The sequence below is a fragment of the Pantoea sp. sgz302252 genome, from assembly GCF_042610525.1.
In the GTDB taxonomy this organism is placed as follows: domain Bacteria; phylum Pseudomonadota; class Gammaproteobacteria; order Enterobacterales; family Enterobacteriaceae; genus Erwinia.
This window is the reverse complement of the sequence record NZ_JBHDVM010000009.1, coordinates 157,078-213,146: the sequence shown is the minus strand read 5'-3', so window position 1 is coordinate 213,146 and position 56,069 is coordinate 157,078. Positions and strand designations below refer to the sequence as shown.

At 55.6% G+C, this 56,069-nt stretch carries 56 protein-coding genes (1 of these 56 running past the window's edge); 22 read left to right on the top strand and 34 right to left on the bottom strand.

All coding sequences use genetic code 11. From position 1 onward, the window contains the following. The 4 genes from tusC to fkpA form a co-directional block, all read right to left on the bottom strand. Positions 1-161, bottom strand: the 5' portion of a protein-coding gene (gene tusC, locus ACETPC_RS17110) for a sulfurtransferase complex subunit TusC (protein ID WP_380183399.1). It extends 199 nt beyond the left edge of the window; 161 of the gene's 360 nt are visible here — the first part of the coding sequence; it begins with the start codon at positions 159-161; its stop codon lies beyond the left edge, outside the window. After that, entirely contained in the window at positions 161-547 is a 387-nt protein-coding gene (tusD, locus tag ACETPC_RS17105) for a sulfurtransferase complex subunit TusD (RefSeq protein WP_380183397.1), read from the bottom strand. The genes tusC and tusD overlap by 1 nt, the downstream gene beginning before the upstream one ends. Continuing rightward, a complete protein-coding gene (locus ACETPC_RS17100; RefSeq protein ID WP_380183395.1) occupies positions 547-1,269 on the bottom strand; it encodes a transcriptional regulator in 723 nt (240 codons plus the stop codon). Before ACETPC_RS17100 ends, tusD begins: the two co-directional genes overlap by 1 nt. Before the next feature lie 181 nt (positions 1,270-1,450). Continuing rightward, positions 1,451-2,284: an FKBP-type peptidyl-prolyl cis-trans isomerase gene (gene fkpA, locus ACETPC_RS17095; protein ID WP_380183393.1), complete on the bottom strand. Its 834-nt coding sequence runs from the start codon at positions 2,282-2,284 to the stop codon at positions 1,451-1,453. A gap of 293 nt (positions 2,285-2,577) precedes the next feature. Here fkpA and ACETPC_RS17090 point away from each other — a divergent pair, with 293 nt between their 5' ends. Beyond that, positions 2,578-2,796, top strand: a complete 219-nt coding sequence (locus tag ACETPC_RS17090; protein WP_380183391.1) for a protein SlyX — start codon at positions 2,578-2,580, stop codon at positions 2,794-2,796. A 57-nt stretch (positions 2,797-2,853) separates the two neighbouring features. On the opposite strand, the gene slyD is transcribed toward ACETPC_RS17090, so the two are convergent. The 4 genes from slyD to kefG all read right to left on the bottom strand — a co-directional run bounded on the left by slyD (position 2,854) and on the right by kefG (position 6,158). Beyond that, entirely contained in the window at positions 2,854-3,402 is a 549-nt protein-coding gene (slyD, locus tag ACETPC_RS17085) for a peptidylprolyl isomerase (protein WP_380183389.1), read from the bottom strand. A 126-nt stretch (positions 3,403-3,528) separates the two neighbouring features. Beyond that, positions 3,529-3,723, bottom strand: a complete 195-nt coding sequence (locus ACETPC_RS17080) for a YheV family putative zinc ribbon protein (RefSeq protein WP_125289837.1) — start codon at positions 3,721-3,723, stop codon at positions 3,529-3,531. A 77-nt stretch (positions 3,724-3,800) separates the two neighbouring features. After that, complete coding sequence (gene kefB / locus ACETPC_RS17075) at positions 3,801-5,606, bottom strand: glutathione-regulated potassium-efflux system protein KefB (RefSeq protein ID WP_380183386.1); 1,806 nt, start codon at positions 5,604-5,606, stop codon at positions 3,801-3,803. Further along, on the bottom strand, positions 5,607-6,158 hold the full coding sequence (gene kefG, locus ACETPC_RS17070; RefSeq protein WP_380183384.1) for a glutathione-regulated potassium-efflux system ancillary protein KefG: 552 nt from the start codon (positions 6,156-6,158) through the stop codon (positions 5,607-5,609). A gap of 124 nt (positions 6,159-6,282) precedes the next feature. Between kefG and ACETPC_RS17065 the strand changes: the two genes are divergently transcribed. Then, positions 6,283-8,181, top strand: a complete 1,899-nt coding sequence (locus tag ACETPC_RS17065; protein ID WP_380183382.1) for an ABC transporter ATP-binding protein — start codon at positions 6,283-6,285, stop codon at positions 8,179-8,181. An 80-nt stretch (positions 8,182-8,261) separates the two neighbouring features. Here the strand turns inward: ACETPC_RS17065 and ACETPC_RS17060 are convergent, their stop codons facing one another. Together ACETPC_RS17060 and prs are read right to left on the bottom strand one after the other, a co-directional pair. Further along, the gene (locus ACETPC_RS17060) at positions 8,262-9,749 is read right to left on the bottom strand and encodes a nicotinate phosphoribosyltransferase (protein ID WP_380183380.1); all 1,488 of its coding nucleotides are present in this window, start codon (positions 9,747-9,749) and stop codon (positions 8,262-8,264) included. After that, complete coding sequence (gene prs / locus ACETPC_RS17055; RefSeq protein WP_380183378.1) at positions 9,739-10,611, bottom strand: ribose-phosphate diphosphokinase; 873 nt, start codon at positions 10,609-10,611, stop codon at positions 9,739-9,741. Before prs ends, ACETPC_RS17060 begins: the two co-directional genes overlap by 11 nt. 213 nt (positions 10,612-10,824) lie before the next feature. On the opposite strand from prs, the gene ACETPC_RS17050 reads away from it, so the two are divergent. Then, positions 10,825-11,550: an NUDIX domain-containing protein gene (locus ACETPC_RS17050; protein ID WP_380183376.1), complete on the top strand. Its 726-nt coding sequence runs from the start codon at positions 10,825-10,827 to the stop codon at positions 11,548-11,550. On the opposite strand, the gene tauD is transcribed toward ACETPC_RS17050, so the two are convergent. The 5 genes from tauD to ACETPC_RS17025 all read right to left on the bottom strand — a co-directional run bounded on the left by tauD (position 11,547) and on the right by ACETPC_RS17025 (position 15,749). Then, the gene (tauD, locus tag ACETPC_RS17045) at positions 11,547-12,398 is read right to left on the bottom strand and encodes a taurine dioxygenase (RefSeq protein WP_380183374.1); all 852 of its coding nucleotides are present in this window, start codon (positions 12,396-12,398) and stop codon (positions 11,547-11,549) included. The two genes, ACETPC_RS17050 and tauD, sit on opposite strands and share 4 nt — an antisense overlap. After that, on the bottom strand, positions 12,395-13,222 hold the full coding sequence (gene tauC / locus ACETPC_RS17040) for a taurine ABC transporter permease TauC (protein ID WP_380183372.1): 828 nt from the start codon (positions 13,220-13,222) through the stop codon (positions 12,395-12,397). The genes tauD and tauC overlap by 4 nt, the downstream gene beginning before the upstream one ends. Beyond that, the gene (gene tauB / locus ACETPC_RS17035; RefSeq protein ID WP_380183370.1) at positions 13,219-13,986 is read right to left on the bottom strand and encodes a taurine ABC transporter ATP-binding subunit; all 768 of its coding nucleotides are present in this window, start codon (positions 13,984-13,986) and stop codon (positions 13,219-13,221) included. The genes tauC and tauB overlap by 4 nt, the downstream gene beginning before the upstream one ends. A gap of 9 nt (positions 13,987-13,995) precedes the next feature. Further along, positions 13,996-14,973 (bottom strand): taurine ABC transporter substrate-binding protein, encoded by a 978-nt coding sequence (tauA, locus tag ACETPC_RS17030; RefSeq protein WP_380183368.1) that lies wholly within the window; start codon positions 14,971-14,973, stop codon positions 13,996-13,998. A gap of 173 nt (positions 14,974-15,146) precedes the next feature. Next, a complete protein-coding gene (locus tag ACETPC_RS17025) occupies positions 15,147-15,749 on the bottom strand; it encodes a LysE family translocator (RefSeq protein ID WP_380183366.1) in 603 nt (200 codons plus the stop codon). Positions 15,750-15,833: 84 nt separating this feature from the next. Between ACETPC_RS17025 and ACETPC_RS17020 the strand changes: the two genes are divergently transcribed. From ACETPC_RS17020 to ACETPC_RS16980, 9 genes are all read left to right on the top strand, one after another. Next, complete coding sequence (locus tag ACETPC_RS17020; protein ID WP_380183364.1) at positions 15,834-16,856, top strand: hydrolase; 1,023 nt, start codon at positions 15,834-15,836, stop codon at positions 16,854-16,856. After that, complete coding sequence (locus tag ACETPC_RS17015) at positions 16,825-17,040, top strand: YheU family protein (protein WP_336144251.1); 216 nt, start codon at positions 16,825-16,827, stop codon at positions 17,038-17,040. The genes ACETPC_RS17020 and ACETPC_RS17015 overlap by 32 nt, the downstream gene beginning before the upstream one ends. Positions 17,041-17,239: 199 nt before the next feature. Next, the gene (locus ACETPC_RS17010; protein ID WP_380183362.1) at positions 17,240-18,037 is read left to right on the top strand and encodes a DUF1460 domain-containing protein; all 798 of its coding nucleotides are present in this window, start codon (positions 17,240-17,242) and stop codon (positions 18,035-18,037) included. 10 nt (positions 18,038-18,047) lie between these two features. Continuing rightward, complete coding sequence (locus ACETPC_RS17005; RefSeq protein ID WP_380183360.1) at positions 18,048-19,463, top strand: SH3 domain-containing protein; 1,416 nt, start codon at positions 18,048-18,050, stop codon at positions 19,461-19,463. Positions 19,464-19,556: 93 nt separating this feature from the next. Then, positions 19,557-20,426, top strand: coding sequence for a phosphoribulokinase (locus tag ACETPC_RS17000; protein WP_380183358.1), 870 nt, complete (start codon positions 19,557-19,559; stop codon positions 20,424-20,426). A 382-nt stretch (positions 20,427-20,808) separates the two neighbouring features. Then, entirely contained in the window at positions 20,809-21,441 is a 633-nt protein-coding gene (gene crp / locus ACETPC_RS16995) for a cAMP-activated global transcriptional regulator CRP (RefSeq protein WP_017803012.1), read from the top strand. Positions 21,442-21,497: 56 nt separating this feature from the next. After that, the gene (locus ACETPC_RS16990; protein WP_380183355.1) at positions 21,498-23,576 is read left to right on the top strand and encodes a YccS/YhfK family putative transporter; all 2,079 of its coding nucleotides are present in this window, start codon (positions 21,498-21,500) and stop codon (positions 23,574-23,576) included. A 148-nt stretch (positions 23,577-23,724) separates the two neighbouring features. Next, positions 23,725-23,928, top strand: a complete 204-nt coding sequence (locus ACETPC_RS16985; RefSeq protein ID WP_380183353.1) for a hypothetical protein — start codon at positions 23,725-23,727, stop codon at positions 23,926-23,928. Beyond that, a complete protein-coding gene (locus ACETPC_RS16980; protein WP_380183351.1) occupies positions 23,925-24,431 on the top strand; it encodes a type II toxin-antitoxin system YafO family toxin in 507 nt (168 codons plus the stop codon). The genes ACETPC_RS16985 and ACETPC_RS16980 overlap by 4 nt, the downstream gene beginning before the upstream one ends. A gap of 60 nt (positions 24,432-24,491) precedes the next feature. Here ACETPC_RS16980 and ACETPC_RS16975 read toward each other — a convergent pair whose 3' ends face one another. From ACETPC_RS16975 to ppiA, 4 genes are all read right to left on the bottom strand, one after another. After that, complete coding sequence (locus ACETPC_RS16975) at positions 24,492-25,709, bottom strand: aspartate aminotransferase family protein (protein WP_380183349.1); 1,218 nt, start codon at positions 25,707-25,709, stop codon at positions 24,492-24,494. Between the two features lie 86 nt (positions 25,710-25,795). Further along, complete coding sequence (locus ACETPC_RS16970) at positions 25,796-26,371, bottom strand: aminodeoxychorismate synthase component II (RefSeq protein ID WP_380183348.1); 576 nt, start codon at positions 26,369-26,371, stop codon at positions 25,796-25,798. 33 nt (positions 26,372-26,404) lie between these two features. After that, positions 26,405-26,965, bottom strand: coding sequence for a putative adenosine monophosphate-protein transferase Fic (locus tag ACETPC_RS16965; protein WP_380183346.1), 561 nt, complete (start codon positions 26,963-26,965; stop codon positions 26,405-26,407). A 74-nt stretch (positions 26,966-27,039) separates the two neighbouring features. Continuing rightward, a complete protein-coding gene (gene ppiA / locus ACETPC_RS16960) occupies positions 27,040-27,612 on the bottom strand; it encodes a peptidylprolyl isomerase A (protein WP_380183345.1) in 573 nt (190 codons plus the stop codon). Here ppiA and ACETPC_RS16955 point away from each other — a divergent pair. Then, the gene (locus tag ACETPC_RS16955; RefSeq protein ID WP_380183343.1) at positions 27,611-27,838 is read left to right on the top strand and encodes a hypothetical protein; all 228 of its coding nucleotides are present in this window, start codon (positions 27,611-27,613) and stop codon (positions 27,836-27,838) included. The two genes, ppiA and ACETPC_RS16955, sit on opposite strands and share 2 nt — an antisense overlap. A gap of 41 nt (positions 27,839-27,879) precedes the next feature. Then, complete coding sequence (gene tsgA, locus ACETPC_RS16950) at positions 27,880-29,061, top strand: MFS transporter TsgA (protein WP_380183341.1); 1,182 nt, start codon at positions 27,880-27,882, stop codon at positions 29,059-29,061. A gap of 273 nt (positions 29,062-29,334) precedes the next feature. Here tsgA and ACETPC_RS16945 read toward each other — a convergent pair whose 3' ends face one another. Then, positions 29,335-30,615, bottom strand: coding sequence for a cytosine deaminase (locus ACETPC_RS16945; RefSeq protein ID WP_380183339.1), 1,281 nt, complete (start codon positions 30,613-30,615; stop codon positions 29,335-29,337). A 217-nt stretch (positions 30,616-30,832) separates the two neighbouring features. Between ACETPC_RS16945 and nirB the strand changes: the two genes are divergently transcribed. From nirB to cysG, 3 genes are read left to right on the top strand one after another with little or no spacing between them, the layout of a single operon-like run. Further along, positions 30,833-33,364, top strand: coding sequence for a nitrite reductase large subunit NirB (gene nirB / locus ACETPC_RS16940; RefSeq protein ID WP_380183337.1), 2,532 nt, complete (start codon positions 30,833-30,835; stop codon positions 33,362-33,364). Further along, on the top strand, positions 33,364-33,687 hold the full coding sequence (nirD, locus tag ACETPC_RS16935; RefSeq protein ID WP_380183335.1) for a nitrite reductase small subunit NirD: 324 nt from the start codon (positions 33,364-33,366) through the stop codon (positions 33,685-33,687). The genes nirB and nirD overlap by 1 nt, the downstream gene beginning before the upstream one ends. 55 nt (positions 33,688-33,742) lie before the next feature. After that, positions 33,743-35,107 (top strand): siroheme synthase CysG, encoded by a 1,365-nt coding sequence (gene cysG / locus ACETPC_RS16930; protein WP_380183333.1) that lies wholly within the window; start codon positions 33,743-33,745, stop codon positions 35,105-35,107. Positions 35,108-35,158: 51 nt separating this feature from the next. On the opposite strand, the gene trpS is transcribed toward cysG, so the two are convergent. The 11 genes from trpS to pilM all read right to left on the bottom strand — a co-directional run bounded on the left by trpS (position 35,159) and on the right by pilM (position 45,059). After that, the gene (gene trpS / locus ACETPC_RS16925) at positions 35,159-36,160 is read right to left on the bottom strand and encodes a tryptophan--tRNA ligase (protein WP_380183331.1); all 1,002 of its coding nucleotides are present in this window, start codon (positions 36,158-36,160) and stop codon (positions 35,159-35,161) included. Positions 36,161-36,177: 17 nt separating this feature from the next. Continuing rightward, the gene (locus tag ACETPC_RS16920) at positions 36,178-36,855 is read right to left on the bottom strand and encodes a phosphoglycolate phosphatase (protein ID WP_380183329.1); all 678 of its coding nucleotides are present in this window, start codon (positions 36,853-36,855) and stop codon (positions 36,178-36,180) included. Beyond that, a complete protein-coding gene (rpe, locus tag ACETPC_RS16915; RefSeq protein WP_380183327.1) occupies positions 36,839-37,525 on the bottom strand; it encodes a ribulose-phosphate 3-epimerase in 687 nt (228 codons plus the stop codon). Before rpe ends, ACETPC_RS16920 begins: the two co-directional genes overlap by 17 nt. A 42-nt stretch (positions 37,526-37,567) precedes the next feature. Further along, entirely contained in the window at positions 37,568-38,395 is an 828-nt protein-coding gene (dam, locus tag ACETPC_RS16910) for an adenine-specific DNA-methyltransferase (RefSeq protein WP_380183325.1), read from the bottom strand. A gap of 111 nt (positions 38,396-38,506) precedes the next feature. Next, the gene (locus ACETPC_RS16905; RefSeq protein WP_380183323.1) at positions 38,507-39,466 is read right to left on the bottom strand and encodes an SPOR domain-containing protein; all 960 of its coding nucleotides are present in this window, start codon (positions 39,464-39,466) and stop codon (positions 38,507-38,509) included. A gap of 27 nt (positions 39,467-39,493) precedes the next feature. Beyond that, the gene (aroB, locus tag ACETPC_RS16900; RefSeq protein WP_380183321.1) at positions 39,494-40,591 is read right to left on the bottom strand and encodes a 3-dehydroquinate synthase; all 1,098 of its coding nucleotides are present in this window, start codon (positions 40,589-40,591) and stop codon (positions 39,494-39,496) included. Between the two features lie 38 nt (positions 40,592-40,629). After that, positions 40,630-41,151 carry a shikimate kinase AroK gene (aroK, locus tag ACETPC_RS16895; protein ID WP_034934892.1) on the bottom strand — a complete coding sequence of 174 codons (522 nt, stop codon included), beginning with the start codon at positions 41,149-41,151 and terminating at the stop codon, positions 40,630-40,632. Between the two features lie 390 nt (positions 41,152-41,541). Then, a complete protein-coding gene (hofQ, locus tag ACETPC_RS16890) occupies positions 41,542-42,801 on the bottom strand; it encodes a DNA uptake porin HofQ (protein WP_380183319.1) in 1,260 nt (419 codons plus the stop codon). A gap of 398 nt (positions 42,802-43,199) precedes the next feature. After that, positions 43,200-43,697, bottom strand: coding sequence for a hypothetical protein (locus tag ACETPC_RS16885; RefSeq protein ID WP_380183318.1), 498 nt, complete (start codon positions 43,695-43,697; stop codon positions 43,200-43,202). Beyond that, a complete protein-coding gene (locus ACETPC_RS16880; protein ID WP_380183316.1) occupies positions 43,690-44,235 on the bottom strand; it encodes a PilN domain-containing protein in 546 nt (181 codons plus the stop codon). The genes ACETPC_RS16885 and ACETPC_RS16880 overlap by 8 nt, the downstream gene beginning before the upstream one ends. Further along, positions 44,235-45,059, bottom strand: coding sequence for a type IV pilus biogenesis protein PilM (gene pilM / locus ACETPC_RS16875; protein ID WP_380183315.1), 825 nt, complete (start codon positions 45,057-45,059; stop codon positions 44,235-44,237). The genes ACETPC_RS16880 and pilM overlap by 1 nt, the downstream gene beginning before the upstream one ends. Positions 45,060-45,175: 116 nt before the next feature. Here pilM and mrcA point away from each other — a divergent pair, with 116 nt between their 5' ends. Further along, positions 45,176-47,722, top strand: coding sequence for a peptidoglycan glycosyltransferase/peptidoglycan DD-transpeptidase MrcA (gene mrcA / locus ACETPC_RS16870; RefSeq protein ID WP_380183313.1), 2,547 nt, complete (start codon positions 45,176-45,178; stop codon positions 47,720-47,722). Between the two features lie 358 nt (positions 47,723-48,080). Here mrcA and nudE read toward each other — a convergent pair whose 3' ends face one another. Then, positions 48,081-48,647, bottom strand: a complete 567-nt coding sequence (gene nudE / locus ACETPC_RS16865) for an ADP compounds hydrolase NudE (RefSeq protein WP_380183311.1) — start codon at positions 48,645-48,647, stop codon at positions 48,081-48,083. 405 nt (positions 48,648-49,052) lie between these two features. Here nudE and ACETPC_RS16860 point away from each other — a divergent pair, with 405 nt between their 5' ends. The 4 genes from ACETPC_RS16860 (at position 49,053) to pckA (ending at position 54,538) form a co-directional block, all read left to right on the top strand. Continuing rightward, entirely contained in the window at positions 49,053-51,191 is a 2,139-nt protein-coding gene (locus tag ACETPC_RS16860) for an intracellular growth attenuator family protein (RefSeq protein WP_380183309.1), read from the top strand. Positions 51,192-51,331: 140 nt separating this feature from the next. Then, positions 51,332-51,733 carry a ribosome-associated heat shock protein Hsp15 gene (hslR, locus tag ACETPC_RS16855; protein ID WP_380183307.1) on the top strand — a complete coding sequence of 134 codons (402 nt, stop codon included), beginning with the start codon at positions 51,332-51,334 and terminating at the stop codon, positions 51,731-51,733. A 22-nt stretch (positions 51,734-51,755) separates the two neighbouring features. After that, positions 51,756-52,634, top strand: coding sequence for an Hsp33 family molecular chaperone HslO (gene hslO / locus ACETPC_RS16850; protein WP_380183305.1), 879 nt, complete (start codon positions 51,756-51,758; stop codon positions 52,632-52,634). Positions 52,635-52,924: 290 nt separating this feature from the next. Continuing rightward, on the top strand, positions 52,925-54,538 hold the full coding sequence (gene pckA, locus ACETPC_RS16845) for a phosphoenolpyruvate carboxykinase (ATP) (protein ID WP_380183303.1): 1,614 nt from the start codon (positions 52,925-52,927) through the stop codon (positions 54,536-54,538). A 361-nt stretch (positions 54,539-54,899) separates the two neighbouring features. Here the strand turns inward: pckA and ACETPC_RS16840 are convergent, their stop codons facing one another. Further along, positions 54,900-55,190 carry a colicin V family bacteriocin gene (locus ACETPC_RS16840; RefSeq protein ID WP_380183301.1) on the bottom strand — a complete coding sequence of 97 codons (291 nt, stop codon included), beginning with the start codon at positions 55,188-55,190 and terminating at the stop codon, positions 54,900-54,902. Positions 55,191-55,605: 415 nt separating this feature from the next. Then, positions 55,606-56,069 (bottom strand): ATP-binding protein (locus ACETPC_RS16835; protein ID WP_380183299.1); only part of this gene is annotated, 464 nt, incomplete at its 5' end.

Here is a 56,069-nt window from a genome sequence, read left to right as displayed (position 1 = left end):
TCGGGCTGCTGATCGCCCAGCAGCTGCAGCACGCCGTCGCTGATAAAAAACAGCGCGATTTCTTCACTTAAGGCAGAGACGGCCATTACCGCGTCCAGCCCTTCCCTGCCCGCGCTGGAGCCATGCGGCGCCTGGCTGAATACAAAAGCGATACGCTTCATTAAAATTGCACCATACGTTCGCTGCTTAACGCCGCTTCCGCCAGCGCGCCCAGCCCGGAAAGCTGAAAACCTTCGGCCAGGTTGGCGGCAGGCAGCCCCTGATTTTTCGCTTCCTGTTCATCTGTAATGCCGCGGCGCAGCGCGGCGGCCACGCAAATATTCAGCGCGACGCCCTGTTCGCGCTGCAGCTGCTGCCAGGCCGCAGTCAAATTAAATTCATCGCTGGCGGGCGAAGTCAGGGCGCTGGCGTTGAGCACGCCTTCACGATAGAAAAAGACGCTCTCCAGCTGATGCCCTGCTGCCAGCAGCGCCTGGGCGAACAGATATGCTGAACTGGCTTGTTGGGTACCGTAAGCAGGGCCGGTCACTAACAGCGTAAAACGCATCAGCGTTCACTGCCCTGTAGGTCGCCGTTTTTGAACTGGCGGATGTAAAGATAGACAGTATGTCTGGAAATATTCAGCCGCTCGGCGACCTGATTGATCGCATCTTTGATATCAAAAATGCCTTTTTCATAGAGATTAAGCACGATCTGCCGGTTCTTGGCGTTGTTGGAAATAGAGCGGTCGTTACTGACTTCTTCGACCGTAAACTCCAGCGTCTGCGTCACCAGATCCTCTACCGACGTGGCGAAGTTAACGGAAGAGTCCATCTCCTGCGTTTCTGGTGGAATGAAGGTTGCCATGATCTGCGAGAAAGGCACATCCAGATTCATATTGATGCAGAGCAGGCCAATCACACGCTGTTTACCGTTGCGAATAGCAATCGTCACCGATTTCATCAGCACGCCGCTTTTGGCGCGGGTAAAATAGGCGCGGGATACGTTGCTCTCTGCATCCGTCATATCATGCAGCATGCGCAGCGCCAGATCGGTAATAGGCGAACCTATTTTGCGTCCGGTATGCTCGCCGTTGGCGATCCTGATGGCGGAACACTTTAAATCTTCCAGCGAGTGCAGCACGATTTCGCAATGCGAGCCGATCAGCATTGCCAGCCCGTCGACGACGGCCTCGTAGGATTTAAGAATATCGAAATCGGTTTGTTCGAAGGGATGCTGCTCCAGTAATTCCAGATCGTTCACATCACCGGTAAAAATTGAACCAGACATTAAGATACCACCCTTAAAAAAGCCCGCTGCACGCGGCCGGCGCAGGTTCGTTTCGAAGAGGCGTCAGTCTAGCAAATATCGGAAACGCCTGTCCTGACCTTTGTCATGAATTTTGTGTGGGCATAGCGCGGCATAAAAAAGCGGGAAAAATAAAGCCGCCACGGGCGTGGCGGCAGAGGCATTATTTGGTCGTGGCAGGCGCTTCGGTAGGTGCTGGCGCGTTAGCGTCGGCTTTAGCGGCTGGTTTGATATCCAGCAGCTCAACATCAAACACCAGCGTGGAGTTGGCCGGGATGCCAGGCACGCCGTTTTTACCGTAGGCAAGCTGCGGTGGAATAACCAGCTTGATCTTGCCGCCTTTCTTCACGTGCTTCAGGCCTTCTGTCCAGCCCGGGATCACACCATCAAGACGGAAAGAGAGCGGCTCGCCGCGCGTGTAGGAGTTATCAAACTCGGAACCGTCGATCAGCGTGCCCTTGTAGTTGACCACAACGGTATCGCTGTCTTTTGGCACGTCGCCGGTGCCTTCTTTCTCTACCTGATAGAGCAGGCCGGATTCGGTTTTCTTCACGCCTTTTTCTTTCGCAAACTTAGCGGCGAAAGCGTTGCCTTTCTCGGTGTTCTCTTTGGCGTCTTTTTCCATCTTCGCCTGCGCGGCGGTTTTCACGCGGCCTTCAAATGCCTGCAGCGTCTGTTCGATTTCCTGATCGGAAAGCTTGCTCTTGCCGGCGAAAGCATCCTGAACGCCGGAAATGAGCTGCTGCTGATCCAGCTTGATGCCCAGCTTCTCCTGTTCTTTCAGCGAGTTTTCCATATAGCGGCCAAGCGATGCGCCCAGCGCATAGGCAGACTGCTGGTCTTCGTTGGTAAAGGCGGCATTCTTCGGTGCCTGCTGCGGCGCCTGAGCGGCTGGAGCTGATGGCGCAGCGGCGGTTTCGGCGGCTGATGCCAGCGGCGCGTTCAGCGCAACGGCCATGGTGGTGGCTAACAGTGTGACTTTAAACAGTGATTTCATCCATTTCTCCAAAACCGAAGCCTCTCACCTCGGAAATCGTTTTTACAGACAGAGCCTGTACTATAACAACCGTGCGCGAGAAAACTGCAATACTCTCGCAATGAAAACTAATTACTTCCGACCTTTTGTCGCTCCGAAAGTTTCACCATGAAGAAGATGCAGCCAGTAAAGGCATTTTTCAACGGGGCGCGTGAAATTAAGCGGGGTACGCCTGTCCTGGCCTGGGTTTTGCCGTTAGAATCGGAACAATCCAGCCCGACAACGTGCCGCAAGCGGCGGCAAAAGGAAGAAATATGCAACAATCTGTGTTTGAGCAGCGTCTGGAGCTGCTGGAGAGCCGCCTGGCCTTTCAGGAGCATACCATCGAGGAGCTAAACCAGACGGTGGTTCACCACGAGCTGGAAATGGCCCGCCTGCGCGAGCAGATGCGCCTGCTAACCGACAAGTTAAAAGCCGCTGCGCCCTCAATGATTGCTTCACAGTCGGAAGAGACGCCGCCGCCGCATTACTGATGATCCAACGCCAACAAAAAGGCCGCCCGAGGGCGGCCTTAACGATCTGTCGACAGCTTAGTGGCTGCAGCCGCAGCCGCCGGTGCCGCAACCGCCTTTACCGTGGTCATGGTCATGATCGTGATCGTGGTGATGATCGTGCTCACCGTGAACGTGGCCGTGCGCCAGTTCTTCTTCCGTAGCTTCACGGATAGCCACGACTTCCACGTTGAAGTTCAGGTTCTGGCCCGCCAGCATATGGTTGCCGTCGACCACTACGTGATCGTCTTCTACCTCGGTGATCTCAACCGGTACCGGGCCCTGGTCGGTTTCCGCCAGGAAACGCATGCCAACCTGTAGCTCGTCCACGCCCATGAAAACGTCTTTCGGCACGCGCTGCACCAGATTGTCGTCGTACTGGCCGTAGGCGTCGTCAGCAGGGATATGGACTTCGAACTTGTCGCCGGCTTCGTGATTTTCCAGCGCCTTTTCCAGACCAGAAATCAGGGAACCATGACCGTGCAGGTAGTCCAACGGCGCGGTCACCGGAGACTCATCAACCAACACACCGTCTTCTGTACGTACCTGATATGCCAGGCTGACTACCAGGTCTTTTGCTACTTTCATGATTACTCCTAACCGTTGAGAGCTTGAAACATCGGCGGATTTGCCGGCAAGCTCTGAGTTTGCGCCGATTTTAATGAATTTCAACGCCGCTGTAAGATACAGCTTAAAAAAAGCTGAGCCATAACGCTACTCAGGATGAAAAATTCCGATCACTTGCTCGTTGGTGCGAACCTCGTCACGAACATGCTTGTCCGCTTCGCGCATCTGGTGTCCGCACTTAACGCACTCAACCACATCGACATTATTCTCAACCCACAGAGCAAGGGTATCTTTTGCCTGGCACTTTGGACAAGTCGCGCCGGCAATAAATCTTTTACGCATAGGTTATCCGGTTAAATAAAAAGCGGCGTATGCCAACGCAAGGCGCCGCGGGTTCAGAAAAAGGCTCTCGCCCCGCTTTATTCAAACTCGTCCCAGCCGTCGAACTGTCGCTTTTCGTGCTGCATTTCGGCCTGAAAAATATCTTCCAGCTCGCGCCTCGCCTCTTTCACGCGGGAGATTTGCTGGCTATCACCATGATTCGGCATCAGCTCGCGCAGCATGCGCATATCCAGACGGCGGAAGTGCTGCTGGGCGCGAAAAGCCTGATGAGGATGCATGCCCAGCGACATCAGCGTTTTACGGCCAAGCTCCAGCGCACTGGAGAAAGTTTCGCGGGAGAACTGAGTAACGCCTGCCTGAAGCAGCTCGTGTGCCTCCACGCGTCCTCTTGCCCGTGCCAGAATCTGCAGATGCGGGAAATGATGCTGGCAAAGCCGCACGATTTCCATGGCGTCTTCCGGGCCGTTACAGGTAATAACTATCGACTGTGCCGTTTCCGCGCCCGCAGCCCGCAGCAGTTCCAGTTCGGTAGCATCTCCATAGTATACTTTGTAACCATAATTGCGCATCAGGCTGACCGCGCTGATATCGCGTTCCAGTACGGTGATGCGTTTTTTATTGGCCATCAGTAAACGCGCCACTACCTGGCCAAAACGGCCAAAGCCCACCACGATCACCTGCGGTTTATCATCTTCGACGAAATGTTTCTCATCGCTTTCGTCGCCGTCGTTAAAGCGCCTTGCCAGGATTTTATCCACGGCCTGCATCAGCAGCGGCGTAGTCATCATTGACAGCGTTACCGTCACCAGCAGCAGCGGCATCTGGTCGCCGCTGAACAGCTTCGCCGAAGACGCCGCGGAAAAGAGCACAAAAGCGAATTCGCCGCCCTGGCTCAATACGGCGGAAAACTGGAGTCTTTCGGAACTACGCAGGCCAAAGATACGTGACAGCAGGTAAAGCACGCCCGCTTTAATCGCCACCAGCACCACGACGCCAATCAGGATTTCCAGAATATGGGTGTAAAGTACGCCCAGATTCAGCGCCATGCCGACGGAAATAAAGAACAGGCCCAGCAACAGCCCCTTAAAGGGATCTATTGCCACCTCCAGCTCGTGGCGATATTCGCTTTCCGCCAGCAGGATACCCGCGATAAAAGTGCCCAACGCCATCGACAGGCCAAGCGCATCCATAAACAGCGCCGATCCTAATACCAGCAGCAACGCGGCAGCGGTAAAGACCTCGCGCACGCCGGAAGCGGCAATAAAGCGGAAAATAGGACGCAGCAGAAAACGCCCGCCGACCAGCATGCCGGCAAAAGCCAGCACCTTCATGCCCACTTTCATCCAGTCGGTATGGCCGCTGTCGCCACCTGCCAGCAGCGGCACCAGCGCCAGCGCCGGGATCACCGCTAAATCCTGGAACAGCAGCACCGAAAAGCCCAGCTGGCCGGATTCGTTGCGCTTCATGCCTTTGTCACTCATCAGCTGCAGCGCCATCGCCGTTGAGGACATCGCCAGGCCCAGGCCGCCGATTGCCGCCGCCTGCCAGGAAAAATCGGTCAGCCAGAGCAGGCCGCCCAGGATCGCCGCGCTGAAAATCACCTGCGCCGCGCCGACGCCGAAAATAGAGCGGCGCAGTTCCCAAAGTTTTGAAGGGTTCAGCTCCAGCCCGATGATAAACATCAGAAACACCACGCCCAGCTCGGAGAAGTGCAGGATTTCCTCTACGTCGCTGATAAAACCCAATCCCCAGGGGCCGATAGCGATGCCGGCCAGCAGGTAGCCCAGCACGGCGCCGATGCCAAGGCGAGCCGCGATTGGGACGGCGATAACCGCCGCAAAAAGATAGACGACGCCAGCCGTGAGCAGGGTTTGTCCTTCCATTCAGGTGCCTCCATAGGGCAAAGGTGACGCCAGCCAGTCGCCGTAGGCTCGGGCATAGTTTTTCATGGTTTCCGGCTTCTGCCGCCGCGCCCAATAGACGATCATCGGCGTCAGCCAGTGCATCCGGCACATCTGCGCGGTCAGCTCAAAGGGCCGCATAATGTCCGACATCGGATAGCGGTTCAGCCCTTCCTGATGGTAGGCCGCTTCCGGTTCGCCCGTAGTGATTACGCTGCGCCAGTATTTCCCTTCCAGCACGTTGCCATCCGGCCCGCTGGCAAAGCCGCGCGACAGCACGCGATCCAGCCACTCTTTCAGCAATGCCGGGCAGCTATAGGTATAAAGCGGATGTTGAAACACGATAATGTCATGCTCGCGCAGCAGCTGCTGTTCGTAATGGATATCGATAAAAAAGTCGGGATAGTGCGCGTACAGGTCGTGGACGGTTACGTTAGACAAAGCTTTCGCCGGCTGTAACAGAACCCGATTGGCAATCGAGTCCTGGGATTCCGGGTGAGCGTAAAGCAGCAAAACTTTGGGCGGCTGCGACATCAATCCCCTCCAAATCGTCGTCACGGCGGGGAAATTCCGCTACCATGCTCGACACCGCGGAATAGTGCATTCCGCAAAGCATTTATGATGGTTTAATTTAACATATTCTGATTATACGGCGCTTATGATTCTCTTCTCATCGTTACAAATACGACGCGGCGTTCGCGTCCTGCTGGATAACGCCAACGCCACCATCAATCCCGGGCAGAAAGTGGGGCTGGTGGGCAAAAACGGCTGCGGAAAATCCACGCTGCTGTCGCTGCTTAAGAACGAGATAAGCGCCGATGCCGGCAGCTTCACTTATCCGGGTAACTGGGCGCTGGCGTGGGTCAATCAGGAGACGCCTGCGCTCAACATGCCCGCTATCGAGTATGTTATCGATGGCGATCGCGAGTATCGCCAGCTACAGGCGGAACTGGCAAAAGCCAACGAAGATAACGACGGCCACGCCATCGCCACGCTGCATGGCAAGCTGGATGCCGTGCAGGCCTGGACAATCCAGTCGCGCGCCGCCAGCCTGCTTAACGGCCTGGGCTTCTCCCAGGAGCAGCTGCAGCGGCCGGTCAGCGATTTCTCTGGCGGCTGGCGCATGCGTCTGAACCTGGCGCAGGCGCTGATTTGCCGCTCCGATCTGCTGCTGCTCGACGAACCTACCAACCACCTCGATCTGGATGCGGTGATCTGGCTGGAGCGCTGGCTGAAAAGCTATCAGGGCACGCTGATCCTGATTTCCCATGACCGCGATTTCCTCGATCCGGTGGTGGATAAGATCCTGCATATCGAGCAGCAGTCAATTTTCGAATATACCGGTAACTACAGCTCGTTCGAGATCCAGCGCGCCACCAAACTGGCGCAGCAGCAGTCGATGTTTGAAAACCAGCAGCAGAAAGTGGCGCATCTGCAAAGCTTTATCGATCGCTTTAAGGCCAAGGCCAGCAAGGCGAAGCAGGCACAGAGCCGCATCAAAATGCTGGAGCGCATGGAGCTGATCGCGCCTGCCCATGTTGATAATCCCTTTACCTTTAGCTTCCGCGCGCCAGAGAGCCTGCCCAATCCGCTGTTGAAGATGGAAAAGGTAAGCGCGGGCTACGGCGAGCGCATTATCCTGGACTCTATCAAGCTAAATCTGGTACCGGGATCGCGCATCGGCCTGCTGGGCCGCAACGGCGCGGGTAAATCGACACTGATTAAGCTGCTGGCGGGCGAGCTGGCGCCGCTGAAAGGCGATATCGGCCTGGCAAAAGGCATTAAGCTCGGCTATTTCGCCCAGCATCAGCTGGAATTCTTACGGGCAGATGAATCGCCGCTGCAGCATCTGGCCCGCCTGGCGCCAAAAGTGCTGGAGCAGCAGCTCCGTGATTACCTTGGCGGCTTCGGTTTTCAGGGCGATAAAGTTACCGAGCAGACCGAACGTTTCTCCGGCGGCGAGAAAGCACGGCTGGTGCTGGCACTGATTGTCTGGCAGCGGCCTAATTTGCTGCTGCTGGATGAACCGACCAACCACCTCGATCTGGATATGCGCCAGGCGCTGACCGAAGCGCTAATCGATTTCGAGGGCGCGCTGGTCGTGGTCTCGCACGACAGGCATTTGCTGCGCTCCACTACGGACGATCTCTATCTGGTGCACGACGGCAAGGTAGAAGCCTTTGACGGCGATCTGGAAGATTATCAGCAGTGGCTGAGCGATCTGCAAAAGCAGACCGCCGCAGCCGAGCCTAAACCAGAGAGCGGCAACAGCGCCCAGGCCAGAAAGGATCAGAAGCGCCGGGAAGCCGAACTGCGCACGCAGACTCAGCCGCTGCGCAAGCAGATTGAAAAGCTGGAAAAGCAGATGGAAAAGCTTAACGGCCAGCTTGCCGAGGCGGAGTCAAAGCTCGCCGATAGCGCTATCTACGATCCGAGCCGTAAAGCCGATCTCACTGCCGCGTTACAGCAGCAGGCAGAAGCGAAGTCGGCACTGGAAGAGTGTGAAATGGCGTGGCTGGATGCGCAGGAGCAGCTAGAGGCGATGCTGGCTTCCTGAAGCACAGCGGGAGAACTCTTGTTCTCCCGAGGTTGATAACAAAGTAGGCTGGTGCAGGCTCAGGAGGGCCTGTGTCAGCTTTACCAGCCCGCCAGCCGTTGGCGCAGCGTGGGCAGATCTTCCATGTTCATCAGCTTGCCGTCTAAAAAACGGGTTTTCAGTTCGCCACCCTGTTCCTGGGCACGGCTTTGCCGATCCAGCAGACGATAGTCACCAGCCGCGTCTCGTTCGACCCGCAACAAACCGTGCGCGGATTTTTTCAGGCCGCTGTCGGTTTTCGGCTGCTTGAAGATTTCGCGCCCGACGCCATTCACTTCGCCCCAGGTCGCCTTCATTGCAAAGCCGAAAGTGTCACGGGTGTTGTACTGGTAAGTGTAAGAACCCACGCCAAATACTACGTTGCTGCTGGCGAAACCTTTGGCTTCCAGCCGGGCCAGGATCTGATTGGCTCGCTCCAGCGTAATAGAATCCCCGTAGATCAACCCGACGTGCCCATCCAGCACCTTATAGCCTTTCTCATTCACGGTACCGCCAAAGATTTCCCACAGCACTTCTACCGAGCCTTTTTGCTGCGGCGTGCGGGCCGGATCGCGATCGGTGTCCAGGCCAGTGCCACAAAGGATTTCGACCGGATCGCCGCTATCCGGACGGAAGACCAACCGCCCTTCCCGCGCCATAATTTCGGCTTTAAGCTCGCGGCTGTATTCCGTCAGCACTTTCCAGTAATCCCAGGTATCGGAAACTACCGATACAAAACCCTGCGGATAAAGTTCGGTAATCAGGCGGCGAAAAGTGGCGATTTCGCCCTGTTCTTCCCCCATACACATAACGCTGTGTTCAGTAGCCGGAATGCTGCCCGCGATAAAATAGTTTTCAGGCGGCGTATAATACTGACGCAGATACAGGATCGAAGGCACGCTGTCGGTGCCGGTAAAACTCAGCAGATGCGCCGCACCCGCCTGAGCGGCATCCTGCAATCCGGACATGCCGCGCAGCGAAAAGTCATGGCACTGGAAATCAAGATGAGCGTCGCTATCGCAGGTCAGCGTTGACCAGCGCTGGCACAGCTGCCGGTAGTGATGGGCAATAGTGGCGTTGGTCGAGGCTTTCCATAATTCCGCCGACATAACGCTTTCCAGATAATTGACCAGCCAGAAAAATTCATCGACGGTATTGGTGATAGTCAGTACCGGCACCTGCATTGGCACTTTGCTGCCTTCATCCAGGCTTTTGATTTCCAGCGGCAGATAGCCCAGACGGTGCAACGCGCGGATATGCTCAGCGTCTATGCAGCCTTTGCCCAGATAGCTATCCATCAGCTGTTGATATTCCGCCACTATTTCAGCTTCGGGCCGGGCAAAAAAGGCTTCGTTAAACAGATCGACCATAAACCAGCGCAAGAAGCCCTGCAGTCCGAAAAAAACCAGCCTGTTGTCCGCCAGCGGAGAAGTAAAAAAGCGGTTGCCGCGCGGCGTAAAATTGGAATAGATGCGGCTGGTGCCCGCCGGGTACTGCTCGCGATGCGAAGTTTTATAGCCGTCGATAGCCAGAATCGGATTAATGCGCATGCTCTGTTCCCTCATTGCCGTAAATAGTATCGATATCGATCAGCTCTACACGATCCTGCGCTATCACCGGATCCGCTACTGAAGTCGTCGTCCAGATATGGTCGATGCCCTGCTGCAACAGCGCTTCGACGCCACGAGTAAACAAGCCGTGGGTAACATATAAACTTACCGAACGGGCGCCCGCCTGGCGCAGTACGGCGGCTGAACCGATAAAGGTGCCCCCTGCGTCACACAGATCGTCGGCAATCAGCAGATCTTTGCCAGCTACCTCGCCCTGTAGCAGCGAAAAACCGCCTAGCGCGCCGCTGCTCAGATCGCGGTGCTTACCGAGGATGCCGTACTCAGTCGCCCCAACCTGCTGAACGACGGCGTGAATTTTTTTCAGCGCGCCCGCATCCGGTGCCACCAGCATCATGCCGTTTTGCAGTTTGTCCATCAGGCTGGCGCTCTGCCGCAGGCAAAAATGCTGCGGAACGGCGATGGCGTTATTGATGACGGCAGTGGCGACATCGCTGTGCGGATCCAGAATCCGCACCCGATCGAAGGCCAGCTGATTAAGGAAACCGGCAAACACTTTTAAAGCGAAGCTGTCGCCCTGCTGCATATTGCGATCCTGGCGGGCATAAGGCAGCCACGGCAGCTCAAGCGTCGTCCAGCGCAAATCATATTCTCTGCGAGCGGCGTCCATGACCTGCGCCAGCAACATCAGGTCGTCCATATTACGCATTGCCGTAGCGCGGATTGTTAGTTTTTCCGCCTGTGTAAGCAGAGGCGGCAGTAGCCGCGCGCGCACAGCGCCATCGGGAAAGCGACCTGTTTCCAGCGCGGTTTGCTGCCCGTCGAGAAAAAGTTCCAGCTTCATCGTTGCTCCTCCAAATCCTTAATAATGTCCTTGTGACATTTATATAATTGTCCTTGTGACATTATTTAGCAAGCGAAAATGACGCCCGGAGAAGAAAAATGAAATAACTTATTGATATTTCTATTTTTATATTTTTAATCCATTGCGGAAGCCTTGCAGGCACGCTAACCGCGCGGTAAGGTGTCCGAGCGACAATTATTTACGGAAAAAGTTATGCCCGCAGAATCAGAGTATCTGGCGAACTACGACGCCTCGCGTTATCCGTCTCCCATAGTTACCGTTGACAGCGTACTGTTCACGCTCAGCCAGCAGCAACTGTGCGTGCTGCTGGTAAAGCGGGCTAATCATCCGCAAAAAGGCTGGTGGGGATTGCCGGGAGGATTTATTGATATGCAGCGCGATGTCTCAACCCGGGCTACCGCAATGAGGAAGCTACAGGAAAAAACTGGCGTAGCGCCGCCATGGCTGGAGCAGCTGGAAACCTTTTCCGGCCCCGATCGCGATCCGCGCGGCTGGAGCCTGACAACGGCATGGTACGCGCTAATCGCACGGGAAATTTGCCAGCCGCAAAGCAGCGATGTTAGCGAAGCCGAATGGCTGCCGGTAGATGTGGCGATGCAGCGCAGCGATATCGCTTTCGATCACCAGGCGATTATCGCCAGCGCCTTACAGCGGCTGCGGCAAAAAACGCTTTATACGCTGCTGCCGGTATTTTGTCTGCCCGAAGCTTTTACGCTGACCCAGCTACAGGAAGCCACCGAAGCCATACTTGACCGTCCGGTGCAGCGCAAAAGCCTGATCCGCCGTTTTGAATCTTCGGAAATGTTTGAGGAAACGGGCGAAAGCATAGCTACCGGCGCGCGCAAGGCGAAGCTGTATCGCCGCAAGCCCGATACCGGCGTGCATAACTTTACCCGTAATCTTATGCCTGCCGATTAGCTCGCCCGGTAAAAAGGCTTATCGCCCAGAATGGTGGCGCGGTGCATAATGCGTCGCGCGGGCAGATAATCCGCATTAGCATAATGCTGGGTTACACGATTGTCCCAGATAGCCAGGTCATCCTGCTGCCAGCGCCAGCGCACCTGAAACTCCGGTTTAGTGATGTGCGCGAACAGGAAGTTGAGCAGCGCGTCGCCTTCTTTTTCGCTTAGTCCGACAATACGCGTGGTAAAACCTTCATTGACGAACAGCGCCTGCTTGCCACTGACTGGATGCGTGCGCACTACCGGATGCAGCAGCGGCGGATTTTTCGCCACGGCTTGCTTCCAGCGCTGGTGCTCTTCCTCACTGCTGCGATATTTAAACTCCTGAAAAGATTTGGTGAAGTCATGCTCCGCCTGTAACCCATTCAGCAGCGTTTTAAAAGGCTCTGAGAGCGCATTATACGCAGCGATGCCGCTGGCCCACAGCGTGTCGCCGCCCGTTTCCGGCAGTTGCTTAGCCGCCAGGATTGCGCCCGCAGGCGGCGTCTCGATAAAGGTGACGTCGGTGTGCCAGTTATCGTTATCCGGTGGATTGTTGTCATGCGTATCCAGCACGATAATTTCTTCCACATCCGGCGCGTGTGGATAAACAGGATGAATATGCAGATCGCCAAAGCGAGACGCCAGCGCCCGCTGCTGCGCAGGCGTAACGGGCTGGTTACGGAAAAACAGCACCTGATGACGAATCAGCGCGTGGTAAAGCTGTTCGAACTGCGCGTCGCTCAGTGGACGGCTGAGATCCACATTGGCAACCTGAGCGCCGATATAAGGGCCAAGCGCAGTAATAGTCAGACGTTCATTCATGATGTTGCTCCATGCCAGGGGGTCAGGCGGCGCTGTAAGGCTCGCAGCCCCAGCTCCAGAGAAAAGGCGATCAGGGCGATAACGGCGATGCCCGCCAGCACTACGTCGGTCGCTAAAAATTCGCCAGCGGACTGCACCATAAAGCCCAGACCGCGTGTGGCGGCGATCAGCTCGGCAGCAACCAGCGTTGACCAGCCAACGCCAAGGCCAATGCGCAGACCGGTAAGGATCTCAGGCAGCGCGCCAGGTAAAATCACGAACCACAGCGTCTGCCAACGGTTGGCGCCCAGCGACTGCGCTGCCCTAAGTCTCACCTGCTGAACGCTTTTCACGCCTGCCAGCGTCGACATCACTACAGGCGCGAATATCGCCAGGTAGATCAGCAAAATTTTGGAGGTTTCGCCAATGCCGAACCAAATCACCATCAGCGGCAGATAAGCCAGCGGCGGCACCGGACGATAAAGCTCAATCAGCGGATCGAGGATCCCGCGAGCGGTTTCGCTCAGCCCCATCAGGATGCCGACCGGTACGCCAATCAGCGTGGCCGCCAGCAGCGCAATCACAATTCGTGTCAGGCTGGCCGCCAGATGCTGCCAGAGCGTGGCATCCATAAAGCCCTGCGGGCTGGCTACTACCAGCAGCTGATGAAAAACCTGCTGCGGCGCGGGCAGAAACAGCGGCGCAATCAGGCCGAAAGCCGTCACCGCCCACCAAACAGCCAGCAGCACCAGCACGGTGGACAGGCTTAGCGTAATGGAACGATTTAGCGGCCAGCGCCAGCCAGTGCGGCGCTCTATTGTTTTTTCCGTGGTCAGCAGGCTCATGCAAATACCTCTCGCTGTTGAAATACCCGGCTCAGCACGTATTCGCGCTTTGCGATAAATTCAGGATCGGATTTGATAGCCCGGCACGCTTCGCCCTCGGCGTAGCGGCGACCAAACGGCAGCGGCAGCCGTTCGAGGATTTTTCCCGGCCCGGGCGAAAGCAGGATCAGTTCGCTGGCGAGAAATACCGCCTCTTCGATATCGTGGGTAATCAGCAGCACCTGCTTACCGCTGTCGCGCCACAGCTTCAGCAGCAATTCCTGCATCTGCTCGCGGGTAAAAGCATCCAGCGCGCCGAAAGGCTCGTCCAGCAGCAGCAGTTGAGGATCGGCGGCCAGCGCTCTCGCTATCCCTACGCGCTGGCGCATGCCGCCGGAAAGCTGCCAGATAAATTTCTTTTCCGCGCCCTGTAGCCCCACTTTTTTTAACATCTGACGGGCAGTTTCACGGCGCGTCGTTTTATCCACGCCAGCCAGCTGTAGCCCAAAAGCGACATTATCCAGTACGTTGCGCCAGGGCAGCAGGCCTTCATGCTGGAACACCACGCCGCGTTCGGCGCCCGGCCCGATAATCCGCTGGCCATCCAGCGTAATACTCCCCGCTTCCGGCGTAAGAAAGCCTGCTATCAGATTCAGCAACGTGGTTTTGCCGCAGCCGGACGGGCCAAGCACTACCACCAGTTCTTCCCCGGCGATCGTCAGGTTAATATCTTCCAGCGCGAGGTGGCCATCGTAGCGGGCCGTCAGATGCGAGACAGATAGCATGGCGATTCCTTATTGCGTGAGGTTTTTGACGAAGCGGTCGGTAACAAAGCCGCTGTAGTCGCTGGCGACCTGCGGCACTTTGCCCTGCTCTTTCAGAAACTGCGCGGTGTCGCCGATGGCTTTATCTACCGGCTGGCCCAGCTGTTCGATCTGCTGCTGTGCGGTCAGGTAAGTGTTGCCTTTCACCAGACCGGGAACCTGCTGCTCCGGCACGCCGCTCAGACGCGAAAGTTTGCTGAGGTTGTCGCCATCTTTCAGCCACTGTTCTGGGTTGTCGAGATAGGCTTTTTGCGCATTCAGGGCGCTGCGGGCGAAAGCGGTGACCACATCCGGATGCTGCTGAGCGAAGTCTTTGCGCACCACCCAGACATCCAGCGTTGGCGAACCCCATTTGCCGACCTGCGCGGAATCCGTCAGCACTTTACCCTCTTTCTCCAGCTCGTTGACGGCAGGCGCCCAAACGTAGGCACCGTCAATATCCCCGCGCTGCCAGGCAGCGATAATTGCCGGCGGCTGAAGGTTAACAATCTGCACCTGACCGGGCTTAATGCCCCAATGCTTCAGTGCGGCCAACAGGCTGTAGTGCGTGGTGGAGATAAAAGGAACGGCGATACGTTTGCCGATTAAATCTTTTGGATCTTTGATGCTCTTTTTAACGACCAGCGCCTCGGAGTCGCCAAGCTGCGAGGCGAGCAGAAACACCTCAATGGGCACCTGCTGACTGGCGGCTACGGCCAGCGGGCTGGAGCCGATATTGCCGATTTGCACATCGCCGGAAGCCAATGCCCTGACCACACTGGCACCGCTGTCGAACTTACGCCAGTCGACCTTAGCGCCGCTGGTTTTAGCGAAGGTATCTTCGGCCTGGGCAACCTTGGCCGGTTCCGCTGAAGTCTGGTAGGCCACGGTAACGTCGACAGCCTGCGCGCTCAGCACAGAGAGGGAAAGGGTTGCGGCCAGCAGTGAAAGAGTGAGTTTACGCGCCATGCTTTGCTCCGGTCATTATTGTTATAAAGGTGAATAACGCCTTTGTAACCGAGAGCCGTAAGCGCGATAAAGTAATTAAAAATTATCGGATATAACGATAAATCCTTAGAAGAAAAACGGCAGTTTATTGCCGGAAAATGGCAAAAAGCCAGCGTTAGTACGCTGGCTTCCGATCAGCGCCAGATTAACAGGACGCAGGCCGCGGTAAGAACGCCCATCGAAACGTTAAAGATCGTCCAGGCACGGCGACTGCGCAGGATGCGGCCAATCAGCGAGCCGAACCCCAGCCAGATCAGCCCGGAAACCAGGTTCACCAGCGCCATGGCGAAACTAATAGCCAATACGGAGCCGCGATAAGCTTCGCCAGGCAGGCTAAAACTGGCCACCGCGCCCAGCGCCATCAGCCAGGCTTTGGGGTTAATCAGCTGCAGCAAGCCGCCCTGCCAGAACGGCATCGGCGCGGGCGGCGCTTCGCCGGTTTCCAGCCGTTCATATTTTGCCGTGGCGATCTTCCATGCCAGCCAGAGCAGATAAATACTGCCCGCTACCTTGAGGAAAAGATGAAGAGAGGGATAAAGCAGGATCAGGCCGCCGATGCCGAAAGCCACCAGCAGCAGCATTACCTGCATGCCGATCATAATGCCGATCAGCAGCCACAGCGAACGCAGAAAACCAAAGTTGGCGCCCGAGGCGGTGAGTAACATATTATTAGGGCCTGGCGTAATAGCGGCGACCCACAGAAAACCCAGCATAGAGAGAAACAGACTTAGTTCCATATGAAACGGGTGCTCCTTATTCCCGATCGGAAACGAACCTCCTGAAGCTAACAGTATGAAAAGGATCCTGGAAGCCTTTTAACGATGAACTTTGATGCCACCACGGAAAACATTTTTCGCCCGATAAAGGGCATGAGCAATCCCCATCTACAAACGGTTCTTCCACGCCTGGTTCGCCGCCGCATAACGCTGCGCCCGCACTGGCAGCGCCTGACCTTGCCGGACAGTGATTTCGTCGATCTGGCCTGGAGCGAGGATCCGGCGCGCGCCGCGCACAAGCCGCGCGTGGTACTGTTTCATGGTCTGGAAGGCAGCTTTCAAAGCCCTTACGCCCACGGACTGTTACAGGCTTTCCAGCAGCGTGGCTGGCTGGGCGTAGTGATGCATTTTCGCGGCTGCAGCGGCGAGCCGAATCGGCTGGGGCGCATCTATCATTCCGGCGAAACCGAAGATGCCAGCTATTTTCTGCGCTGGCTGCGTGAAACCTGGGGCCATGCGCCTACCGCCGCCGTCGGCGTTTCGCTTGGTGGCAATATGCTGGGCTGTTTAATGGGCAAGCAGGGTGAAGCCTGCCTGCTGGATGCGGGCGTTATTGTCTCCGCGCCGCTGATGCTGGAACCCTGCAGCCAGCGGCTTGAGCAGGGCTTTTCACGTTTCTACCAGCGCTACCTGCTAAACTTGCTGAAGCAGAACGCGACCCGCAAGCTTAACGCCTGGCCCGGCACGCTGCCTGTGGATTTAGCGCAGCTTAAGGCGCTAAAGAAACTCCGGGCTTTTGACGATGCCATTACCGCCAGAGCGCACGGCTTTCTGGACGCGACAGATTACTATCGCCGCTGTAGCGCCCTGCCGCTGCTGCCCGGCGTGCGTAAGCCTCTGTTAATTATTCATGCTAAAGACGATCCCTTTATGACTGACGAAGTGATCCCCGCTATCCATAAGCTGCCTGCCAGCGTGGAGTATCAGCTTACACAGCACGGCGGGCATGTGGGATTCGTAGGAGGAACGCTACGCAGGCCGCAAATGTGGCTGGAGCAGCGTATTCCGCAATGGCTTTCAACCTGGCTGGACAACAATGATTATTCCCTGGAAAGAACTGGATCCTGAAACACTCGCCAACCTGATCGAAGCTTTTGTGCTGCGGGAAGGCACCGACTATGGCGAGCAGGAGCGCTCGCTGGAGCAGAAAGTTAACGATGTTAAGCGTCAGCTAACGAATGGTGAAGCCGTGCTGGTCTGGTCGGAGCTGCACGAAACCGTCAATATTATGCCCAAAGGGCAGATTCGTTAAGGATTTGCTGTCGGCTACGGCCGACAGAATAACAACATAAAATTGAACATAAATTTTACCCCCCCTATTAAAGCTAAAAACATAATTAAAATACACTCACATTAATTTTACTGGTTAAGTTTTTTCTCTGAAAATTAGTTGCTATTCCCGTGCTTGATAAATAAAAATTCGCCAACGAAAAAAAATAAAGAGCACCCTTATGAAAAAACATTTTCTGTCCGTTACCCTTTTCCTTTTTTTAGCCAGCTGTACCGGGAAACCTCAGGATATTAATGTTAAAATAGATTCTGCTTCGCAACAAAAATTAGCATCTATTTTAAAAAATCAGGTTATTCCCTCTGCTGGCGAACCTGACGGCGAGCGAATCAATAGAATTTCCGCCGCTTTTATTAACACTCCCTATATTGCGAATACGCTTATCGGCTCACAAGATAAGCCTGAGAAGCTGGTGGTTAATTTAACCGGTGTCGATTGCTTTACTTTTATTGACTACGTTAATGCCTTGCGTCATGCCACCGATAAAAACACATTTTACAGTAATCTGATTAACACTCGTTATAAAGAGGGCAAAGTCGATTTCTTTAACAGAAGGCACTTTTTTACCGACTGGGCAGAGCAAGCACCGCAGAATGCAAGGGATGTCACCGCTCAAATCAGCCCAAGCTATAAGGTAAAGGTGAAGTTCCTCAATAAAAAAGCGGATGGCAGCGAGTATTTACCAGGCCTGGGCGTGCAGCAAAGAGAAATCACCTACATTCCTGGAAAAAGTGTTGATCAGCAGGTTATTGATAATCTCAAAACAGGGGATTTTATCGGCATCTATACCGATCTGCCCGGCCTGGATGTCACCCATGTCGGTTTATTTATTGCCGGTGACAGCGGGCCGCTGCTTCGCAATGCTTCATCGCTGAAAGCGAACATGAAAGTAGTGGATTCACCCTTTGTTGACTATGTAAAAAACAAGCCGGGTATCATTGTGTTGCGGCCGGTACAATGAAAGGTAAAAAATGAAATTTAAAACGGTTTCTCTGTTACTTACTTTGCTGCTGGCGGGTTGCCATACTTCTTCAGGCCGTCTTAACAACAACCCGATACAGCCTCCGTCCGCCGGTAAGGAAAACACCCTTTTTCCTTTGGACAATTATTCACAGGATATTAATAAATGGATCCCCTTTTTCTCACCGGAAAGCGAAGTCCCGGTACTGGATGCAGCCACGCAGGCCCGCCACTTCTCCCGGCTTAAGGCTCACTATTTTGGCACCGGCCTCAATGACAAATCGCCCTGGAACGCGATCTGGATTGATAAACTAATCAGCAGCGACAGAGCGGCTGAACTGAAAGATCGTCAGATCGATAAATATCTCTCTGGTGCAGAGCAATATTACGCTTTCAACTTTCGGGAGCTTTCTGCAGAGTGGAAAGACGCCGTTAAAGATTTGGCAGCGGTCGCGCTTCCCGATGCTTCAGCGGGAAAAGCTATCGTGGTCAGGGAAACCCTTGCCAGGTCGTTGCCGACGCTCGATCCCATCTTTGACGACCCGCAAAAACCGGGACAAGGCTTTCCTTTCGATCTTCTCCAGGTCTCGTCAGTGCGGCCCGGCACACCGGCCTACGTGCTGGCCACCAGCCGCGATAAAGCCTGGAAGTATATCGTCACGCCGACCATTCAGGCTTGGGTAAAAAGTGACGATGTAGCCAGCGTGGATGAAGATTTTGTCGCCCGCTGGCGGGATCTGGCGGAGCGACAGTCCGGCGCCTTTATCAAAGAACCGGTTGCCGTTAACGACGGTACGCACTTCTATTTTACCGCCAGGCCCGGCACGATTTTACCTCTCCGCCAGCAGCAAACGGGCTTCTCCATCGCTATCCCGGTTAAACAAACAGACGGCAGCGCACGGATCAAATGGCTTAGCGCCAGCCCGGACGAAGTAGCCGCCATGCCGCTTAAGATGACGCCAAAAAATATCGCTTATCTGATTAAGTCTATGCGGGGCAAACCCTACGGCTGGGGCAATTACAACTTTTATAACGATTGCTCAGCCGAACTACGCAGCCTGCTGATGCCTTTCGGCATCTTTCTGCCGAGAAATTCCGATGCACAGGCGGCCAGCGGCAGAGTGGTTGATCTAAGTAAGGAAGATGTAGCGACGCGGCTCAACTACCTGCAGCAGCACGGTAAACCCTTTACCACGCTAATCCATATTGACGGCCATATTATGCTTTATATTGGCAACGCCACGCTGGATGGCAAAGTGGTGCCGATGACTTACCAAAACCTGTGGGGTCTGCACACGCAGCCACGGCCGGGCAGAAGCATTATCGGCGGTTCCGTGTTTTTCCCGCTGCTGGCCAGCTATCCGGAAGATACCAGCCTGCAATCGCTTGCCGATAAACCGTTATTCACCCTGACTTTTATAGAGTAACAGCCTGGCGCGGTGCCGACGGCCGGGCAGAAGATGACAGGCTGCGGCAAAACGTGCTAACAATGGCGGCATAATGTCCAAAGGAATCCGCTTATGTCCGCCAAACATCCAGTGATTGCCGTAACCGGCTCAAGCGGCGCAGGCACCACCACCACCAGCCTGGCCTTTCGCAAAATTTTTCAGCAGCTGAATCTGCATGCGGCGGAAGTGGAAGGCGACAGTTTCCATCGCTATACCCGCCCTGAAATGGATATGGCTATCCGTAAAGCGCGCGATATGGGCCGCCATATCAGTTATTTTGGCCCGGAAGCCAATGACTTCGCGCTATTGGAGCAAACCTTCGCGGAATATGGCCGCAGCGGCAGCGGCCAGTCCAGAAAATATCTGCATACCTATGACGAAGCCGTGCCCTGGAATCAGGTGCCCGGCACTTTTACCCCGTGGCAGCCGTTGCCGGAACCTACCGACGTGCTGTTTTATGAAGGTTTGCATGGCGGTGTTGTCACGCCGCAGCACAACGTTTCACAGCATGTCGATCTGCTGGTAGGCGTGGTGCCGATTGTCAACCTTGAGTGGATCCAGAAGCTGGTGCGCGATACCAGCGAACGCGGCCACTCGCGTGAAGCGGTAATGGATTCGGTGGTGCGCTCAATGGAGGATTACATCAACTTCATCACGCCGCAGTTTTCCCGTACCCATATTAATTTCCAGCGCGTGCCGACCGTAGATACCTCTAACCCTTTCGCCGCGCGGGGCATTCCTTCGCTCGACGAAAGCCTGGTGGTGATCCATTTTCAGGCACTGGAAAACATCGACTTTCCCTACCTACTGGCGATGCTGCAAGGCTCTTTTATTTCACATATCAATACGCTGGTGGTGCCGGGCGGCAAAATGGGGCTGGCGATGGAGCTGATTGTCGGCCCGCTGGTTAAGCGGTTGATAGAAGGCAAAGAGATCCATTAAGGCAGCGTCCTGTTCGCCTCCTTGAGGTTTCTCTCAAAAACAGGGCTTGCGCGCTTTGTGCTATCCGGGTTCATGTAACAACTTCACCTAATTCATTCAGTTAAGCCGCGTCCGGTTGCAGAGAACGAAAAAGGCGCGGCGGCAGATTTCCCGCTATGCTGAAGCGAGACAACACAAGACACCCATGCAAAGCTGTGCTACAAACAAGGCTGTATTTCGTCAGTACTCTACAAGACCAGACGAAACGGGACGACATAATGAGCCCGGCCCTCAACAGAGAGCCGAATAACTTTCCTGCATGGGAAGCGCTTGACTATTTCAACGCCTGTCAGGGAACTCTGCCCCTGTATTTAGGCACGATAACAACAGAGGATAACAGCGAATGGTTCTCGGCAAACCGCAAACAGACCCGACACTTGAATGGTTCCTGTCACATTGCCATATTCATAAGTATCCATCCAAAAGCACGCTGATCCACCAGGGTGAGAAAGCAGAAACCCTCTACTACATCGTCAAGGGCGCGGTAGCGGTGCTGATCAAGGATGAAGAAGGCAAAGAGATGATCCTTTCCTATCTTAATCAGGGCGACTTTATTGGCGAACTGGGCCTGTTCGAAGAGGGTCAGGAGCGCAGCGCATGGGTACGGGCCAAAACGGCCTGCGAAGTGGCAGAGATCTCTTACAAGAAATTTCGCCAGCTGATCCAGGTCAACCCGGATATCCTGATGCGTCTCTCTTCGCAGATGGCGCGCCGCCTTCAGGTCACCTCCGAGAAAGTAGGCAATTTAGCTTTCCTGGATGTAACGGGCCGTATCGCACAGACGCTGCTGAACCTGGCGAAACAGCCGGATGCTATGACCCATCCGGATGGGATGCAAATTAAGATTACCCGCCAGGAGATAGGCCAAATCGTCGGTTGCTCCCGCGAAACCGTCGGCCGTATTTTGAAAATGCTGGAAGATCAAAACCTGATCTCGGCGCACGGCAAGACCATCGTCGTTTACGGTACACGCTAAGCCGCTCTGATTGTATGGCGCAATGGCTCTGTTGCGCCTTTTCAGCTGGTTGAATTATGTGGCGCCGCATTATCTATCATCCCGAAGTCAATTACGCCCTGCGCCAGACGCTGGTGTTATGCCTGCCTGTTGCCGTCGGCTGGCTGCTGGGCAATCTGCAAAACGGCCTGCTGTTCTCGCTGGTGCCGGCCTGCTGCAATATCGCCGGGCTGGATACGCCGCATAAACGCTTCTTTAAACGCCTGATTATCGGCGGCGCCCTTTTCGCCTTCAGCAGCTTTCTGGTGCAGTATCTGGGCGATCGCGCCGTGCCCTTGCCCGTTATTCTGTTTGCGATGGCGATGCTGCTGGGCGTAACCGGTGAAATCAGCCCGCTGCACGGCAGGCTGTTGCCCGGCGCGCTGATTGCCGGGATTTTTACTCTGAGCCTGGCTGGCCGCATGCCGATCTGGGAGCCGCCTTCGCTCTATATTCTCGGCACCGTCTGGTACGGCCTTTTTAACTGGTTCTGGTTTTGGCTGTGGAAAGAGCAGCCGATGCGGGAAACGCTTAGCCTTCTCTACCGCGAGCTGGCAGGCTACTGCGAAGCCAAATATAGCCTGCTAACGCAGCTCGCCGATCCGGAAAAAGCGCTGCCGCCGCTGCTGGCCCGCCAGCAAAAAGCGGTCGATCTGATCAACACCTGCTATCAGCAGATGCATATGCTTGCCGCCAGCAATGATAATCACCATAAGCGGCTTACCCGCGCTTTTCAGGTTGCCCTGGATTTGCAGGAGCATATCGCCGTCAGCCTGCATCAGCCGGAAGAGGTACAAAAGCTGGTGGAACAAAGCCATGCCGAAGCGGTAATACGCTGGAATGCGCAGAGCATTGCCGCCAGGCTGCGCGAGCTGGCGGATGATATCCTCTATCACCGCCTGCCTGAACGATTCAGCCTGGACAAACAGCTTGAGGCGCTGGAGAAAATTGCCCGCCAGCATCCCGATAATCCGGTCGGCAGCTTTTGCGCCTGGCATTTTAGCCGCATCGCCCGCGTACTGCGCACCCAGCGCCCGCTTTATCAACGCGATCTGATGGCCGACCGACAAAAGCGCCTGCCGCTGCTGTCCGCCATTAAGAGCTACCTGTCGCTGAAGTCCGCCGCGCTGCGCACCGCTGCCCGCTTTGCCGTAATGCTGGCCTTTGCCAGTTCGCTGGCGCTGTTTTTTAATCTGCCCAAACCTTACTGGATCCTGATGACGGTGATGTTCGTCAGCCAGAACGGTTACAGCGCGACCCGAGTCCGCATTCAGCACCGGGCATTAGGCACGCTCGCCGGGCTGATCATAGCCGCGCTCACGCTGCGCTTTCAGGTAGCGGAATCGGCGGTGCTGCTGGTGATGTTGACCATTACCCTGGCAAGCTATCTGGTGATCCGTAAATTCTATGGCATCGCCACTATCGGCTTTACCGTTACGGCGGTGTATTCGTTGCAGCTATTAGCTTTGAACGGCGCCGACTTTCTGTTGCCGCGCTTGATGGATACGCTGATGGGCTGCCTGATCGCTTTTGGCGGCATGATCTGGCTATGGCCGCAGTGGCAAAGCGGCCTGCTGCGGCAGAATGCGCACGACGCGCTGGAAACCTATCAGGAAGCGCTGCAAAAGCTGCTGGGCGATGAGCAAAATCCGCAGAAACTTGCCTGGCAGCGTATGCGCGTTAACCAGGCTCACAATGCGCTGTTTAACTCGTTGAATCAGGCGATGCAGGAACCGGGTTTTAATGCCGACTGGCTGGCTGATATGAAACTATGGATAACGCACAGCCAGTTTATCGTCGAGCATATCAACGCTATGACTATTCTGGCGCGCGAACATACCATGCTGACGCCGCAGCTGGCGGAACGCTATCTACAGGCCTGCGAAATAGAGCTACAGCGCTGTCAGCAGCGGCTGGAGTATGACGGCCCCAGCTCGGGCAGCAGCGCGCTGGATACCCAGATCACGCCCGAACGGGGGCCGATGACTATTATGGAAAGACACGTAAAGAGGATTCTGGAGCATCTTGCGGCGATGCATACCATTTCTTCGCTGGCCTGGAGCAACCGCCCGCACCACGGCCGCTGGCTATCGCGGCGTTTAAGAAGGTCGGGCTGACAAAGCTATATAAAAAGCATTACTAATAAACAGGTTATATTTTCCATAAAGTCAGAGATCTCCCTTTTTTACTCGTCAAAAACCATCGGGATATGTTTAACTCTGGCGATAATGTATACTACAAAGGTATATAAATTCAGGAGGACTTATGCCTGTTGCACATAAAATGTCTTCTGCGGCGCAACAGTTATGGGCTGCAGAGATTAAAAGAAAAAGACCAGAACCAGATAGTTACGTTAAAACGCCATCAATTTCTGACGACAAAGGTCGGGAACTTTCGTCCTGGTTTATCGAGGCCTTACAGCAAAGCGGACCAAAAAATTCGTCGGAAGATGAGACCTATCTGGCATGACGTCCTTGCAAGGAAGCGTTTATCTGGACAGACTTTATAAAGAAAAAATGGTAGCCGAACAGGCTACGGGTTCTTCAGAACTTTATGAGTTTAAAAAAGCATTTAAAATCTACTGGAAAACAGGCTTCCATCCTTCTTTTGGTAAAGATACGCCGTTTCGCTCTCCTTCAGGCATATTAACTACCTCTATTCGTCATGCTCATCTGTTACCTGAAATATTTACCGACGCTTATGGTCCGGCTGGAACAAAACTTGTCTGGACCACGCGCACAAAGCGTACGCAAAAGGCAGTAAGCGATATTTATCTGGTTTATGCCGTCAATGTAAATCGTGACGCTTGTCTGCTTGCCATTCTGCACAATGCACACAAAACCGTAAAATCAGATTCTTTTATGGAAAAGCTAATGGTCAGAGCAGACTTTTTTTATGAAAAGACGGGGGCTAAACCTATGCCTCTGACCGAACACTGTAATCTCTGGAATACAGCAATTTGGGGCGCCTGAAGCAGCCCGTATCTTCCCGGCCAGATTCAGGTGGAGGCTGAAGCCTCCAGCCTCATTATCTTAAGCCAGCGCTTTTTTCACCGCGGCGGCGAAGCGCTTCATCCCCTCTTCAATATCGGTCGGCTCAATCACCAGCGACGGGACAAAACGTATCACGTCCGTACCGGCGTTGAGTATCATCACGCCTTCCGCTGCGGCGGCGTTCAGGATATCGCGCGCCTTACCTGCATGCTGCGGCTTCAGTGCAGCGCCGATCAGCAACCCTTTGCCGCGAATATCGCTGAACAGATCCAGCTCAGCGTCCAGCGCTTTCAGCGAGGTGACAAACTGTTCGCGGCGAGCTTCCACACCGTTCAGCACCTCTTCGGTATTAATGATATCCAGCGCCGCTTCCGCGACCGCACAGGCCAGCGGGTTGCCGCCATAGGTCGTGCCGTGCACGCCCGGCGCCATGACCGAAGCAATCTCGTTAGTGGTCAACATAGCGCTGACCGGGAAACCGCCTCCCAGCGCTTTGGCGGTAGTGAGAATATCTGGCTGCACGCCATAATGCTCATAAGCAAACAGCTTGCCGCTGCGTCCCATGCCGCTTTGCACTTCGTCCAGCACCAGCAGCGCCTGGTGTTGGTCGCACAGTTCACGCAGTCCCTGCATAAATTCCGGGGTTGCAGGCGTTACGCCACCTTCGCCCTGAATCGGCTCAACCACGATGGCGCAGGTATGATCGTCGATCACCGCTTTTACCGCATCGAGATCGTTAAAGGGTACGTGGACGATATCGGCAGGCTTGGGGCCAAAGCCGTCGGAATATTTTGGCTGGCCGCCGACAGACACGGTAAACAGCGTGCGGCCGTGGAAGGCATTATGAAATGCAATAATTTTGCTTTTGAACGGCGAATGGCGTTTGGTGGCATAGTAGCGAGCCAGTTTAAAAGCGGCCTCATTGGCTTCCGCGCCGGAATTGGCGAAGAAAACGCGCTCGGCAAAAGTAGCGGCGATCAGCTTGCTGGCCAAACGTAGCGCAGGTTCGTTGGTGAAGACGTTGCTGGTGTGCCACAGGGTTTCGCCCTGGGTTTTGAGCGCCTCCACCAGCGCAGGATGGCAGTGGCCCAGCGCGGTTACGGCAATGCCGCCGGAGAAATCGATATACTCTTTGCCCTGCTGATCCCAGACGCGGCTGCCTTTGCCCCTGACCGGCACAAACTGCGCTGGTGCATAAACAGGCAAAATAACCTCATCAAACGTTGAGCGCGTTACCGTTAATTTATCCGCTGCCATTGCCAACCTCACCTTTTTTTACGTTACCGGTACGTGAAATTATAATCACGAAATATGCATAAAAAATCAGTTAAAGGCAACCGAATTTATTGTTTGAGGAAGTTTTCCAGCAGTGGGTGTCCCTGTTCGCTAAGGATGCTTTCCGGATGAAACTGCACGCCTTCCAGCGGCAGATAACGATGGCGCAGGCCCATGATTTCATCCGGCTGTCCGTCGCGCAGCGACCAGGCGGTGACTTCAAAATCATCGGGCAAAGAGGCGGCCTCCACGATTAACGAATGGTAACGCGTTACCCTGAGCGGATTATTCAGATTGGTAAAAACGCCGCTGTTATTATGCTCAATAAGCGAAGTTTTTCCGTGCATCACCTCACGCGCCCGCACCACGCGCGCGCCGAAAGCCTGGGCTATCGCCTGATGGCCCAGACAAACGCCAAGAACAGGTATTTTACCGGCGAATTCCCGAATTGCCGCCAATGAGATACCGGCTTCGTTGGGCGTGCAAGGGCCCGGCGAAATCACCAGCCGATCGGGCCGCAGCGCGCTAATCTGCTCCAGCGTCAGCTCATCATTACGCTGAACCAGAACCTCGGCGCCCGCCTCGCAAAAATATTGGTAAAGGTTCCAGGTGAAAGAATCATAGTTATCGATCAGCAGCAGCATGCGGGCTCCGGGAAAAAAAGAAACGCCGCTATTCTACGTGTTTTCATCCCGTTCGCTTATCACTTTGCCAAAAGCAGCCTCCAGCAGCGTCAAATCGCCTGCCAGACTCGCCTTAACGGCCGCCTGCCAGCTTTCGGCATCGATCAGGCTCCATTGGATATCGCAGCCTGCGTGAATAACGATCTGTTCAAAAAAGAGACGTTGGGCGCGCCCGTTGCCGCGCAGAAAAGGATGCAGCACGGTTAGCTCGCAGTAGTACCAGGCCAGCCTTTCCGCCATGCGGTCCAGCGGCAAATCGGCCAGGCCGTTTTCCTCTTCAAGCGCCTGCATCAGCGCGTTGCCCTCTTTTTCGATATATTCAAAATGGCAGCATGGCGTATCGCCGATAGCGATATCAACTTCGCGTAGTTCGCCCGCTTCTTCCAGCACATCGTGAAACAGCGCGCGGTGCATCGCCCGCAGATGAGGCAAACCCGGATTGCGCGTGCCCAGCTCGGGCAAAGAGCCCGTCAGTAAAAAGCTCGCCAGGAAGTTGGCCGGCAGACGCTGCTGCCAGAGCGTGTTTTTTTGTTTGTCGGTGAGCTTTCTGGACATGAGTTCTCCTTGAATGGGGTGATTGCCGCAATAACGCTTTGTTAAGTATAAGCAGCAATCCCCCAGGCGGAGAGTTAAGGCAGGACTTTCGCGGAGAGAATGGTAATCGGCTTCATTGGCACATTCTGATAAGGGCCAACGTTTTTAGTCGGCGCCTGAGCGATTTTATCGGCAATGTCCTGGCCTTTAACAACCTTACCGAAAACGGCATAGCCGAAATCGCGCTGGCCGTGATCCAGGAAGGCGTTATCCGCCACGTTAATAAAGAACTGGCTGGTCGCGCTGTCTTTATCGGCGGTGCGGGCCATAGCAATGGTGCCGCGCTTGTTCAGCAGGCCGTTATCCGCCTCGTTTTTAATCGGCGCATTAGTAGGCTTTTGCTGCATATCCGCAGTAAAACCGCCGCCCTGCACCATAAAGCCAGGGATTACACGGTGAAATACGGTGTTGTTGTAGAAACCGCTGTTGACGTAATCAACGAAATTTTTCGTAGAAATCGGGGCCTTCTGGTTATTGAGCTCCAGCTCAATATTGCCAGCGGAGGTGGTCAGCAGCACGTGCGTATCTCCTTTTGCCGCCAGAGCGGAAGCGGAGAGCGTGGATAACGCAAACACGGTGGCAACCGCCGTCAAAGTACGTTTTAACATGAAAGATTCCTTACTTAAGGGCTACAGGCCGAAAATTGATTGTAAAGAGGCGCTTACCCGCGCGCCAGCGTTTTACCTTTTTTTACGTGCCTTAACGCCACGCAAACGCTTTCGCCAGGGGAAAAACGGTGATATTCATCACGAAAATCCTGAAATCGGCGAGAAAGTTTTCATTATTTATTTAAGCAGATCACGAATCCAGCTAAACTGCCCGCGCTTGGCGTGAGCGTCCTGCCTCACGATTTTTTGACTCCACGGGCCACACTAATGACAAATCGCGATCGAATCGGGCTAACCTGGATCAGCTTCTTCTCCTATGCGCTAACCGGCGCGGTAGTAATCGTTACCGGTATGGTGCTGGAGAATATCGCTGACTATTTTCATCTGCCGGTAGCGCAGATGAGCAACACCTTTACTTTCCTTAACGCCGGCATTCTGGTTGCCGTTTTTCTTAATGCCTGGCTGATGGAAATCGTGCCGCTCCGCCGTCAACTGATTTTCGGTTTTGTGCTGATGGTGCTTTCGGTGCTGGGTCTGATGACCAGCCACTCGCTAAGCGTCTTTTCGCTCTGTATGTTTGTGCTGGGCGTGGTCAGCGGCATCACTATGTCGATCGGTACTTTCCTGATCACTCATCTGTATGAAGGACGTCAGCGCGGTTCACGCCTGCTGTTTACCGATTCCTTCTTCAGCATGGCGGGCACTATTTTCCCGATTATCGCCGCCGCGCTGCTGGCGCGTTCGCTGCCATGGTACTGGGTTTACGCCTGTATCGGCGTAATCTACCTGGTTATCTTTGTGCTGGCGCTTTGCTTTGAGTTTCCCGTGCTGGGCAAAAAAGCCGCCATGCAAAACGTGGAAAAAGAGAAATGGGGCATTGGCGTGCTGTTTCTGTCAATCGCCGCGCTTTGCTATATCCTCGGCCAGCTGGGCTTTATTGGCTGGGTGCCGCTGTACGCCACTAAAAGCATGGGCATGGATCTGACCCAGGCTGGCGCGCTGGTAGGTAACTTCTGGACGGCCTATATGATCGGCATGTGGGCGTTCAGCGCTATCCTGCGCTTTTTCGATCCTCAGCGTATTGTTACGCTGCTGGCGCTGCTGGCTACGGCGCTGATGTACTGGTTTATTAGCAGCAGCGACGCCTCGATGCTGAAGTGGATTATGATGAGCCTGGGCTTCTTCTCCAGCGCTATCTACACCACTATCATCACCCTGGGCTCGCTACAGACTAAAGTCTCTTCGCCTAAACTGGTGAACTTTATTCTGACCTGCGGCACCGTTGGCACCATGCTGACTTTCGTGGTGACCGGCCCAATCGTGGATAAACACGGCGCTCATGCCGCGCTGTTCACTGCCAATATGCTTTATGCCGTGGTGTTTGTGATGTGTCTGCTGCTGGGCTTTGTCAGCAAGCACAAGCTGCACGGCCATATGTCCTCGCATTAATATTGAAAGGCCGGTTTACCGGCCTTCAGACTGCTGACAAAGCTAAAAAAGCTTGAGTGAACATCTGTTTTTTTACAGCAACTCTGCAGCTTGATAGCGGCAGAGGCTGAGCGGATAAGCGGACCGTTTGGCGCATGGACGCGCCAACCGAGCTTACACGGATGTATTTACAGCGTGTCCGTGTTCCGATCTGCCTCTGCTGCTCTGTCACAGGTTTAAACGCGCTCAAGGGTTTGTCCTCAACCTCACAGGTCGATTTACCGGTCTTTTTTATCAGCGCCGAAAATGAACCTCTTCGCTCTGTGCTAAGTAGATAGTGCTGGCCGCAGGCTGCGTTTGCGCTATTACCCTTCCCTGACGAATTGAATAACGTGTTGGCACCTGCCGCCGCAGCGCATCAAATCCGCTTTCCGCAGGCAGAATAATCAGGTTCGCACTGTTGCCGCTCTGGATACCGTAGTCCGTTAATTGCAGCGTTCGGGCGCTGTTATGGGTGATTAATTTAATGGCTTCATCCAGTTCGCCATAACCCATCAGCTGGCAAACGTGCATCCCCATATGCAGCACCTGAAGCATATTGGCCGTGCCCAGTGGATACCAGGGATCGAAGACGTCATCATGGCCGAAGCAGACGTTAATCTCCGCCGCCAGCATCTCTTTCACCCTCGTGACGCCACGCCGTTTGGGATAGTCGTCAAAGCGGCCCTGAAGATGAATATTGACCAGCGGATTGGCAACAAAGTTAATGCCGGAAAGCTTCAGCAAGCGGAACAGGCGCGAAGTATAGGCGCCGTTATAGGAATGCATCGCCGTGGTATGGCTGGCGGTGACGCGCGCGCCCATTTTTTCCCGTAGCGCCAGCGCCGCCACCGTCTCAACAAAGCGCGACTGCTCATCGTCGATCTCGTCGCAGTGCACGTCGATCATCCGCTGATATTTTTGCGCCAGCGCAAAAGTCTTATGCAGCGACTCCACGCCGTATTCACGGGTAAATTCAAAGTGTGGGATAGCGCCGACCACGTCCGCGCCGAGCCGCAGCGCCTCTTCCAGCAAGGCTTCACCGTCAGGATAGGAAAGGATCCCCTCCTGCGGAAAAGCGACAATCTGGATATCGACCCAGGGCGCCATTTCGCTTTTTACCTCGAGCATAGCTCGCAGCGCGGTCAGCGAAGGGTCGGAAACGTCCACATGCGTGCGCACATGCTGGATACCGTTAGCTATCTGCCATTTTAGCGTCTGCCGTGCGCGAGTTTTTACATCCTCATGACTGAGCAGCGCTTTACGCTCCGCCCAGCGCTCAATGCCTTCAAACAGCGTGCCGGATTCATTCCAGGCGGGTTCGCCAGCGGTCTGTGTGGTATCAAGATGGATATGCGGCTCGATAAACGGCGGAAAAGCCAGTCCACCTTCCGCATCCAGCGAATCTGCCGGAGCGGCGCCATGCGCCTGAGGTGAAATTGACGCGATTTTGCCGTCGCGAATGGCTATTTGCCAAAGCCCCTCGCGCCACGGTAAACGAACATGATGAATGCTTTTCAGTGGAATAGCCTGCATAGAGACGCTCCTTAACGCCAGTGGTTTTTTAACCATACCACCCTTTACCGCGCAGCGAGAGCCAGCAAAACCAGCAAAATCCATAAGTTACCTGAAAAAGCTTAAAAATCAGCCTTCTACCCATAAAGGGGTAATTAAAAAACGACTTGATATACATCAATAACTCTGGAGTTTTGCGCGTTATTGTAGCGGCATTATTTTATGACGTGAGGCAACAATGCGCACCCGACTCGTTGTTATTGGCAACGGTATGGTAGGCCACCGCCTGCTGGAAGAGCTGACCGAAAAAGCCGCGCCGGATCGGTTCGAGATTACCGTTTTTTGTGAAGAACCCCGCGTGGCTTACGATCGCGTCCATCTTTCCGCTTATTTTAGCCACCACAGCGCCGAGACGCTGTCGCTGGTGGCGGAAGGCTTTGCTGAAAAGCACAAGATAAGCGTGCTAACTGGTGAAAAAGTCTTAACTATAGACCGACAGGAAAAGGTGGTTTATTCCGATAAAGGCCGGGCGGTAGCCTACGACAAGCTGGTATTGGCGACTGGTTCTTATCCCTGGGTGCCGCCCATCAAGGGTGCAGAAGGCAAAAACTGTTTTGTTTATCGCACCATTGAAGACCTGGACGCTATCGAAGCCTGTGCGCGCGGCAGCCGCAGCGGCGCGGTTATCGGCGGCGGGCTGCTGGGACTGGAAGCGGCTGGCGCGCTGAAAAGCTTAGGTATGGAAACGCACGTGGTGGAGTTTGCGCCGGTGCTAATGGCGGAACAGCTCGATCCTCAAGGCGGGCAACTGCTGCGGAAAAAGATCGAAGGCATGGGTGTCGCTGTGCATACCAGCAAGAACACCCGGCAGATTATCGACGGCCCGTCTGGCGGAAAAATTTTACAGTTCGCCGATGAAAGCGAGCTGACGGTAGATTTTATCGTGTTCTCGACCGGCATTCGTCCTCAGGACAAGCTGGCGAAAGAAGCGGGTCTGGCTATCGGCCCGCGCGGCGGCGTAGCGATTGATGATTGCTGCCGCACTTCGGATGAAGATATTTATGCGATTGGTGAATGCGCCGCCTGGCAAAGCCGCGTTTACGGTCTGGTCGCGCCAGGCTACAAGATGGCTCAGGTAACTGCGGATAGCCTGCTGGGCCAGGAGAACGCCTTTACCGGCGCGGATATGAGCGCCAAACTCAAGCTGCTGGGCGTGGATGTCGGCGGCATAGGCGATGCTCATGGTCGTACGGCAGGCGCACGCAGCTATGTTTACCTCGATGAGAATAAAGAAATTTATAAGCGCCTGATAGTTAGCGCCGATAATAAAACGCTGCTTGGCGCGGTGCTGGTCGGCGATACCAGCGACTATGGCAACCTGCTGCAGCTGATGCTGAACGGCATCGAACTGCCGGAAAATCCCGATACGCTGATCCTGCCAGCCTACGCAGGCAGCAAGCCCGCGCTGGGCGTCGAGTCGCTGCCGGAGACGGCACAAATCTGCTCCTGTTTCGACGTCAGCAAAGGCGATCTGGTAATGGCGATCCAGAACGGCTGCCATACGGTCGCGGCGCTGAAGGCGGAGACCAAAGCAGGCACAGGCTGCGGCGGCTGCGTGCCGCTGATGACTCAGGTGCTCAATGCAGAGCTAAGCCGCCAGGGCATTGCGGTCAACCACCACCTTTGCGACCATTTTCCTTATTCACGCCAGGAGCTGTATCACCTGATCCGCGTTGAGGAAATCAAAACCTTCGCGCAGCTGTTGGACAAATATGGCCGCGGCTACGGCTGCGAGGTCTGCAAACCTACCGTGGCTTCGCTGCTGGCTTCATGCTGGAACGATTATGCGCTTCAGCCGCCGCTGGTGCCTTTGCAGGACAGCAACGACAACTTCCTTGGCAATATCCAAAAAGATGGCACCTATTCCGTGATCCCGCGCTCAGCAGGCGGCGAAATCACACCGGCCGGTTTGATCGCGGTCGGGGAAATAGCCCACCGTTACGGGCTTTATACCAAAATCACCGGCTCGCAGCGTATCGGCCTGTTTGGCGCGCATAAAGACGATCTGCCCGCGATCTGGCAGGCGCTGCTTGAGGCCGGTTTCGAAACCGGCCACGCCTATGCAAAAGCGCTGCGCATGGCGAAAACCTGCGTAGGCAGCAGCTGGTGCCGCTTCGGCGTCGGTGATTCCGTAGGGCTGGGCGTAGAGCTGGAAAACCGCTACAAAGGCATCCGCACGCCGCACAAGATGAAGTTCGGCGTTTCCGGCTGTACCCGCGAATGCGCGGAGGCTCAGGGCAAAGATGTGGGCGTTATCGCCACGGAGAAAGGCTGGAATCTGTACGTCTGCGGCAACGGCGGCATGAAACCGCGCCACGCCGATCTGCTGGCGGCGGATTTAGATAAAGAGACGCTGATCCGTTATCTTGACCGCTTTATGCTGTTTTACATCCGTACGGCGGACAAGCTTCAGCGTACTTCGCTGTGGCTGGAGAGCCTGGACGGCGGCATCAGCTATCTGCGGGAAGTGATTATCAACGACAAGCTGGGCCTTAACCAACAGCTGGAAGAAGATCTGGCCCGGCTGCGCGAACGCTTCGTTTGCGAATGGCGCGAGACACTGGCACAGCCAGAGCGGCTTGCCCGCTTCAGCCACTTTATTAACAGCGATAAGCGCGATCCGCTGGTGCAAAAAGCAACGGAACGTCAGCAGCATCGGCCCGCGCGGCCTGAAGAGCGTATTCCCGTGATTTTGATGGAGGAACAGTAATGAGCTGGCATCGCGTTTGTCCGCTGGAAAATATTCAGCCCGATACCGGCGTTTGCGCACTGGTGGCTGGCATGCAGGTCGCCCTGTTTCGCCCACGCGTCGGCGAAGAGGTGTTCGCCCTGAGCAATATCGATCCCTTTGCCCAGGCCAGCGTGCTTTCCCGCGGCATTATCGCGGAGCACCAGCAGGCGCTGTGGGTCGCCAGCCCGCTGAAAAAGCAGCGTTTTCGCCTGAGCGATGGCCTGTGTATGGAAGACGAGAGCTATTCCATACCCGCCTGGCCCGCCAGAGTGCGCGATGGCATCGTTGAAGTGGCAATCTGAGCCTTTCTCTCTGTTTTGCGGCCGCCTCTGCGGCCCTTTTTCTGCAGGCAATCCCGTGAACTATTTCCCTCTTTTTTGCGATTTACATCGTAAAACCGTGCTGCTGGTCGGCGGCGGCGACGTGGCTGAACGTAAAGCGCGTTTGCTGCTAAAGGCTGGCGCGGATTTGCGCGTCTGCGCCACAGTTTTTTCATCGCCCTTCTATGAGTGGCAGCAGGCCGGCAAATTAACACTGCTGGAGAAGCGCTTCGCGCCGGAGCTAATCGACGACTGCTGGCTGGTGGTCGCAGCTACAAACGATCGGGAAGTGAATCAGCAGATCAGCGCCTGCGCCGAGGCCCGTCGGGTATTCTGCAACTTGGTCGATGCGCCTGAACTCGCCAGCGCCATTATGCCTTCCGTGGTCGAACGCTCACCGCTGCTGGTGGCTATTTCCAGCGCGGGCGCCGCGCCGGTAATGGCTCGTCTGCTGCGTGAAAAAATTGAAGCACTGTTGCCGCAGCACCTGGGTAAAATCACCGCCTGGGCTGGCGTTCTGCGGCCAAGGGTCAAAGCGGCATTTAAACAACCCGCGCAGCGCAGGCGCTTCTGGGAAAAGCTTTTTCAGCACGACAGGCTGGCGCAAACCCTCGCCAATGGCGATGAGGATCGCGCGCAGCAGCTGACCGAGACGCTATTCAGCGAGCCGTTGGCAACGCGCGGCGAAGTGGTGCTGGTCGGCGCAGGGCCTGGCGATGCGGGGCTGCTGACGTTGAAAGGGCTACAGCAGATCCAGCAGGCAGACGTGGTGGTTTACGATCGACTGGTCTCGGATGAGGTGATGGAGTTGGTCAGGCGAGATGCAGAAAGGATTTTCGTCGGCAAACGCGCGGGCTTTCACTGCGTTCCCCAGGCGGCGATTAATCAAATCCTACTGGAGCAGGCGAAGCAGGGAAAACGCGTGGTGCGGCTGAAAGGCGGCGATCCTTTTATCTTCGGGCGCGGCGCGGAGGAGCTGGAGGCGCTGGCAGGCTCGGGCGTGCCTTTTTCCGTGGTGCCGGGTATTACCGCCGCTTCCGGCTGCTCGGCCTACAGTGGCATTCCGCTGACCCACCGCGACTATGCGCAGAGCGTGAGGCTGGTCACCGGACATGTACAAAAAGAGGGGGCGCTTGACTGGCAGAACCTGGCGGCGGAAAAGCAGACGCTGGTATTTTATATGGGCCTGTCGCAGGCGACGGAAATCCAGCGGCAGCTAATGGCGCACGGCATGAGCGGCGAAATGCCGGTGGCGCTGGTAGAAAATGGCACCTCAACCCGGCAGCGAGTATTCAGTGGCAGTCTGGATCGACTGGCGATGCTGGCGGAACAGGCACAAAGCCCATCGCTGATTATTGTAGGCCGCGTGGTGGCACTGCGGGATCGCCTGCGCTGGTTTTAGGCCACTAAAAAAAGCGGCGTCCCGATGATCTCCGGACACCGCTTTTAGCCGTTACGGCTGAGCTACAAAGCCTACGGCTTCATATACTTTTTTCAGTGTTTCCTGCGCCTGGGCGCGAGCTTTGGTCGCACCATCGCGCATCACCTGCTCCAGGAAAGCCTCGTCGTTGCGATAACGATGGTAGCGCTCCTGCAGTTCGCTCAGCATGCCGGAAACCGCTTCGGCAACTGCGCCCTTCAGGTGGCCGTACATCTGCCCTTCGAACTGTTTTTCCAGCTCGGGGATGCTGGTGCCGGTCACGCCGGAAAGAATATCCAGCAGGTTAGAAACGCCTGCTTTATTTTTTACGTCGTAACGCACTACCGGCGGCTCGTCGCCATCGGTCATCGCCCGTTTGATCTTCTTCACTACCGACTTTGGATCTTCCAGCAGGCCGATAACGTTATTACGGTTATCGTCTGACTTGGACATCTTTTTAGTCGGCTCCAGCAGCGACATTACGCGCGCGCCGGATTTCGGAATAAACGGCTCCGGTACCTTAAACACATCGCCATAAAGCGCGTTGAAACGGGCAGCGACATCGCGGCTCAGCTCCAGATGCTGTTTCTGATCTTCGCCAACCGGCACCTGCGCGGTCTGATAAAGCAGAATATCCGCCGCCATCAGCACCGGATAGTCGAACAGACCCGCGTTGATGTTCTCTTCGTAGCGGGCGGATTTATCTTTGAACTGCGTCATGCGGCTCAGCTCGCCAAAATAGGTGTAGCAGTTCAGGATCCAGCCCAGCTGCGCGTGCTCCGGCACGTGCGACTGGACGAAGATAGTGCTTTTTTGCGGATCGATGCCGCAGGCCAGATAGAGCGCCAGCGTATCCAGCGTGGCCTTGCGCAGCGCCGCCGGATCCTGGCGTACCGTAATGGCATGTAAATCGACAATGCAGTAGATGCAATGGTAGTCATCCTGCATGTTGACCCACTGACGCAGCGCACCCATATAGTTACCGATGGTCAGTTCGCCGGAAGGCTGCGCGCCGCTAAATACGATGGGTTTCATCTTTTTCTTCCTGGTCTTTACAGCCCGAGTGCGGGCAACAAATCGTTAAAGTGATCGAGCACCAGCGTCGGCTGGCTGCCCGCTATCGGCTCGCCATAGTTGTAGCCGTAGGTCAGGCCTACGCAGGGCACGCCTGCCGCTTTCGCGGCCTGAATATCGTTGCGGGAATCGCCCACAAACAGCAGTTCGCCAGGCAGCAGGCCGAACTTGCCCAGCACCAGAAACAGCGGCGCCGGATGCGGCTTTTTGGCGATAACATCGTCGCCGCCGATAATCAGCGAAAAGCAGCTGTCAATGCCGAGCGAGGCCAGCAGCGGCGCAACGAACGGCGTTGGCTTATTGGTGACCACCGCCATCGGCATGCCGGTCGCCGCCAGCTTATGCAGCCCTTCCTTCACGCCGGGAAAGAGTTTACTGCCGCTTTCGACAACGGCGGCATAATGCTTATCAAGCAGCACGCGCGCATCGCGCAGTAAATCGCTTTCCGGAGCGTGGCCCAATGCCCAGGCCAACGCGCGTTCAATCAGGATATCTGCACCGTTGCCGATCCAGGTCGAGACGCGCTCAAGCCCTGCTGCCGGTAGATTAAGCGCCTGCAAAGCGGCGTCCACCGCGCTGGTAAGGCCCGGCGCGCTGTCGGTCAGCGTGCCGTCAAGGTCAAACGCCAGCGCGCGAATATCAGTGAAATGAGCCATGACGAGATTTCTCTAGTTCCGTGCGCATATCATCAATGACTTTTTTGTAGTCAGGCTGGTTGAAGATGGCGGAGCCCGCTACGAACATATCTGCGCCAGCCGCAGCGATTTCGCCGATATTTTCAACTTTGACGCCGCCGTCCACTTCCAGCCGGATATCGTAGCCGCTCTGGTCGATAAGCTTACGCGCCTGGCGCAGCTTGTCGAGCGTGCCGGGAATAAACGACTGCCCGCCAAAGCCAGGGTTAACCGACATGATCAGCACCACGTCAATTTTATCCATCACGTAGTCCAGATAGCTGAGCGAGGTGGCCGGATTGAACACCAGACCAGCCTTGCAGCCCTGTTCTTTAATCAGCTGCAGCGTGCGATCGACGTGCTCAGAGGCTTCCGGATGGAAGGTAATATAGCTGGCGCCAGCTTTAGCAAAGTCGGGGATCAGGCGGTCCACCGGTTTTACCATCAGATGCACGTCAATAGGGGCGGTAATGCCGTAGTCACGCAGCGCCTTCAGCACCATCGGACCCATAGTGAGATTGGGCACGTAGTGATTGTCCATTACGTCGAAATGCACAACGTCGCCACCAGCCGCCAGCGCTTTAGCCGTGTCCTCGCCCAGGCGGGCAAAGTCTGCAGATAAAATTGACGGAGCGAGTAAAAACTTTTTCATCCATTTCTCCCGGTTAGCGCGCCTGACCACAGGCACGTACAGCTATTGAGATTCAGCCGCCGCGAACAGTGCCAGCAGCTCATCCACCTGCAATCGCCCGCTGCCGCTGCGGCTAATCGAACGGCGGGCTTTGATCTGATGCAGCTGCGCGGCCTGATACCATTCGCGCGTCAGCGGCGTATCGTGGTTCGAAATCAGCACTGGAATACGGTTTTCCCGCGCCAGCTTCTCCGCCAGCTCTGCCAGATGCTGCTGCTGCGCCAGGCTGAAGCTATTGGTATGGTAGGCGGTAAAATTCGCCGTTGCCGACAGCGGCGCATAGGGCGGATCGCAATAAACCACCGATCCTGCCGTCGCCCGGCTCAGCGTATCAGCGTAGGACTCGCAGATAAAGACGGCGTTTTGCGATCGCTCGGAGAACCAGTACAGCTCTTCCTGCGGAAAATAGGGTTTGCGGTAGCGGCCGAAAGGCACGTTGAACTCGCCGCTTAAATTGTAGCGGCACAGTCCATTGTAGCAGTGGCGGTTGAGATACAGGAACAGCACGCTGCGGCGATAGCTGTCGCGCGACTGGTTAAACTCAAGGCGGCGAGCGTAGTAGAACTCGGCATCGTTGGCTTCGCTGGTAAACAGTTTGCTGGCATCCGCCACAAACTCGTCCACGCGATTTTTTACGACGTTATAGAGATTGATCAGGTCGCCATTGATATCCGCCAGCACGTAACGCGGAAACTGCGTATTGAGAAATACGGAGCCCGCGCCGACAAAGGGCTCAATCAGACAGTCGCCTTCCGGCAGATGAAGCTGGATGTCGTTAAGCAGCGGGAATTTTCCGCCCGCCCATTTTAAAAAAGCGCGATTTTTTTTCATGCCGTCGTTTTATTACACTTACTCTTCTGGCTGCGGTTACACCGACAGCATATCTGCGCTTTAAATTGCCAGCCGTGGGCTGGCAAAGTACGTCTTCGGTTCAGGCGGCCTTTAGTTGGCCGACTCTTTTTTCACCTGGCTGACAGGCTTAACCCAGGGATTCTTCGCCTGCACTTCCGCTGGCAGCGAGGCTACCGCGCGTTTTGCCTCTGCTGGCGTGGCGTAAGCGCCGCTCACCAGTACGTACCACGGCTGGCCGTTGCGGGTGGTTTTATAGACGTGGTAGCTGCTCAGGTTTTGCTTTTTCGCCCAGGCGTTCAGGGTATCGGAGCGTGAAGCGCTGCTTAGCTGCAGCGTATAGTTGCCGCCAGCTGTGGTAGCAGACGAGCCTGCAGCGGCAGGCGCGGTTCTTGCTGGCGTGCTGCGGCTCTCTTTCTCTGCCGGCTTAGCGGCGACAGATTTGTGCGTGGCAGCAGGTTTCTGGTGCGCTGGCGTCGCTGGCTGACGCGCAGCGGTCTCCTGACGCGTCTGCGGCGCAGCAACCGGCTTACTGGCCGTACCGTTGCCGGCGACCGTAGCTGGCGCGACCGGCAGCGTGCTTTCCTGCGCGCCGGCGCTGGCCGCATCCATCTGATTTTGCTGATTAGAGAGCGCGCTGTTGAGATCGCCAGGCAGCTCAACGCGCTGCTGGCCCTCAGGCGTCTGCAGCGGCTGTGCCTCGGTTGGCGTTGAAGAGACCGGCGGCGCGCTCAGTTCCTGAGGCGCATTCGCATCGGCAGCAGGCTGCTGCGCGCCGCTCTGCCCGCTGATGGAAGAGGAGCCGGAAAGATCGATGCTCTTATCGCTGCCGCCAGCAGCCGTCGGCGCAGGCTTTTTCTCGCCGTCGCCCGAAGAGGTCAGCGTTGAGCCAATGCCGATAACAATCAGCAGCAGCACCAGCACGCCGACGCCCATCATCATATGCTGACGAGAAACCGGCACCTTTGGCGCGGAAGACGTTTTGCGCGAACGCGCCGGTCGGCGGTCGCTGGTGTCGGGTTTAAGCTCGTCTTCCGGTTTAAAATCGTCCATTCAACCTCCTCCGCCGTAAAACTGTAGTTAAAAAGCGCGCTGGGCGCGGCAGTCATTGATTGCCGCCAGTACCGTATCATGCCCCACGCCGCCGCGCACGCAGGCACGCCCCAGCGCCAGTGGAAGAACCAGACGCAGCTCGCCTGCCAGCACTTTTTTATCGCGCAGCATATGCGGCAGGTAATCCTCCGCCGCCATGCTTTCCGGGCCCTGAATCGGCAATCCGGCACGCTGCAGCAGGCTGATTATTCTGTCGGTATCAGCCGCAGAGAATTCGCCCAAACGCTCGGCGGTACGCGCGGCCATCACCATACCGGCCGCCACGGCTTCGCCATGCAGCCAGTTACCGTAGCCCATGTGCGCTTCGATTGCGTGCCCATAGGTGTGGCCCAGATTCAGCAGCGCGCGCTGGCCTCGTTCATGTTCGTCGGCGGCAACTACCTCGGCCTTCAGCTCGCAGCAGCGGCGAATGCAGTAGGCCATCGCCTTGCCGTCCAGCGCCAGCAGCGCATCCAGATTAGCCTCCAGCCAGCTAAAAAATTCGCCGTCGAGGATAATGCCGTACTTGATGACTTCCGCCAGACCCGAGGCGAGCTCGCGCGCGGGCAAGCTGCTCAGGCAGTCGATATCGATCACCACTGAGGCCGGCTGGTAAAACGCGCCGATCATGTTCTTGCCCAGCGGATGATTGACGGCCGTCTTGCCGCCGACGGAAGAGTCCACCTGCGACAGCAAAGTCGTTGGCACCTGGATAAACCGCACACCGCGCTGGTAACTTGCCGCCGCAAAACCGGTCAGGTCGCCGATCACGCCGCCGCCCAGAGCTATTAGCGTCGTATCGCGACCATGGGGTTTTTCCAGCAGGGCAGTAAAGACCTGGTCCATCACCGCCAGCGTTTTGTACTGCTCGCCGTCGGGAAGAATAACCTGATCGACCTGTACGCCAGCGCTTTCGAGCCGCTGGCGTACAGTTTGAAGATAGAGCGGCGCCAGCGTGTCGTTAGTGACCAGCATCGCGCGCTCGCCCGCCTTAAGCGGCCAAAAAGAAGCCGGATCGTTAAACAGTCCGGCAGCGATGGTAATGGGGTAACTGCGTTCCCCCAGAGTGACGGTAACCTTCTCCATGAAGCACTCCTTTTTGGCCCGCAGGCGAAGCTAAGCCGTTAGCTCTTTTCCAGCATGTTGATAATTTGATTGGCGACGACTTTAGCGCTCTGATCATCGGTACGGATAGTGACGTCGGCAATCTCTTCATACAGCGGATTGCGTTCATCCGCCAGCGCTTCCAGCACCTCGCGCGGCGGAGAATCCACCTGCAGCAAAGGACGCTTTTTATCACGCTGCGTACGTGCCAGCTGCTTTTCGATCGTGGTCTCCAGATAGACCACGACGCCGCGAGCGGAAAGCCGGTTGCGCGTTTCGCGAGACTTAACGGAACCGCCGCCGGTTGCCAGCACGATGCCCTGCTTCTCCGTGAGTTCGTTGATGATTTTTTCTTCGCGATCGCGGAAGCCTTCTTCGCCTTCGACGTCGAACACCCAACCCACATCCGCTCCGGTACGTCGCTCAATTTCTTGATCGGAATCGAAAAATTCCATATTGAGTTGCTGAGCTAACTGACGCCCAATAGTGCTTTTGCCGGCACCCATAGGCCCAACCAGAAAGATATTGCGTTTCTCTGCCATTTTTTCGGTATTACTAAGACAATTCGTTAATGATACCCCGTCCTACAGCGGACAGGACATGAACTGAAACCTCATGAGCGATAGTGCGAGAGTCAGAGGAAAATTATCTCAACACTGAAGGTGTTTTGGCAACCGATTAAATTGACCTTGCCCATTGCGCCCTACAGCTGGCGCGTTCAGTCCGCTTCATTTATCACGCCGATGACGCTGCATCGGTTTCGCCGGTTGCGCACGATAAAAAACGGGTAGATGCTTTTTCTTAAAGCCAAACCGCGGCCTGTAATTCAAAAATCGCTAAACCTTGTAAGCTAATTCCGCTCTTGCGTCAAACTCATATGGCCGCAATCCGCTAAAAAAGCGCCCGGTCGCTCAGTTTGTTACAAAAAAGCTTTACTCGTCACGAATCAGTTTTGGGGTGATAAAGATCACCAGCTCCCGCTTTTTCTGGCTGGTGGTCTGATGGCGAAAAAGTGTTCCCAGCAGCGGAATATTGCCTAACAGCGGCACCTGGTTCCGCCCTTGCGTACGCTGCTGCTGAAAGATGCCGCCCAGCGCCAGCGTCTGGCCATCTTTTAGCGTCACCTGGGTCTGGATCTCCTGTTTATCAATGGCGATATATTCGCCTTCGCCGCTGCGCACCGTGCTGCCGGGCAGGTTCTGGCTGATGTGCAGCTTTAGCATAATGCGGCCGTTGGGCTGCACATACGGCGTTACCTCCATACCCAACATGGCCTCCCTGAATTCTACGCTGGTACTGCCGTTGCTGCCGCTGGCGACCTCATAGGGGATCTCCGTACCCTGTTTGATGCTGGCTGGCTGCTGATGCGAAGTAAACAGGCGCGGGCTGGCGATGATTTCCAGTTTGTTTTCCTGCTCCAGCGCGCTTAGCGCCAGATCCAGCACTCTGCCGTCCAGCCGCGCCAGAGCAAACCCAAAGGTCATGGTCGGGCTGGTCGCGGGCAAATCGACCCGCAGCTGGCTGACCCGCAGCGCCTTGTTGATTTGCTCATCGCCGCCCATACCCCAATTTACGCCCAGCTCATGCAGGCTTTCTTCGCTGATGGTGACGATATGCGCGGCCAGCTCCACCTGCTCCAGCGGCGTATCCAGAGCGGCTACCCAGCGCTGAATCTCTTCCAGCGCGGCCTGAGTATCCCGCAGGATAAGGCTGTTGGTGCGTTTATCCACGGTGACGCTACCGCGCGCGGTAAGCAATCGGGCCTGAGATGACAGCAAACTGGCATTGACCTGTTCCGCCTCCGCGTGGCGCAACGTTAGCGCCAGCGTGCTGAGCGGCAGCGCTTTTTCCGCTTCTTCGCGTTCCTGCGCCCGTTGGCGCTGCTTTTCCTCCTGCCAGCTTTGCGGAAATACCAGCAGCACGTTGCCCTCCTGGTTGACGCTAAGCTTCGCCAGGCGAGAAACCAGCGACAGCGCCTGTTGCCAGCCGACCTCTTTTAACCGCAGGGAAAGCCGCCCTTCTACGCCGGGTGCCACCAGCAGATTCAGCTGCTGATAGTCCGCCAGCGCCTGTAGGATCTGCGCGACGGGCGCATCATCGAACGCCAGAGAGAGCGGAAGCGGGCTGGCCTGCAGAGGCGCTATCAGCCACAGCGGCAGCAGGAGCGTTGTTAACAGATGAACGAGTTTCATAGGGGCTTCCTTGCAAAGTCATTGTTAAAGGCGGAAGGCATGGCGCTTTGGGCGCCAGCGTAACGCCCAAAGCGGTGACTTCCTGTAAATGCCACTCAGGGTCTGGCCAGCTTTGCGGCATCCACAGCCGTCCACCGCTAGCCGTTATCAGCCAGGCGCGGTAATCCTCTGCACGACCAATAATGCCGCGCAGCCTGGGCGGCGGGGCTGAGGCTGTCGGTTCGCACGACAGATCCTCTGGCGGGGCAAAGGGATTGCGCTCGGCAAACGCGCTATTAGCCAACAATATCGCAGTAAACACGCCGGAGATCGCCGATACCGTCCGCAGCCAAAAAGCCGCTGTTCGCCTTGCTGTAAAAGCGCCAGGCCTTCTTTGCCATAAGCGGAACAACCGCAAGCTAAGGCTCATGCATCACCACCAGGCGAAGCAGAAGCTGGTCGCCGGTTCGCTGTAGGCTGAACTGCGGCAGCCTTACGGTCGGCTGCTGCTCGCTTAGATAGCGAAACAGATTTTGCAGCTGCGGCCAGTCAAGCCTCAGCGTGAGTTCACCGCCCCGCGACGCTGGCTGCCAGCTCTGTAAATGGCCGCCCGTCGCTCTGGTCAATTGCAGCAGCGAGAAAGGCTGCCGCGTCTCGGGCTGTAATGCCTGCCGCAGTTCGGCAATTTCCGCTTCCGTTTCCCGCAGCGGCCTGCTTTGCCGCAGGCTTTGCAGCAGCGTGCGGCTGCGCTTTTTTTCCTGCTGGTGCTGCTGCGTAAGCCGTTGTGTTTCCTGCTGGAAAGGCTGTTGCCAGGCCTGACGGACGCCCAGCTCGCCCGCTGCCAGAACACAGAGCAGGATCAATACCCTTAGCCACAGGGGAAAAGCGAGCCAGCGGTGCAGCAGCACGCTATTCATGCTCGCCTTCCAATGCAGCAAGCGTGGCGAACAGGCTGAAATGAATGATTTTTTTCTCGTCACGGCTAAGCCTGCCCGTTTTGACCTGCTGAAGCGGGGCCAGCCGCTGCAGCCGCTGGCGGAACGCCTCCAGATCGGCCAGTTGCAGGCAAAAACCGGTGATAGTCAGCTCTTCCGTGCTTTTATTTATCTCGCGTAGCCACAGCGCAGCAGGCATTGTTCCGGCCAGCTCTTGTGTAAAAGCATACCAGGCGCGCAGGCGCTCCTGCCGCCCGACGCTGATGGCCAGCTCGCGGCGCAGCGTATCGCGCTGCTGCTCAAGGCGACCAAGCCGGGCCTTGAGCCGGTCGAGCTGCTTATTAGTTTCCTGCCGCCACTGCACTCTGAGCTGCTGCCTTTCGCTAAGCGCCTGCTGCTGTGCCAGCGGCAGTGCCGTCGCGAGAAAAATGGCCAGCAGCGCCGCTATCAGCAGGCCATCGCGCCGTAGTTGTCTGCACTGCCGACGCCGACGCCAGGGAAGAAAATTAACCCATACCATCAGACGTCTTCCGGCCGCAGGGCCAGCCCGGCAGCCAGCGCAAAAGCGCCAGTGAATACGGGCAGCGGCGGCTGCTTAAACGCAAAGGCCGCCAGGGGATCCAGCCATTCTGCGCCGTCCGGCAGCGCTTCTTCCAGGGCCGAGCTATAGTAAAATGAGGTGGCTTCCGCGAGATATTTCTCGCGTAGCGTCGTCAGATCTGTCGCTTCATGCGTGGGGCTCCAGCCCCATTCCGGCTGAAGGCGCGGGCAAAACCAGAGCCAGTGATCCGGCAGCCTGTGCACCAGCGCCGCGTCCCCGCTCAGGCGCAGCGCCTGCGACAGTGCAAAGAGCGCGGCCGGAGCCAGCTCCAGCACCTGCGGTTTCAGGCCCGCGCGGCCAAGGTTTTCCAGCCATGAATGGACTGCCTCACGGCGAGCGGCGCTGAGCCACAGCTGCCCGCTTTTTAACGCGGGTTCACGGTAGTCAAGCGCAAGTTTTTCCGGCTCGATGGGAAAAAATCGCTTCGCCGCAGCGGTGATATAGCTGCTACGCTCTGGTTCACGTAGCGAAGTCTGCGGCAGGGCAAGCTGGTGCTGCAGTACCAGCCCGGCGGGAAAACCGACCCGCAGCGAGATCTGGCGGGGAAGCTGCTTTCGCCATTGCCGCAACAGGGGGATAAGCGGGTCGGGGCGTTGCACCAGCCCGTTGGTTAACGTATCGTGCGGCAGCGTATGTTGCCACCAGTGGCGTAGCTGCCAGCCGTTACGGCGGCGCTGAATGCCCAGGGCGCAAAGCTGTCCGTTCTGAATATCCAGGCCGACTTGCCATGTCTGAAATGCCATTTCGCGCGGTCTCCCTGCTCAGTAGAAAAATGATGTATCCAGGCCTCTGGCTTGCCTTTATACTACCGCGCGATTGTTTATAAACTGTCCAGGCGACTTAAGATGGAAAATATCAGGTGAAGTTCGTAAAGTATTTTTTAATCCTTGCAGTGTGTTGCATTTTGTTGGGAGCCGGCTCGATTTATGGCCTGTATCAGTACATACAGCCACAGCTGCCCGATGTCGCGACGCTGAAAGATGTGCGGCTGCAAACCCCAATGCAGGTTTACAGCGCGGATAATGAGCTGATTGCTCAATACGGCGAAAAGCGCCGTATCCCGCTAAAGCTTGACCAGATCCCGCCCGTTATGGTGAAAGCCTTTATCGCTACCGAAGACAGTCGCTTTTATGAGCATCACGGCATCGATCCTATCGGGATTTTCCGTGCGGCCAGCATCGCGCTGGTATCCGGCCACGCTTCGCAAGGCGCCAGTACCATTACGCAGCAGCTGGCCCGTAACTTCTTCCTCAGCCCCGAGCGCACGCTGATGCGTAAAATCAAGGAGGCTTTTCTCGCCATTCGCATTGAGCAGATGATGAGCAAAGACGAAATCCTTGAGCTTTACCTGAATAAAATCTATCTCGGCTATCGCGCCTACGGTGTGGGCGCCGCAGCGCAGGTTTACTTCGGCAAAAATGTTGATCAACTCTCGCTGGGCGAAATGGCAATGATCGCTGGCCTGCCAAAAGCGCCATCGACTTTTAACCCGCTTTATTCCCACGCGCGCGCGCTGGCTCGCCGCAACGTCGTGCTTAGCCGCATGCTGGATCAGAATTACATTACCCAGGCGCAGTATGACGAGGCGCGTAATTCGCCGCTGGAAGCGCACTATCACGCACCGGAAATAGCCTTCTCCGCGCCTTACCTGACCGAGATGGTGCGTCAGGAGATGGTGAAACGCTACGGCGACAATGCTTATAACGACGGCTTTAAAGTCACCACGACTATTACCCGTAAGCTTCAGCTGGGCGCACAGAAAGCGCTTCAGGATAACGTGCTGAATTACGATATGCGTCACGGCTATCGCGGCCCGGCTAATGTGCTGTGGAAGGTTGGCCAGACGCCTTGGGGACGCACGGAAATCCTGAAAACGCTGAAATCATTGCCGGTTTACGGCCCGCTCTTCCCGGCGGTAGTCACCGAGGCCAGCCGCGAGGAAGCCACGGTAATGATGCGCGACGGCACCAGCGTCACGCTCAATCTGCCAGGGGTACGCTGGGCGCGGCCTTACAAATCCGATACGACACAGGGCCGCACGCCGACGTCAGTTAGCGAAGTAGTGCAGCCTGGCCAACAGATTTGGGTACGCCAGATGGACACCGCCTGGTGGCTGGCGCAGGTGCCGGATGTTAACTCATCGCTGGTATCGCTGGATCCACATAACGGTGCCGTTCGCGCGCTGGTAGGCGGTTTCGATTTCAACCTGAGCAAGTTTAACCGCGCCACCCAGGCGCTGCGTCAGGTCGGCTCAAATATCAAGCCGTTCCTGTATACCGCCGCAATGGATCGCGGGTTGACGCTAGCCTCTATTCTGAATGACGTGCCAATTTCCCGCTGGGATGCCGGCGCTGGTGCCGACTGGCGGCCAAAAAACTCGCCGCCGACCTATGACGGCCCTATCCGCCTTCGTCAGGGGCTTGGCCAGTCCAAGAACGTGGTGATGGTGCGTGCGATGCGTGCGATGGGTGTGGATTACGCAGCCCAATACCTGCAACGTTTCGGCTTCCCGGCGCAGAACATCGTGCATACCGAATCGCTGGCGCTTGGTTCCGCTTCGTTTACGCCACTCCAGATGGTGCGCGGCTACTCGGTAATGGCAAACGGCGGCTTCCTGGTCGATCCTTTCTTTATCAGTAAAATTGAGGATGAACAGGGCAATACGCTGTTCGAGGCCAAACCGAAAGTGGCCTGCCCGGAATGCAATCTGCCGGTGATCTATGGCGAAACGCAGAAAGCGGTGGCGTTGAATGAAGACAGCGTCGAAAATCCGACCGTGTCGCAGCAGGGCGGCAACGCTGTGGTGCCGCAGCCGCAGCTGGAGCAGGTTTCCCAGCCGCCGCAGCAGGATGAGCAGTATGCGCCGCACGTAATCAATACGCCGCTGTCGTTCCTGATTAAAAGCGCCCTAAACTCCAATATCTTTGGCGAACCGGGCTGGATGGGTACCGGCTGGCGTGCGGGACGCGATCTCAAGCGCAACGATATCGGTGGCAAAACGGGTACCACCAACAGTTCTAAAGATGCCTGGTTCTCCGGCTATGGTCCTGGCGTAGTGACCTCGGTGTGGATTGGCTTTGACGATCACCGCCGCGATTTGGGCAGAACTACCGCTTCTGGCGCAATCAAGGATCAGATTTCAGGCTATGAAGGCGGCGCGAAGAGCGCTCAGCCAGCCTGGGACGACTATATGAAGGTCGCGCTTGACGGTGTGCCGGTGCAACCGCTGACGCCGCCCGACGGCGTGGTCACGGTAACTATAGATCGCCGTACAGGTAAGCTGGCGAACGGCGGCGGCAATACCCGCCAGGAGTATTTTATTAACGGCACGCAGCCGACCGAATACTCCGTGCATGATGTCGGCACAACGCTGATGGATAACGGCGAAAGTCACGAGCTGTTCTGATGGCAGCGGGAGGCGATAATACGCCTTCCGCTTTTATGCTTATAAAAAAGCCCGGCTACCGGGCTTCAGGCTATTGACAAAGCTAAAAAAAGCTTGAGTGAACAGCTGTTTTTTACAGCAACTTTGCAGCTTGATAGCGGCAGAGGCTGAGCGGATAAGCGGACCGTTTGGCGCATGGACGCGCCAACCGAGCCCACAGGGACCGTGTTCACGGCGTGTCCGTGTTCCGATCTGCCTCTGCGGCTCTGCCACTGATTTAAACGCGACCTGGGGTTTGTCATCAATCTCAAGCCCGGCTACCGGGCTTTTTTTGTGCCTGTTTTCTGTGACTGCAACGTATTGAGGTCAGGGTCAGAAACTAATAGCTAAGCCGCCCCTGACGTACCAGCCACTCTCTGACCAAAAACAGCGCGCTAACGTTACGCGCCTCGTTAAAATCGGGTTCCTGCAATAACGCCATCAGATTATCCAGCGGCCAGCGAACCTGCGGCAGCGGCTCGGGCTCGTCGCCCTCCAGCCGTTCCTCATACAGATCTTCCGCCACGATGATGTTCATTTTGCTTGAAAAATAGGAAGGCGCCATGGTGAGTTTGCCCAGTTGCTCCTGCTGGCGCGCACCGAAACCGGCTTCTTCTTTGAGTTCACGGTTAGCCGCTTCGAACGGCGTCTCGCCTGGATCGATTAAGCCTTTTGGAAATCCCAGCTCGTAGCTTTCCAGCCCGACGGCGTATTCACGAATAAGGATCAGGTGGTCGTCCACTATGGGCACAATCATCACCGCCTCACGTTCAGTAGGCTTCATTCTTTCATAAACGCGCTGTACACCGTTGCTGAATACCAGATCCACAGCCTGTACGGTAAAGAGACGCGAGCGCGCAACGGTTTCGACATTAAGAATTTTAGGTTTCTGCAATTGTCCGGTCATAGTAGCCCCAGGAAAAGCTCAAAAAAATGAGCCTGATAGCTCGCCAGTTACGGTAGATTAACCGATAGTCGCCCATTGTGCGGCAGCAAAAGAGGCTTGCCAATCATCGCATAAATAATTTCGCGCTGTTATAGCAAATGAGTCGATAAGTAGTTAAAAAGTTTTAAAAAAGTCAATGCGAGATTTATAAAATAAGAATATACCGATATTGCTCAGGCGCGCTGCTTGTTACCATCAGGGTAGGGGCTTATCTACAATTATTCTAATTTTATGATTTTGCGCGTTATTTTAATGAAGTTCGCGGATTGCCAGCGCTGTCTGAAGCCGTCACAATATCGATATCACTATGATTCAGGCCGGTAATTGCCAGCATAATGGCGGGAGCAGGATGGCAGGGAGGAAAGCATGAGCACAATAGTCATTATATTGGCTGTAATGCTGGCCTGTTCAGTCGGAGCGGGTTGTTTTTTCTGGTACGCTATGCGGCATCGTCCGCCGTTGGCGAAACCGCTGCCATTTATTAGTCCGCCCTTTCGTAAACTCAGCGACGACGAGCGTAAAGCCGTTGAGCGCTATATTCACTCACTGGAAAAACACCGCGGCACTCCGCTTCCCGACGGCGGCGCTCCTCCCGCCAATAATCTGGCGTTGAACTCGCAAAGCAGCAATGTTTATCCGGTTACCCGCTCTATTACCCGCTATGGTCTTTCTACCGACGAGCCCCATAAATGGCGTTACTACCTGGATGCAGTAGAAGTCCATCTGCCGCCGCTGTGGGAACAGTACATCGCCGAAGAAAACTATGTTGAGCTGATCAAAACGCAAACTATTCCACTGGTGATTTCGCTTAACGGCCATTCGCTGGTGAACTACAGCTATGAGCCGCCTGCGCTTGGCGCGGTTGCGCGGCCCGTGGCGCAAAACGCCTCAATCAGAAAGGAAGAGAGCGAAAACATTGAACTGCTGAGCGTGCGCAAAGAGACGCCTGAAGAATATAGGCTCAGCCGCCCTGACGGCACGCGCGAAGCAACCGCCATTAGCCTGGCGCTGCTACTGCTATTTTTAAGCCTGATCGGCCCGAAGGTCATTATGCCGTGGCTGATTGCTATCGCGCTGGCGATGATCGTGTTCAGCTGCTGGTTACTGTGGCGGCGTCCCGACGAAAATGACCTGCGCGAAGTGCATTGCCTGCGCGGCGCGCCTAAACGCTGGGGGCTGTTTGGCGAATCCAACCAGGGTCAGGTCAGCAATATTTCGTTAGGTATTATCGATTTGATTTATCCCTCGCACTGGCAGCCCTATGTTGCGCATGATTTAGGGCAGCCTACTGAAGTGGATATCTATCTTAATCGCCAGGTGGTGCGCCAGGGCCGCTTTCTGTCGTTACAGGACGAAGTCCGTAACTTCCCTGTTTACCGCTGGCGTAAGAATTTAGTACTGGCCGCCGGCTCGCTTTTGGTGCTGGTATTGCTGCTGATGCTGGTGCCGTTAAGTATGCCGCTAAAGCTGAGCATGGCCTGGCTGAAAGGCACCGAGAGCGTGCAGGTACATAGCGTGGCCGAGCTGGAAAAAGCTGCGCTGCGCGTCGGCGACAGCCTGAAAGTCAGTGGTCAGGGTATGTGTTCGGTCCCGGCAACCTATCAGGGTAACCGCAGCTACGCGTTTATGCCTTTCGACTGTTCCGCGGTTTACTGGAATAACGCCGCTCCCCTGCCCCAGCCGCAGTCGGATATTATCGATAAGGCAACGGCTCTGTTGAGCACCACCAGCCTGCAGCTACATCCGCAGAACAGCACCGATCCCAAGCTAAACCCGCAGCTCGCCACCGCCATTCAAAAGTCGGGGATGATTCTGCTGGATGATTTCTCCGATATCGTGCTGAAAACGCAGGATCTCTGTAGTCAGGAACAGGATTGCGTCAGGCTGAAAAACGCGCTGGTGAATCTGGGCAACGCCAAAGACTGGGAAACCCTGGTGCGCCGTGCCGATTCGGGCGCACTGACCGGCACCAATGTGCTGCTGCGCCCGGTTAGCGCCGAGGCGCTGGAGAATCTGGTCAACACCGCCACCTCTTCTTTTTTCTACCGCGAAACCCGAAGAGCGGCGGAAGCGCTGAACAGCCCGCCACCGGGCGGCTTCTTGATCCTGAGCGATGAAGGCCGTCAGCTGGTGAATCAGCAGGCACCAGGCGTCTCGCTGTTTGACTTTAACGCGCCGGATCAGTGGCCTGAGCTACAGCGCCTGGCGGGCATGTTGCTGCATACGCCGTTTTCCGCCAGCGGCATCGTAACCAGCATTACCACTGACGCCAACGGCACGCGTCATATTGCATTGCACAGCGCGCCGGATGCAAACAGGCTGGGTCGCTATCTTGGCACCAGCCTGCTGCTGCTAATCGTATCCCTGAGCTTTATTATCAATAGTCTGCTGGCTCTCAGACGCGCGCACCTTAACCGCGTTCGCACTACGGCGATTCAGGACTACTACGACAAGTGTTTCAACCCCGCGCTAAGCACCTCACAGAGCATTCGACCGCTGTTCTGAGCCCTGCGGTTTTATGCTATTTTTAAGGTTAGCGTCTTCTCTGCGTCATTCTGCATTTCTCTCTCCGGCGCTGGCCGGAGAGGCACCTTGATTTCCGGCAGGCAACCCATACATAGGGATATTCCCAAACAGGAGCAGCGATGAAAGAGAAATCCGCAGAGGCGGTTCGGCTCGATAAATGGCTGTGGGCCGCTCGCTTCTATAAAACCCGCGCGGTAGCGCGCGAAATGATCGAAGGCGGCAAAGTTCACTACAACGGCCAGCGCAGCAAGCCGAGCAAAATTGTGGAACTGCATGCCGAGCTGACTTTGCGCCAGGGCAATGATGAGCGCACGGTAACCGTACTGGCTACGGGCGATCAGCGTCGTCCCGCTGTGGAAGCCCAGCAGATGTATGCCGAAACGGCAGAAAGTATTGAGAAGCGGGAAAAAATAGCGCTGGCGCGAAAAATGAACGCGCTGACTATGCCGCATCCTGACCGGCGCCCTGACAAAAAAGAGCGGCGAGATTTAATGAAATTTAAAAATTCTGGCGACGAGTAGCTCGCCACAACGAGAGAGAATTATGGCCCATCAAGACCAAATGCACCGTTATCTGTTCGAAAACTACGCCGTACGTGGCGAACTGGTGACGGTTTCCGACACCTGGCAGCAGATTATCAACGGCCATGACTACCCGCTGCCGGTGCAAAAAGTGCTGGGCGAGCTGCTGGTCGCCACCAGCCTGCTGACCGCCACGCTGAAGTTTGACGGCGATATTACCGTGCAGCTGCAGGGCGACGGCCCGCTGAACCTGGCCGTGATCAACGGAAATAATCGCCAGGAGATGCGCGGCGTGGCGCGCGTTAATAGCGAAATAGCGCCGGACAGCAGCCTGAAAGAGATGGTGGGTAACGGCTATCTGGTTATTACCATTACGCCAGCGCAAGGCGAGCGCTATCAAGGCGTGGTCGGGCTGGAAGGCGAAACCCTGGCCGAATGCCTGGAAGATTACTTTATGCGTTCCGAGCAGTTGCCGACCCGTCTGTTTATTCGCACTGGCGAAGCAGAAGGTCTGGCTGGCGCAGGCGGTATTCTGCTGCAGGTTCTGCCCGCGCAGGATGCGAAACCCGAAGATTTCGAGCATCTGGCAACGCTAACCGAAACCATTAAGACGGAAGAGCTGCTGGGCCTGCCAGCCAATGAAGTGCTGTGGCGTCTCTACCACCAGGAAGAGGTCACGCTTTACGAACCGCAGGATGTCATTTTCCGCTGCACCTGCTCGCATCAGCGCTGCGGTGAGGTATTACGCAGCCTGCCGGAAGCAGAAGTCGATGAAATCCTGGCCGAAGATGGCAAAATCGATATGCACTGCGACTACTGCGGTAGCCATTATATCTACGATGCCGTAGATATTGCCGCGATCCGTAACGACTCCGCCGCTGGCGATGAGCGCGTACACTGATTTACCCTGCGCCGTCGTCAGGCGGCGCATTTTCTTGCCTTTTGCCAGCTATGCCTGCAAACCATAGTTTTTTGCCAAACCCGTACCGCAATGCATAAGCTGCAGCGATAGTAATCGTTTCACGCGCTGCCTCTCATTTCTGCCGCCTGCCGCTTCTCCTCAGGTTTTAGCCGTGTAAACTGCGCGCGATCGCAATCTACACTTTATTAAAAATTTAATAACCAGTACGGTTAACGGAACGTTATTTACTTTCATCTGTAAAAAAACCGAACCGACAAAGGAGCAGTAATATGCGTGACCTGACTCAGCAGGATCTCGTTAATTATGGCATCAAGGACGTGGTTGAAATCCTTTACAACCCCGACTTCGACACGCTGTATAAGGAAGAAACCCGTCCGGAGCTCAGCGGTTATGAGCGCGGCATCGAAACCCAGTCCGGCGCTATCGCAGTCGATACCGGCATCTTTACCGGCCGCTCGCCGAAAGATAAGTATATCGTGCGCGATGAGACCACCCGCGACACGCTGTGGTGGAACGATCAGGGCAAAGGCAAAAACGACAACCAGCCGCTTTCTCAGGAAGTCTGGCAGGATCTGAAGGCGAAAGTGACTAAGCAGCTTTCCGGCAAGCGTCTGTTTGTGGTCGACGCCTGGTGCGGCGCAAACCCGGATACGCGACTTAGCGTGCGTTTTATTACCGAAGTGGCCTGGCAGGCACATTTCGTTAAGAACATGTTTATTCGTCCGGATGAGGCCGCGTTAGAAAGCTTTGAGCCAGACTTTGTGGTGATGAACGGCGCGAAATGCACCAATCCTGACTGGCAGCAGCAGGGCCTGCACTCTGAGAATTTTGTCGCCTTTAACCTGACCGAGCGCATTCAGCTGATCGGCGGCACCTGGTACGGCGGCGAGATGAAAAAAGGGCTGTTCGCCATTATGAACTACCTGCTGCCGCTGAAAGGCATCGCCTCAATGCACTGCTCGGCGAACGTCGGCGAGAAAGGTGATGTGGCGGTATTTTTCGGGCTTTCCGGCACGGGTAAAACTACGCTTTCTACCGATCCGCACCGCCAGCTGATCGGCGACGACGAGCACGGCTGGGACGACGACGGCGTCTTTAACTTCGAAGGCGGCTGCTACGCCAAAACCATCAAGCTGTCAGAGCAGGCGGAGCCAGAGATTTATCACGCTATTCGCCGCGACGCGCTGTTGGAAAACGTCGTGGTGCGCGCCGATGGCTCAGTAGATTACGACGACGGCAGCAAAACCGAGAATACCCGCGTTTCCTATCCGATTTATCATATTGAGAATATTGTTAAGCCGGTGTCGAAGGCCGGTCACGCGCGTAAAGTAATTTTCCTGACGGCGGATGCTTTCGGTGTACTGCCACCGGTATCACGACTGACGCCGGATCAGACACAGTATCACTTCCTGTCGGGCTTTACCGCCAAGCTGGCTGGCACCGAGCGCGGCGTAACCGAACCTACGCCGACTTTCTCCGCCTGTTTTGGCGCAGCCTTTCTGACGCTGCACCCAACGCAGTATGCAGAAGTGCTGGTTAAACGTATGGCAGCGGCGGGCGCGGAAGCTTATTTGGTAAATACGGGCTGGAACGGCAGCGGCAAACGTATTTCGCTGAAAGATACCCGCGCGATCATTAACGCCATCCTTAACGATGAACTGGCCCAGGCAGAGACGGTGACGCTGCCGGTGTTTAACCTGGCAATGCCGCTGGCGCTGCCGGGCGTGGACAGCGCAATACTCGACCCGCGCAATACCTATGCCGACGCGGCGAAATGGGAAGAGAAAGCGCGCGATCTGGCGCAGCTGTTTATCACTAACTTCGATAAATACACTGATACGCCAGCCGGGGCCGCACTGGTTTCCGCCGGGCCGCAGCTGTAAATGGCTTGTTAATAAAAACACTCTGTAAGCTTTGTGCTTGCAGAGTGTTATTCCGGGCCGGAGAGAAAAACCTCAGAAGTCGCTTATTTTATCCACCTTCCCCGAAAAAATATAAGCCACACCGCCAAAACCGCTACCGAAACGATTAATGAATGAAGTAACGGAGACAATTTAATACAGTAGCTAACCCCTGTCCCTACGATAACCCCAACCAGCACGCAAAAAATTGACAATATTATTTCTTTCATTTTAAATTTCCTGATCCAGTTGCTCTGCACCAGATTTTTTCATTTACTGAAGGGGCGGCAACTTCTGATAAGCAAAAAGCTTTAGAAGCTGCCGCATGGCCAACTCAGGGAAGTTATTTCAGGTAATCATACTCCTGCTCTGTCATCCCTTTTTCATCCCATGGAGAAAGCCCTCCCCCCCAACGGGCGCTGCCGCTGCCATAACCAGCATAGTCGTAAAGCGCGCCAACGGCGGCTCCTGCCAGCACGCCAATAGCCGGCCCTGCAGGACCAGCTAACCCCGTGCCAAATGCGGTGCCTGCAATTACCGCGCCACTAACAGCAACGTCTCGTCCAACCTGAACCCAATTGATATCGCCCGCTCCGGAAACGCAGGCATATTCTGCTTCACTTAATATTTTCATATCCTTTTCCATTTAAATAGAAAATAAGTAAGCTTCACAAAGCCTGCCAGTAACAAAGAATATCAAAAGAACGAATTAAAGGAATAACTTACCCCTTAAAAAACTAACACTCAGGGATATTTTATAAACCTTTGATTCAAAAAAATGCAACCTTAAAGAAAAGCAAATAAAAAATTAACATCGCTAATTATTCAATTAAAAAACAACCATCTAAGATAACGTTAAAATTATAGATATATCAAACATAGCAATTGGTCAACATCTTTTATAAATTTTTTTTGGATATTAACATAAATAATAAAAAACAGAGTATTGAAATAGCTAATAATCTCCTTTTATAAGGTAGCCTTAGCCGCAACAGGAAACTCTGCTGCGGCCGATAAAAAAGCTATAGCCTTTGCAATCGCTTTTAAATTCAACCGGAAACTACAGGCGCCGTGCTGGCAGGCAGCGGCAGCCAGGCGCGGATACGCAAGCCGCCCCGTTCGCTTTCGCCGATTTCCAGCGAGCCCTGATGCGCATCGATAATACGCTGGACTATCGCCAGGCCAAGACCGGTACCGCTGGTGCTGCGCGCGCTGTCACCACGGACAAAAGGCTGGAGCAAGTGCTTAAGCTGCTCGGGCTTAATCCCCGGGCCGTCATCTTCCACCTGAAACCAGGCTCGCTGCAGCTCGCTGCCGCTGCTGACCTTGATCCAGCCGTTGCCGTAACGGGCGGCGTTGACCACCAGGTTAGCCACGGCGCGTTTGATCGACAGCGGATTGATATCCAGCATCAGCTCGCTCGGCATCACCGCGTTTTCGATTTCCCGCTCGTAGCCGCTCTCCGCCGCTACAACTTCGCCCAGCACGCCATTGAGATCCGCACGCTCGGTCT

Bases quoted from the DNA above. Each gene is read 5' to 3' on its own strand.
- nirB (WP_380183337.1), top strand. From the start codon at position 30,833: ATGCGCACCCGACTCGTTGTTATTGGCAACGGTATGGTAGGCCACCGC.
- prs (WP_380183378.1), bottom strand. From the start codon at position 10,611: ATGAAGCTGGAACTTTTTCTCGACGGGCAGCAAACCGCGCTGGAAACA.
- ACETPC_RS17050 (WP_380183376.1), top strand. From the start codon at position 10,825: ATGCCCGCAGAATCAGAGTATCTGGCGAACTACGACGCCTCGCGTTAT.
- ACETPC_RS17090 (WP_380183391.1), top strand. From the start codon at position 2,578: ATGCAACAATCTGTGTTTGAGCAGCGTCTGGAGCTGCTGGAGAGCCGC.
- ACETPC_RS17025 (WP_380183366.1), bottom strand. From the start codon at position 15,749: ATGGAACTAAGTCTGTTTCTCTCTATGCTGGGTTTTCTGTGGGTCGCC.
- ACETPC_RS17005 (WP_380183360.1), top strand. From the start codon at position 18,048: ATGAAATTTAAAACGGTTTCTCTGTTACTTACTTTGCTGCTGGCGGGT.
- ACETPC_RS16980 (WP_380183351.1), top strand. From the start codon at position 23,925: ATGACGTCCTTGCAAGGAAGCGTTTATCTGGACAGACTTTATAAAGAA.
- ACETPC_RS17080 (WP_125289837.1), bottom strand. From the start codon at position 3,723: ATGCGTAAAAGATTTATTGCCGGCGCGACTTGTCCAAAGTGCCAGGCA.
- ACETPC_RS16985 (WP_380183353.1), top strand. From the start codon at position 23,725: ATGCCTGTTGCACATAAAATGTCTTCTGCGGCGCAACAGTTATGGGCT.
- pilM (WP_380183315.1), bottom strand. From the start codon at position 45,059: ATGGCATTTCAGACATGGCAAGTCGGCCTGGATATTCAGAACGGACAG.
- crp (WP_017803012.1), top strand. From the start codon at position 20,809: ATGGTTCTCGGCAAACCGCAAACAGACCCGACACTTGAATGGTTCCTG.
- ACETPC_RS16945 (WP_380183339.1), bottom strand. From the start codon at position 30,615: ATGCAGGCTATTCCACTGAAAAGCATTCATCATGTTCGTTTACCGTGG.
- nirD (WP_380183335.1), top strand. From the start codon at position 33,364: ATGAGCTGGCATCGCGTTTGTCCGCTGGAAAATATTCAGCCCGATACC.
- ACETPC_RS17020 (WP_380183364.1), top strand. From the start codon at position 15,834: ATGAACTTTGATGCCACCACGGAAAACATTTTTCGCCCGATAAAGGGC.
- ACETPC_RS16975 (WP_380183349.1), bottom strand. From the start codon at position 25,709: ATGGCAGCGGATAAATTAACGGTAACGCGCTCAACGTTTGATGAGGTT.
- ACETPC_RS16920 (WP_380183329.1), bottom strand. From the start codon at position 36,855: ATGGCTCATTTCACTGATATTCGCGCGCTGGCGTTTGACCTTGACGGC.
- aroB (WP_380183321.1), bottom strand. From the start codon at position 40,591: ATGGAGAAGGTTACCGTCACTCTGGGGGAACGCAGTTACCCCATTACC.
- kefB (WP_380183386.1), bottom strand. From the start codon at position 5,606: ATGGAAGGACAAACCCTGCTCACGGCTGGCGTCGTCTATCTTTTTGCG.
- ACETPC_RS17010 (WP_380183362.1), top strand. From the start codon at position 17,240: ATGAAAAAACATTTTCTGTCCGTTACCCTTTTCCTTTTTTTAGCCAGC.
- ACETPC_RS17100 (WP_380183395.1), bottom strand. From the start codon at position 1,269: ATGTCTGGTTCAATTTTTACCGGTGATGTGAACGATCTGGAATTACTG.
- tauB (WP_380183370.1), bottom strand. From the start codon at position 13,986: ATGCTATCTGTCTCGCATCTGACGGCCCGCTACGATGGCCACCTCGCG.
- hslO (WP_380183305.1), top strand. From the start codon at position 51,756: ATGGCCCATCAAGACCAAATGCACCGTTATCTGTTCGAAAACTACGCC.
- ACETPC_RS16885 (WP_380183318.1), bottom strand. From the start codon at position 43,697: ATGAATAGCGTGCTGCTGCACCGCTGGCTCGCTTTTCCCCTGTGGCTA.
- kefG (WP_380183384.1), bottom strand. From the start codon at position 6,158: ATGTCGCAGCCGCCCAAAGTTTTGCTGCTTTACGCTCACCCGGAATCC.
- ppiA (WP_380183345.1), bottom strand. From the start codon at position 27,612: ATGTTAAAACGTACTTTGACGGCGGTTGCCACCGTGTTTGCGTTATCC.
- ACETPC_RS16840 (WP_380183301.1), bottom strand. From the start codon at position 55,190: ATGAAAATATTAAGTGAAGCAGAATATGCCTGCGTTTCCGGAGCGGGC.
- pckA (WP_380183303.1), top strand. From the start codon at position 52,925: ATGCGTGACCTGACTCAGCAGGATCTCGTTAATTATGGCATCAAGGAC.
- ACETPC_RS16955 (WP_380183343.1), top strand. From the start codon at position 27,611: ATGAAAGATTCCTTACTTAAGGGCTACAGGCCGAAAATTGATTGTAAA.
- tauA (WP_380183368.1), bottom strand. From the start codon at position 14,973: ATGGCGCGTAAACTCACTCTTTCACTGCTGGCCGCAACCCTTTCCCTC.
- dam (WP_380183325.1), bottom strand. From the start codon at position 38,395: ATGAAAAAAAATCGCGCTTTTTTAAAATGGGCGGGCGGAAAATTCCCG.
- ACETPC_RS16860 (WP_380183309.1), top strand. From the start codon at position 49,053: ATGAGCACAATAGTCATTATATTGGCTGTAATGCTGGCCTGTTCAGTC.
- hofQ (WP_380183319.1), bottom strand. From the start codon at position 42,801: ATGAAACTCGTTCATCTGTTAACAACGCTCCTGCTGCCGCTGTGGCTG.
- fkpA (WP_380183393.1), bottom strand. From the start codon at position 2,284: ATGAAATCACTGTTTAAAGTCACACTGTTAGCCACCACCATGGCCGTT.
- ACETPC_RS16970 (WP_380183348.1), bottom strand. From the start codon at position 26,371: ATGCTGCTGCTGATCGATAACTATGATTCTTTCACCTGGAACCTTTAC.
- rpe (WP_380183327.1), bottom strand. From the start codon at position 37,525: ATGAAAAAGTTTTTACTCGCTCCGTCAATTTTATCTGCAGACTTTGCC.
- ACETPC_RS16905 (WP_380183323.1), bottom strand. From the start codon at position 39,466: ATGGACGATTTTAAACCGGAAGACGAGCTTAAACCCGACACCAGCGAC.
- ACETPC_RS17065 (WP_380183382.1), top strand. From the start codon at position 6,283: ATGATTCTCTTCTCATCGTTACAAATACGACGCGGCGTTCGCGTCCTG.
- ACETPC_RS16990 (WP_380183355.1), top strand. From the start codon at position 21,498: ATGTGGCGCCGCATTATCTATCATCCCGAAGTCAATTACGCCCTGCGC.
- tusD (WP_380183397.1), bottom strand. From the start codon at position 547: ATGCGTTTTACGCTGTTAGTGACCGGCCCTGCTTACGGTACCCAACAA.
- aroK (WP_034934892.1), bottom strand. From the start codon at position 41,151: ATGGCAGAGAAACGCAATATCTTTCTGGTTGGGCCTATGGGTGCCGGC.
- ACETPC_RS17060 (WP_380183380.1), bottom strand. From the start codon at position 9,749: ATGCGCATTAATCCGATTCTGGCTATCGACGGCTATAAAACTTCGCAT.
- tauC (WP_380183372.1), bottom strand. From the start codon at position 13,222: ATGAGCCTGCTGACCACGGAAAAAACAATAGAGCGCCGCACTGGCTGG.
- ACETPC_RS16965 (WP_380183346.1), bottom strand. From the start codon at position 26,965: ATGTCCAGAAAGCTCACCGACAAACAAAAAAACACGCTCTGGCAGCAG.
- tauD (WP_380183374.1), bottom strand. From the start codon at position 12,398: ATGAATGAACGTCTGACTATTACTGCGCTTGGCCCTTATATCGGCGCT.
- ACETPC_RS16880 (WP_380183316.1), bottom strand. From the start codon at position 44,235: ATGGTATGGGTTAATTTTCTTCCCTGGCGTCGGCGTCGGCAGTGCAGA.
- slyD (WP_380183389.1), bottom strand. From the start codon at position 3,402: ATGAAAGTAGCAAAAGACCTGGTAGTCAGCCTGGCATATCAGGTACGT.
- hslR (WP_380183307.1), top strand. From the start codon at position 51,332: ATGAAAGAGAAATCCGCAGAGGCGGTTCGGCTCGATAAATGGCTGTGG.
- trpS (WP_380183331.1), bottom strand. From the start codon at position 36,160: ATGAAACCCATCGTATTTAGCGGCGCGCAGCCTTCCGGCGAACTGACC.
- ACETPC_RS17000 (WP_380183358.1), top strand. From the start codon at position 19,557: ATGTCCGCCAAACATCCAGTGATTGCCGTAACCGGCTCAAGCGGCGCA.
- tsgA (WP_380183341.1), top strand. From the start codon at position 27,880: ATGACAAATCGCGATCGAATCGGGCTAACCTGGATCAGCTTCTTCTCC.
- nudE (WP_380183311.1), bottom strand. From the start codon at position 48,647: ATGACCGGACAATTGCAGAAACCTAAAATTCTTAATGTCGAAACCGTT.
- ACETPC_RS17015 (WP_336144251.1), top strand. From the start codon at position 16,825: ATGATTATTCCCTGGAAAGAACTGGATCCTGAAACACTCGCCAACCTG.